The sequence below is a fragment of the Streptomyces phaeochromogenes genome (assembly GCF_001418655.1).
Classification (GTDB): Bacteria; Actinomycetota; Actinomycetes; order Streptomycetales; family Streptomycetaceae; genus Streptomyces; species Streptomyces phaeochromogenes.
Map to the genome: position 1 here is coordinate 1 of NZ_LIQZ01000226.1, position 40,509 is coordinate 40,509.

The following is a 40,509-nucleotide window of genomic DNA, read 5'->3' on the forward strand; positions in this document are numbered from 1 at the left end:
GTACGAGCGCATCGGCGATGTGGTCGCGGCTGCCCGTGACGACGTACTGATCATCGCGTCCGAGCGCGAGCCGAAGGAGTCGGCGATGGTCGGCAACCACGGCTCGATGACAGCGGCCGAGCAGCACATCCCGCTCCTGGAAGTACGTTCCTGACCCTCCCCGCCCGCCCAGCGAACCCCTCATGCCGAAAGGTGCTCAACTCCCCATGCCCGAGCTGGTGTTCTTCTCCGGAACCATGGACTGCGGGAAGTCGACACTGGCTCTCCAGATCGAGCACAACCGCTCGGCCCGCGGCCTGCAGGGCATGATCTTCACCCGCGACGACCGCGCGGGCGAGGGCAAGCTGTCCTCCCGCCTCGGCCTGGTCACGGACGCGGTGGAGGTCGAGGACGACCAGGACGTGTACGCGTACGTCGTCGACCACCTCTCGAAGGGTGGCCGCGCGGACTACGTGATCGCGGACGAGGCGCAGTTCCTCGCCCCCGAGCAGATCGACCAACTCGCGCGCGTGGTCGACGACCTGGGCATCGACGTCTTCGCCTTCGGCATCACGACGGACTTCCGCTCCAAGCTCTTCCCCGGCTCCCAGCGCCTCGTCGAACTCGCCGACCGGGTCGAGGTCCTCCAGGTCGAGGCCCTCTGCTGGTGCGGCGCCCGCGCCACCCACAACGCCCGCACCATAGGCGGCCGGATGGTCGTCGAGGGTGCCCAGGTCGTCGTCGGTGACGTCGACCAGTCGGAGGACATCGGCTACGAGGTCCTGTGCCGCAGGCATCACAGCCGCCGGACCACCGCGGCCAGCGCCCGCGCGGGCGTACTCTCCCCGGACGTGCTGCCGGTGGACGCGGTGTCCCGGACCTGAGGGCCCGCCTGTCCGTGAGGGGACCGCCCTGAAGGGCGCCGACGCCCCCCTCAGTGAGTTGTCCGCACCACCGAGAACACCGCCCCCTCCGGGTCCGCCACCGTGGCGATCCGGCCGTGCGGGGTGTTACGGGCCGGCTTGAGGACATGGCCGCCCAGGTCGAGCAGATGGGCGAGCGACGCGTCCACGTCCGCGACCTCGAAGTACGTCATCCAATGGGATCCCCGGTCGCGGGGCAGGGAGTTGCCGACGCCGTGGATGCCCGCCACCGGGCGCCCCTTGATGTGCAGGGTGATGTAGTCGAAGTCGGCGGAGACGACGGGTTCCTGCTCGAAACCGAAGACCGTCTCGTAGAACTTGGCGACGCCGGAGGAGTCGCGGGTCATCAGCTCGTTCCAGGTGGGCGTGCCCGGGACTTCGGTGATGCCCGTGCCGAGATGGGCCGCGGCCTGCCAGACGCCGAACACGGCACCCGCCGGGTCCGAGGCGATCGCCAGCCGCCCGGCGTCCTCCGCGTCGAGCGGGCCGACGCCGACCGTACCGCCGCAGTGCCGGACCGTCTCCGCCGTCAGGTCCACGTCGTCCGAGGCGAAGTAGGGCGTCCAGGCGATGGGCAGATGACGATCGGGCGGAAGCTGGCCGATACCCGCCACCTCCTGGCCGTCGAGCTGCGCCCGCACGTACGAGCCGAGGTGCTGCGGGCCGGGCTGGAACTCCCAGCCGAACAGGTCCCCGTAGAACTCCTGGGTCGCGGCCATCCCGTGCACCATCAGGCTCACCCAGCAGGGTGTGCCGGGCGTGTACGCACTGCCGTTCAGGCCGGCCGACCCCCGTGCCTCGGTCATCGTCACCCTCTCCTCGGCGCCTCGTGGGGCCGCTTCACTTCCACTACCGAACCGCGTGTTCCGCCGCCGTGCGCATTCCGCGCCCGGTGCCGATGTTCGCACCACCAGGGGGACGGCGCGCCCCGGCCGGGTGGCCCATGGCGGGAGGATGCCCGAATTGCTGGTTCCCATCCGTTTCCCCGCCATTGCCTGCTGATGTCCATCAGGCATACAGCGTGTGGCCGGGTCCGCACGCCGAGTGGTCGGGGCGGCCCGGCCGAGCAGAGTAGCCGGAGCTGGACGATGCGGCCACCCCGTGCGCAAGGATGGTGGCCATGAACGCCATCATCTCCGCACCCGAACTCGCGAGCGACCTGGCGGGTCCGAATCCGCCGGTCGTCCTGGACATCCGCTGGCAGCTGGGCGGCCCGAACCTGCGCTCCGCCTACGAGGAGGCGCACATTCCGGGGGCCGTCTACGTGGACCTGGACTCGGAACTCGCCGCCCCCGCCGGAGCGGCGGGCCGCCATCCGCTGCCCGACATGGAGGTCTTCGGAGCGGCCGTGCGGGCGGCCGGAGTGTCCGAGAACCGGGACGTGGTCGTGTACGACGGAGGGCTCGGCTGGGCCGCCGCGCGCGCGTGGTGGCTGCTGCGCTGGACGGGTCATCCGTCGGTGCGTGTGCTTGACGGCGGCCTCGCGGCCTGGAGCGGCCCGGTCGAGTCCGGCAGTCCCTCGCCCTCCGCCGGCACCTTCGTACCGGCCCCCGGCGCGCTGTCCCTCCTCGACGCCGACGGCGCCGCGGCGCTGGCCCGCACCGGTCTGCTCCTGGACGCCCGGGCCGCCGAGCGCTACCGGGGCGACGTCGAGCCCATCGACCGCGTCGGCGGGCACATTCCCGGGGCGGTCTCCGCGCCCACCACGGAGAACGTGGCCGAATCCGGCCAGTTCCGCCCCGCCGCGGACCTCGCCGACCACTTCAAGTCGCTGGGCGCGACCGGCACTTCCGAGGTCGGCGTCTACTGCGGCTCGGGTGTCTCCGGCGCGCACGAGGTCCTCGCGCTCACGGTCGCGGGCATCCCGGCCGCGCTGTACGTGGGTTCCTGGTCGGAGTGGTCCCAGGACGACAACCGCCCGGTGGCCACGGGGCCGGACCCGCAGTAGCCCCAGCAGCTTCATGGAGGAACGGCGCACGGCAGCGGAAAGGGCTCGCACCAAGGTGGTGCGAGCCCTTTCCGGCATGTCCTAGTCCTGCTTCTTCCTGCGTGTCCCGAAGACGATCTCGTCCCAGCTCGGCACGGCCGCTCTGCGTCCGGGACGCACCCCGTCCGCCTCGGCCTGCCGGTCGGTCGCACCGATCAGCCGGTCGCGGTGACTGGCCACCGAGCGCGGCATGAGCACGTCCGCGTACGCGGAACCCGCCGAGGCCGCGGGAGCCGGGGGCTCCTCCGCCTCGGGCTCCGCGTCGAGCGGTTCCTCCACCTCGGGACGCTCCGTGGTGGAGGTCGTCGAGGCGGCGGGCACGGGAGCGGTCGACGGACGCTCGGGCACCACCATGTCGCCGCGGAAGCTGGGCACCGCTTCCAGGAGACTGGTCAGCGAATCACGCTCGCTGGCGGTCTCCTCCAGGTCCGGCTCGGGCGACGGCGAGGGCAGGCTCGGCCGCTCCGTCTGCCGGTCCAGGGCACGGTCCATCGGACGGTCGCGCGGCAGCCGGGCGATGCGCGGTACGAACGGGAAGCTGGGCTCGGCCGCGGCGAGGTCGTCGGACTCGCCGATCAGCGAGCGCGCCTCGTCGTCCACGGCCTGGACGAGCCGCCGGGGCGGGTCGTACGTCCAGCTCGCCGCGTGCGGTTCGCCCGCCACCCGGTAGACCAGCAGGACTTCCCAGGTGCCGTCGTCGCGGCGCCAGGAGTCCCACTGGACGGTCTCCTTGTCGGCGCCGCGCAGCGTGAGCCGCTCCTGCACCGCCTCGCCGAGCTGGGGACCGGTGGTTTCGCCAGGGCGGCGGACAGGGGTCTTCCGGGCACGCTCCGCCATGAAGGCACGCTCGGCGAGTACGGGTCCTTCGAAGCGACGCACCCGGTCGACGGGGATACCGGCGAGCTGGGCGACCTCTTCGGCGGACGCTCCCGCACGTATACGTGCCTGGATGTCTCGGGGGCGGAGATGGCTCTCCACCTCGATCTCGATCTGGCCGAGGCGGGGACGGTCGCCGCGTACAGCGGCGCGCAGACGCTCATCGATCGGAAGCGTGTACTCCGTGCTGTCCGCAGCCTTCAGCACCAGCCGTGTGCCGTCGTTAGAGACGGCCACGACACGCAGTTCGGGCATGGGGACCTCCCGGGTGGTGCCTGCCGACGTCACGTGCGTCGCTGCTTCCGCTAGTCGAGTGTGGCCTGCCCGGGTGCAGCCTGCCACAACCTTGCCGAGTTGCCCGGCGTGTCGGGCGGTGGCCCGGGATCGCCGTTATGGCACGGTTACCTATTCGCAACGCTAAGTGACGAACTCCATCACCCTGTGCAACGAGCCCCCTCCCGGCGGTCCTGGAAGGCCCCGGACGCCCTGGCGAGTGTCCGGACCCAGGGCTCGCAACAGTACTCCATTCGGGCCACTTGCGTGGATCGGCACGCCGCCGAACTTCTGTCCGGGGACGGGAGTTGGCCACCCGGGGCGACGTTCCGGTGACCATGGCGCGTGGCGCGCTTCACTGAATCACCGCAAACGGAACTAATCGTTTCGCCTGTACGTCCTCTTCTCGCGCGGGCGTCTCGAAGTCTCGTGCAAACGTCCGCGTCTATTCGCCCAGCACCCGGCGCAAGTAGTCGTTCCCGAACAGCCGTTCAGGGTCGAGCCGGTCCCGCAACTCGGTGAACTCGCCGAAGCGCGGGTAGACATCGGCGAAGTACTCCGCGTCGCGCGTGTGCACCTTGCCCCAGTGGGGCCGCCCCTCGTGCGCGGTGAAGATCCGCTCGGCGGCGCTGAAGTACGCCTGGTACGGCGTGCCCCGGAACATGTGGACGGCGATGTACGCGGTGTCCCGGCCGGACGCGGTGGAGAGCGTGATGTCGTCCGCGGGCGCCGTACGCACCTCCACCGGGAAGCTGATGCGCAGTGGCGAACGGTCGACCATGGCCTTCAGTTCGCGCAGCGTCTCGACGAGCGCCTCGCGCGGGACGGCGAACTCCATCTCCGTGAAGCGGACCCGGCGCGGGGAAGTGAAGACCTTGTAGGGAATGTCGGTGTAGGTGCGCGCGGACAGGGCGCGGCTGGAGATCCTGGCGATCGAGGGGATCGTGGCGGGCACGGCCCGGCCCACGTAATTGGCCACCTGGAAGACGCCGTTGGAGAGGAACTCGTCCTCGAAGAGGCCGCGCACGGTGCCGACCGGTCTCTCCGGGCCCGCGCTGCGGTTGTTGCGCTTGGTGTTGCAGTTGCCGGTGTGCGGGAACCAGTAGAACTCGAAGTGCTCGTTCTCCGCGAACAGTTCGTCGAAGGAACCCGTCACCTCGTCGAAGCTCATCGGCTCCTCACGGGCCGTGAGAAGAAAAGTGGGCTCTACGGAGAAGGTGATCGCGGTGATGATCCCCAGGGCGCCGATGCCGACGCGGGCCGCCGCGAACACCTCGGGGTTCTCTTTCTCCGAGCAGCTGAGGACCGAGCCGTCGGCCGTCACCAGCTCAAGTCCCGTGATCTGGGCGGCTATCGAGGCGGAGTCGCGGCCGGTGCCGTGCGTCCCGGTGCTGACCGCCCCCGAGACCGTCTGCTCCATGATGTCGCCCATGTTCGTGAGCGACAGTCCCTCGCGCGCGAGAGCCAGATTGAGACGCTTGAGCGGGGTGCCCGCCTCGACGGTGACGGTGCCTGCCTCACGATCAATCTTGCGGATCCCGGTCAACAGTTGAGGGCGGATCAACACACCGTCGGTGGCGGCGGCGGCCGTGAAGGAGTGACCGGTGCCGACGGCCTTCACCCTGAGCCCGTCCTCCGCGGCCTGGCGCACGGCGGCGGAGAGTTCCTCGACGGACGCCGGAGTGACCTCCCGGGCCGGCCGGGCGGTGACGTTCCCCGCCCAGTTACGCCAGGTGCCGCTCTTCCCGCTCACTGTGCTGCTCATGGGTCCCCTCCCGCTGCGGAACCGGCCTGCTGAGCCGGCGATACCCCAGGAATCCCACCGCGACCGCGACTGCTCCGGCCGCGACCGGAACCCCGTACCCGGCCCGCGCCCCGGCCGTGTCGATCACCCAGCCGGACAGGGAGGAGCCGAGCGCGACCCCGACCATGAGTCCGGTGCTCACCCATGTCATGCCTTCGGTCAGTTTCGCGCGAGGTACGTGCAGTTCGACGAGGGCCATCGTCGTGATCATCGTCGGCGCGATGGACAGGCCCGCAACGAACAGCGCCACGGCCAGGAACGGCAAGTTTCCGACCAGTAGGAGGGGGATCATACTCACGGCCATGGTGCATACGCCCAGCGCCCACCTGCGGGCGGGCGCTCCGCCGAGGCGCAGCAGTCCGAACACGGCCCCCGCCAGACAGGAGCCCGCCGCGTACACGGCCAGGACGACGCTCGCGGCCCCCTTGTGGCCCTGTTCGTCGGCGAAGGCGACGGTGACCACGTCGACCGCCCCGAAGATCGCCCCCGTCGCCACGAAGGTGGCCACCAGGACCTGCAGCCCGGCCGAGCGCAGGGCCGAGCCGCCCGTGTGGTGCTCACGCGGATGCGGCGGGGGCTCGGTGGCGCGCTGGGAGGTCAGCCAGAAGACGCCGGCCGCCAGGAAGCAGGCCGCGAGTAGCGGCCCGGCCTCCGGGAACCAGACGGTGGACAGCCCGATGGAGATGATCGGCCCGAAGATGAAACAGATCTCGTCGACGACGGACTCGAAGGCGTACGCGGTGTGCAGCTGGGGCTTGCCCCGGAACAGGTAGGCCCAGCGCGCCCGGGTCATCGCGCCGATGCTCGGCACGCAGCCGATGCCGGCCGAGCAGAGGAACAGCACCCAGTCCGGCCAGCCGAAGTGCGCGGCCAGCAACAGCCCGGCGGACGCGGCGAGCGCGAACAGTGTGGCGGGGCGCAGCACGCGCCGCTGCCCGTGCCGGTCCACCAGGCGGGATATCTGCGGGCCGAACACCGCGGCGGACAGCGCCATGGTCGCCGAGAGCGCGCCCGCGAGCCCGTACCGCCCGGTGAGCTGCGAGATCATCGTGACCACGCCGATGCCCATCATCGACAGCGGCATCCGGCCGAGGAGGCCCGCGGTGGTGAACCCCTTGGAGCCGGGGGCTGCGAACAGGGCGCGGTAGGGGCTGGGCACGGGGGTCTCCGGGAGCGGTCCGGTAAGGCGTGAATGCGGCCGATACAGCTTACGGGTCAGGTGACCCCGACTCATACGCGGATGTCGGCCAGCACCCAGGTCGCCCGCTGTCCGGCACCCCGCCGCTGTCCGGCACCCCGCCGTTGTCCGGCTGTCGGAGCCGAGTGGCAGGATCGAGACATGCGAGACGCGCTCGATGCCACCCCCTACGACGCCCTGCTCCTGCTCTCGTTCGGCGGCCCCGAGGGCCCCGACGACGTGGTCCCGTTCCTGGAGAACGTGACGCGTGGACGGGGAATCCCCAAGGAACGCCTCAAGGAAGTGGGGCAGCACTACTTCCTGTTCGGCGGGGTCAGCCCCATCAACGACCAGAACCGCGCCCTGCTGGACGCCCTCCGCAAGGACTTCGTGGAGCACGGGCTGGACCTGCCGGTGTACTGGGGCAACCGGAACTGGGGCCCGTATCTGACCGACACCCTGCGCGAGATGGTCGCCGACGGCCGCCGCAGGGTCCTGGTCCTCGCCACGAGCGCGTACGCCTCGTACTCGGGCTGCCGGCAGTACCGCGAGGACCTCGCCGGAGCCCTGGCCACCCTGGAGGGGGAGGGCCTGGAGCTGCCGCGCATCGACAAGCTGCGGCACTACTTCAACCACCCCGGCTTCCTGGAGCCCATGATCGAGGGCCTTCTGAAGTCCCTCGCGGAGCTCCCCGAGGACGTCCGCGCGGGCGCGCACCTCGCCTTCACGACCCACTCGATCCCGGACGCCTCGGCGGACACCTCGGGCCCGGTCGAGGACCACGGCGACGGCGGGGCGTACGTGAAGCAGCACCTGGACGTCGCACGGCTCGTCGCCGACGCCGTGCGCGAGCGGACCGGGATCGACCACCCCTGGCAGCTCGTCTACCAGTCGCGCTCGGGCGCCCCGCACATCCCGTGGCTGGAGCCGGACATCTGCGACCACCTGGAAGAGCTGCACGGCGCCGGCGTCCCGGCCGTCGTCATGGCGCCCATCGGGTTCGTCTCGGACCACATGGAGGTCCTCTACGACCTCGACACGGAGGCCACGGCGAAGGCCGAGGAGCTGGGACTGCCGGTCCGCCGATCGGCCACCGTGGGCGCCGACCCGCGGTTCGCCGCCGCGATCCGCGAGCTGGTCCTGGAGCGGGCCGCCGCGGAGAGCGGCCGGGACGTGACGCCCTGCGCGCTCGGCGCCCTGGGCCCGAGCCACAACCTGTGCCCCGTGGGCTGCTGCCCGGCCCGCGCCCCCAAGCCCGCAGCCGCGGGCACCGACAGCCCGTACGCATGAGGAGCACCGTGACCGCCACAACAAGCGACGAGCTGAAGGCCGAGCTGCTGGAGATCGCGCTCGACGCGGCCCACCGCGCGGGCGCCTTCCTGCGTGACGGCCGCCCGGACGACCTGGGCGTGGCCGCCACCAAGTCCAGTGCCGTCGACGTCGTCACCGAGATGGACATCGCGTCCGAGAAGCTGATCACCGGTCTGCTGGCCGACCGCAGGCCGGACGACGGCGTACTCGGCGAGGAGGGCGCCAGCGTCGAGGGCAGCAGCGGCGTCCAGTGGGTGATCGACCCGATCGACGGCACGGTCAACTACCTGTACGGACTGCCCAGTTGGTCCGTGTCCATCGCGGCCCTCAAGGACGGCGAGGCCGTCGTCGGGGTGGTGCACGCCCCGATGCGCGCGGAGACCTACCGGGCCGTCCTGGGGCAGGGCGCGTACGTGAACGACCGCCCCGCGCGCGTGCGTCCCGCCCCCGCCTTCGGGCTGGCCCTCGTCGGCACCGGCTTCGGCTACGTCGCAGAGCGCCGGGCCCGGCAGGCCGAGGTGGTCGGCCACCTGATCCCCCAGGTCCGCGACATCCGCCGTGGCGGCTCGGCGGCGATCGACCTGTGCGACGTGGCGACGGGCCGCCTGGACGCGTACTACGAGCGGGGCCTGAACCCCTGGGACTACGCCGCCGGCGACCTGATCGCCCGCGAGGCGGGCGCCCTGACCGGCGGACGCCCCGGAGACCCCCTCTCGACAGACCTGACCATCGCAGCCCCACCCGGCCTCTTCGAACCGCTCCAGGCCCGCCTGGAGGAACTGGGTGCTTGGCACGACTGACGCCGAGTACAACAACGGCGACGAGGGAACCGCGTACACATCAGCGGCGAGTGAGCCGAAGGGGCGCGCCTGTGTCGAGACGGTGAACGCGCGGAGCGCCCGACGAAGGAGGGTCGAGCACGATCGCCGTCTCGACACAGGCTGTAGCGCCCCGGAGGCGAACCGAGCCCAAAAAAGCGGGGCCCCGGCACTGGATCGATGCCGGGGCCCCGCTTTTGTGCGAGCTGATCAGACGTGTGACACGCCGACCTGCACGCCGTGCTCGGCGGCAAGGCGGTGCAGGTCGTCGAGCTCTGCCTGCTCGACCTCGGCGAGGAAGTCGTCGCCGGTCTCGCGAGCCATCGTCAGGTCGGACTCGGTCGCCCTTATGCGCTGCAGAAGTCCTGCGGTGAATGCGTCCATGCTGCGCCCCCTCGTCCTGGGTCGTGGGTCGGTGGCACGGGGGTGTGCCGTTCGGAAGGGGCGATCACGTCTCCAGGGTGCCCAGCGCTGCCCGCACTGGGCGGCGACGGTGCCGGACACCCACGCCCGCCCTGCGGAAGCGGACCGTGACATACCGCATGGTGGTGCGGCACAAGCAGAGCGTGATCGCGGGGTGTAAAGCCGTCCTCCCCCCGCTCCCTTCCACGGAAACCTCAACCGCACGAGAAAATCTGGCATTCCCCGGCCCCCGCACCCGCCTTACAGCCGACTTATGGCCGAAAAGGGCAGGATGGAGACTCAACCCGCGACAGGCCCTGCCCGCGTGCGCCGAGAAGGCGCTACGCGGGTGGACAGAGGAAGGACAAGCGACGTGCGCGTACTCGTCGTCGAGGACGAGCAACTGCTCGCCGATGCGGTGGCCACCGGACTGCGCCGGGAGGCCATGGCCGTCGACGTCGTGTACGACGGCGCGGCCGCACTGGAGCGCATCGGTGTCAACGACTACGACGTGGTCGTCCTCGACCGTGACCTCCCCCTCGTGCACGGCGACGACGTCTGCCGCAAGATCGTCGAGCTCGGCATGCCCACGCGCGTGCTGATGCTCACGGCCTCCGGAGACGTCAGCGACCGCGTGGAGGGCTTGGAGATCGGCGCCGACGACTACCTCCCCAAGCCCTTCGCCTTCAGCGAGCTGACGGCACGCGTGCGTGCCCTCGGCCGGCGTACGAGCATGCCGCTGCCGCCCGTCCTGGAGCGCGCCGGGATCAAGCTCGACCCCAACCGCCGCGAGGTCTTCCGTGACGGCAAGGAGGTCCAGCTCGCGCCCAAGGAGTTCGCCGTCCTGGAGGTGCTGCTGCGCAGCGAGGGCGCCGTCGTCTCCGCCGAGCAGCTCCTGGAGAAGGCCTGGGACGAGAACACCGACCCGTTCACCAACGTCGTGCGCGTCACGGTGATGACCCTGCGCCGCAAGCTCGGTGAGCCCCCGGTCATCGTCACGGTGCCCGGTTCCGGCTACCGGATCTGATATCCGATGACCACGACACCCGCTCCTCCCAAGGCGCCCCCGAAGCCCACCTGGGACCCGAGGAAACCGGAGCCGCCGTTCCCCTGGCTGCGTCCGACCATTCGGATACGTCTCACCCTGCTGTACGGCGGCATGTTCCTGATCGCCGGGATCCTGCTGTTGTCGATCATCTACCTGCTGGCGGCCCAGGCCCTCCGCGAGGGCAGCAGCGTCTCCTTCCAGGTGACCGGGAGCAACCTCAAGCTCTTCAGCGAGAACTGCCCCCAGCTGGGCGACGCCGGGAGCAACCAAGAGCTGAACGCGATGCTCAAGGAGTGCACGGCCATCCAGCAGCAGCACGCTCTGGACGGCCTCCTCAGCCGCTCGCTCCTCGCCCTCCTGGGCCTCGCAGTCATCGCGTTCGCCTTCGGCTACGCGATGGCAGGCCGGGTGCTGTCGCCGCTCGGGCGGATCACGCGCACCGCGCGCGCGGTGGCGGGGTCGGACCTGTCGCGGCGGATCGAGCTGGACGGTCCGGACGACGAGTTCAAGGAGCTGGCGGACACCTTCGACGACATGCTTGAGCGGCTGCAGAGAGCCTTCACGGCCCAGCAGCGGTTCGTCGGGAACGCGTCGCACGAGCTGCGGACGCCACTCGCGATCAACCGCACGCTTCTTGAGGTGCATCTGTCCGATCCGGGAGCGCCCGTGGAGCTGCAGCAGCTCGGTAAGACGCTGCTCGCCACGAACGAGCGCAGCGAGCAGCTCGTCGAGGGCCTGCTGCTGCTCGCCCGCAGCGACAACCAGATCGTCGAACGCAAGCCGGTCGACCTCGCCGAGGTCGCCTCACAGGCCATCGACCAGGCCCGTGGCGAGGCGGAGGCGAAGGGCGTGGCGATCCGCGGGAAGCGCGATGTCGCGGTCGTCCAGGGCAGCGGCGTCCTCCTGGAGCGGATCGCCCTGAACCTCGTCCAGAACGCCGTGCGGTACAACGTGGCGGAGGAAGGCTGGGTCGAGGTGACCACAGAGGTGCAGCACGGTCAGGCGGTGCTCGTGGTGTCCAATACGGGGCCCGTGGTGCCCGCGTACGAGATCGACAATCTTTTCGAGCCTTTCCGGCGACTGCGTACGGAGCGGACGGGCAGTGACAAAGGCGTGGGTCTTGGCCTGTCGATCGCCAGGTCGGTGGCCCGTGCCCACGGTGGTCATATCGCCGCGGAACCGCGTGAGGGGGGTGGACTGGTGATGCGAGTAACCCTGCCCGTCTGAGACCATGTCGCCGACACGCGAGGATGTTCGCTTTGCGCGGAATTTTCTGGGCATGCAGTGGGCTGCTTCGTGTGTGATCGATCACAAGGGCGAATTTCCGGCCATCTACTCTCCGTGATCAAGAAGGCCGTCGTAAAGCCGGGAACATCCGGGTTTTCGGGGGTCCAGATCACGGGAAGTACACGGTGAGACGCCTTTGAAGTGCGGCATTCGGACCGTGTACGGTCCCGTTCGCCATCCAAGCCGATCACTCTTGAGGGGTCCGATTGGGTGTCGATTGAGTAACAGACCTTGATGTGAGGCAAAATCTCCGCCTCGGGTCGGGCACAAGTCCGGCCTCTCACGCGTTACGTGCGCTGGAGACACCGCAGACACCCAGAGGGGGAGAGCGACATGGCAACGGATTACGACACCCCACGCAAGACCGACGACGACGTCGATTCGGACAGCCTTGAGGAACTGAAGGCTCGCCGGAACGACAAGTCGACTTCGGCGGTCGACGTGGACGAGTTCGAGGCTGCAGAAGGCCTGGAACTGCCCGGCGCGGACCTCTCGAACGAGGAGTTGGCCGTCCGGGTCCTGCCGAAGCAGCAGGACGAGTTCACCTGCATGAGCTGCTTCCTGGTCCACCACCGCAGCCAGCTGGCCCGCGAGAAGAACGGCCAGCCGATCTGCCGCGACTGCGACTGAGGCAGGGTCGGCCGTGACAGGCTCGACCCCGCCCTGGAAGCGCCGCTTTCGTGACCAGGGAGCGGCCGGTCCGTCCTCGGACGGCATGCGTGACGACGAGCGGGGCCACCCGGCCTCGCTCGAAGCAGTGGACGCGACAGGCGCCTCCGGCGCCCTGGAGGTGCCGGTTCCCAAGGCGCCTGTCGCCAAACGCAGGGCCGCCGCTGTCGGCCACGGGGTGAAGGAAGGTGTCCGTAAGGGCGGCAGCCGCGCCAGGGCGGGCCTGGCGTACCTCACCGACCGCATCATCGAGAACGCCCCGCGTATCCCCGTACGGGACCTCGCGACCCTCCGCAGGCAGTTCCCGGGCCTCGGCCCCGAGCAGCTCGCGGACAAGATCGTGGCGGGCGCCTGCAACGCGACCTCCACGGTGGGCGCGGGAATCGGCGCGGCCGCGATGATGCCCGTACCTCCGGCGATGCCCACGGAGCTGGCCGCCGAGATCACCGGCGTGGCCGCGATCGAGATGAAGATGATCGCGGAGTTGTACGAGGTCTACGGCCTGCGGCCGCCGGGCAGTCTGAAGCAGCGCTCCACCACGTATCTGAGTTCGTGGTCGGAGGAGCGCGGAATCGACGTGACCAAACCGTCGACGATCAACGCGGCCCTCGGAGGCCAGCTGAAGCGCGAGCTGCGCCAGCAGATCATGAAGCGCATGGTCAGAAACCTGCCGAACCTGATGCCGTTCATGGTCGGCGCCGCCGTCGGGGCGGTGATGAACCGCCGTGACACGAGAAAGCTCGCGGAGCGCATCCGCAAGGACCTCCGCAAGGCGCAGGTGCCGTGGGACGCGCTGCCGGCGCTGCCGCCCCTGGAGAAGCCCGCCGATCCGCTGCGCGTCGGGGAGATCCCCAAGGAGCTGGGGCGCTGACCCCCGCTGACCTCATTCCCCCGGCCCTGGCAGGCAAAGTTCTGACCCGCGGAAGGGAAAGTTTCCGTACGGGACACGAGTGCGAGCACGGCCCGAACTCGGCCGGGAGTCGGGAGCCGGGAGGCAGTCCGGGATCGGGACCGGGAGTGGATCCGGCCGGATCTACGCCGTTGCCGTCACCTAGGCCGTCGCCGTCAGCTACGCCGTCGTCGTCCGGGCCGCTTCCAGTGCCGCGGCCAGGCGCTCCGGGTCGCGGGTCGACAGGTACAGGTACGGGGTCGGGTCGGCCGGGTCGGTGACCTCGACGCGGAGCGCCGTCGGGATGTAGGAGCGCAGGAGCATGAAGGCGCGTGTGTCGGCCTTGAACGTGCGCCAGGCGCGCGTCTCCTCCGGGTCGAGGACATGGGCCTCGCCGAGGGCCGAGACCGGGATCTTCGCGTCGCCCGCGATCAGGGAGCCGGCCACCACACGGATCCGCACGGAGCCGTACGAACTGGCCGCCACCGCCGCGACCGCCGTGCCGCCGACAAGGCCCCCCAGCAGGGGAAGCGTGCCGAACGGCAGCAGGATCAGGGCCATCGAGAGACCCACCAGCAGGCTGATGAACCACCAGGAACGGGGCGCGGTCAGACGTTCTTCGTACGGCGAGGCGGAAAGCTGCATACGGCCTAGCCTGCCACGGTGCGTGCGCGGCGCTGACGCGGAGGTAAGGTCTGCGCCTGTGAGTGGTACATCTTCAGCTCTGCGGCCCCCGGCCGACGCCGTGGCGCCGGTGAGGCATCCCGACGCGCCCGCGCCCGGCGAGCTGCTCGGCGCGCACTACGGCCAGTGTTTCGGCTGCGGCGGAGACCAGCCGCACGGACTGCACCTGGAGGCCCGCGCGGGCGAGGGGGTGAGGATCACCGCCGAGTTCACCGTGAAGCCGGCCCATCAGGGCGCTCCCGGCCTCGCGCACGGCGGAGTCCTCGCGAGCGCACTCGACGAGACCCTCGGTTCGCTGAACTGGCTGCTGCGCACCATCGCGGTGACCGGACGGCTGGAGACCGACTTCGTACGGCCCGTGCCCGTCGGCACCGTGCTGTACCTGGAGGCCGAGGTGACGGCGGTGGCGGGGCGCAAGATCTACTCGTCCGCCACCGGACGGATCGGCGGCCCGGACGGGGCCGTCGCCGTGCGCGCGGACGCCCTCTTCCTGGAGGTGAAGGTGGAGCACTTCATCGACAACGGCCGCCCGGAGGAGATCCGCGCGGCCATGGACGACCCCGACCAGGTCCGTCGTGCCCGTGCCTTCGAGGTGAACCCGTGACCCCGACCCCGACCACGACTCCCGTGGGCGTGCTGATCAAGCGCGTCGATCCGGACGTACCGCTTCCGGAATACGCGCACCCCGGCGACGCCGGCGCGGACCTCCGGACGACGGAGAGCCGCGTTCTGGAACCCGGCGAGAGGGCCGTGCTGCCCACGGGAGTGTGCATCGCGCTCCCAGAGGGGTACGCGGCCTTCGTGCACCCGCGTTCCGGGCTCGCCGCCCGCTGCGGTGTCGCTCTGGTGAATGCCCCGGGGACGGTTGATGCCGGGTACCGTGGGGAGATCAAGGTGATCGTGGTGAATCTCGACCCGCGCGAGTCCGTGCGGTTCGAGCGCTTCGACCGGATTGCCCAACTGGTCGTCCAGCAGGTCGAGAAGGTGCGCTTCCAGGAGGTGGCGGAGCTTCCCGACTCGGCGCGGGCCGCGGGGGGCTTCGGGTCCACCGGCGGGCATGCCGCTGTGGGCGGCACAGCGGGTGGGAATCGATACGCTTCGGTCGTATCCGACCGGGAAGGACAGTGACGTGTTCGGACGTCGCAAGAAGGGCAGTGCCGCCGAGGACGCGGCGGGCGAGGCCGAGCAGGTCGTCGACAGTGTCGACACTGAGGCGGACGACGCGGAGCGCGAGCGCGTGAGGCTTGAGCCCGAGCCGCGCCCCGACGGCCCCTGGGACAGCACAGAGGTCCGGGATCCGGCCGAGGGCCGGGTCGACCTGGGCGGTCTCTTCGTGCCCGGGGTCGACGGCATGGAGCTCCGGGTGGAGGTCGCGGGCGACGCCATCGTCGCGGCCACCGTGGTGCTCAAGGACAGCGCCGTCCAGCTGCAGGCCTTCGCCGCCCCCAAGCGCGAGGGCATCTGGGGCGAGGTGCGCGAGGAGATCGCCACCGGCATCACCCAGCAGGGCGGTGTCATCGACGAGGTCGAGGGCCCGCTGGGCTGGGAGCTGCGCGCGCAGGTACCGGTGCAGCTGCCGGACGGGACGGGCGGCTTCCAGGTCGTCCGGTTCATCGGCGTGGACGGGCCCCGCTGGTTCCTGCGCGGAGTGATCTCCGGCCAGGGCGCCGTGCAGCCGCAGAGCGGCGGCGTACTGGAGTCGATCTTCCGGGACACCGTGGTGGTCCGCGGTGAGGGCCCGATGGCCCCGCGCGACCCGATCGTCCTGAAGCTCCCGGACGACGCGCAGATGGTCGCCGAGGGCGTCCAGCAGGAGGAGCAGGCAGGTTCCCGCTTCTCCGGCGGCATGGGGCAGTTGCAGCGCGGACCGGAGATCACCGAGGTCCGGTAGGCACGTACAAGGAAGTACGGCGGTGGGCCGCACTCCCCTCGGGGGAGTGCGGCCCACCGCCGTTTCGTCGTTTCCCGGGACCTCCCGTCAGGCGGCGTCCGGGATCCACGAGCCGTGGATCATCGCCGGTACTCGGCGCGGCAGACGGACCGTCGCGACCGGCGGCAGGGACAGGTCCGAGGCGTCCAGGACGAGCAGCCTGGACGCGTCGGCGTTCAGATCGCTGACGACGGTGAGCAGATATCCGGCGTCCTCGTCGGAGGAGCCGGAGGAGCCGGTGGCGTCGGCCGCGGGGACGAACACGGCCTCACTGGGCAGTTGGCCGTTGCCGAACGGCCGCAGCTGGCGGGTGCCGTCCCGGCGGTCGTACTTGACCAGCGTGTGGTTGCCGATGCCCAGGTCGTCGGGGAACGACAGCGCGTACTGATAGCGGTGCTCGCGGCCGGTGAAGGCGTCGTTGATGGTGGGGAACTCGACGGTCAGGTCGTCGGTCTGCTCCTCCTTCACGCGGCCCGCGGCGAGGTCGACGGTCCAGCGCCTCGTCCTGGAACCGGAGTTGGGCTCCGCGCCGCGGTCCGGGGCGCCGACCCACCAGTTCCAGGAGCGCTGCCAGCCGGTACGGCCCACCGTCGGGCCCTCGACGACGATCCGGCCGTACGCGTCCTCGTAGGCGTTGGCGAAGTGCATCCCGTAGCCCTGGTCGACCTCGAACCAGCGGATGCGGGCCGCGCCTCCCGCGCCGCGCGGCATGACCCCGATACGGGACCGCTGGGCGTCGCTCCAGCCGTACGGGATGCCGGAGTGCTCGGCGGGGTCGAAGGTGACCGAGCCCTCCAGGAACACGACGTGGTGCTCGGTGATGGCGAAGTCGTGCTTGAGCGCGGCGCTCGCGTCCGGGACCTCCTGGGTGTCGAGGACCTGGCCGTCGGGCGAGGCCACGTGGTGGATCAGATAGGGCGGGAACGGGGACGAGGAGAAGAAGTGCAGTTCGCCGGTGGCCGGGTCCTCCTTGGGGTGCGCGGTCATCGCCGACGTCAGCTTGCCGCCGAAGTCGTACGCGCCCACGGTCTCCAGGTCGGCGGTCAGCTCGAAGGGGAGGTTCGCCTCGCAGAGCGCGAGGAGGCGTCCGGCGTGCTCGATGACGTGGGTGCCCGCGGTGCTGGCGGTCAGGTCGGGGCCCTGCTCGGTCATATAAGGGGCGCCTTCGAGCGCCGGGGTGTGCACCCAGCGGTTGCGGTACCACTCCGCGCGCCCCTCACGCAGCCGTACGCCGTGCACCATGCCGCTGCCCTTGAACCAGTGGGTGGGGGTGATGCCGGGCTTCGGATTGTGGCTGTTGCGGATCAGCCGGCCGGTCAGTTCGGGCGGCAGCGTGCCCTCGACGGGGAGCGTGGTGGCGGTGATCTCGTCGGCTACGGGGGTGTAGTGGCCGGTCAGGTATGGCTTGTCGACGCTCATGACGGTGACCTTTCTGGTGGGTTCTCGCTTTGTGGATGGGGGCCTGCGGACTGGCTTCTCGTGGAGTGGGGGAGGGGGCGGGTGACACCGGCGTACGTGGGCACCTCGCGCGCCGTATGACGGCCGTGCGCGCGCTGTACGGCGTCAGGCGCGGCGCTCGGCCTCGGACCGCAGGCGGCTCAGCCAGCTCTCCAGGGACTGCCGCAGTGCCTCGCGCATCTCCTCGGGGCGTTCCTCGATCGGGGCTCCGGCCCAGGACTCCTCGGTGCGGACCGTCACGGTCCGCTCGCCGGTCGCCGCTTCACCGGTCCGCTCGCAGTTCTCCTCGAAGGTCCAGACGTGGACGCCCTCGATGCCGTGCGCCGGGCCGCCCCAGACGATCCGCTCGTCGGGCACGACCTCGCGGATCGTGGACGTGATGTCGAGGCCGTGGGTGAGCCACCGGAAGGAGGCGCCCGGGGCGAGCGGGCCGTCGAAGTCGACGCTGTCGATGTCCGTGTTCCAGTCGGCCCACGACCCGATGTCCGTGTGTAGGGCCCATACGGTCGCGAGCGGGGCGTCGATGGTGGTCGAGAGCCGTACGACGACGGGGGCGTCCTCGTCGACGGAGTGGGCGGGTGTGTTCTGGGAGTTCTTGGGGTGCTTGGGGTTCTCGGCGGTCATGGCGGGATCTCCTTCTGCGGGTGTCGCTGTGGGTGTCGGACGGGCGTTCAGCGCGTGGGAGTGGGGGTCAGGGCCTCCTCGGTCCGGGGCTGTGCCGCGAGGCGGCGGGACAGGAGGGGAGTCAGTGCGGCGGCGACGGCGAGTACGGCCGCCGAGACGAGGAAGGCGAGCCGGTAGCCCTCGGTGAGGGCCGCCGCGGGGGAGTGGTGGTGCGCGGCGGCTGCCGTACGGGAGGCGGCGAGTGTGCCGAGGACGGCCAGGCCCACGGCTCCGCCGATCTGCCGGGTGGTGTTGACCAGGCCGCTGGCCAGACCCGAGTCGGCGGGCCGTACGCCGGTCACGGCGGCCCCGGTGAGCTGGACGAACGCGGTGCCGAGGCCGAGGCCGATCACGAGGATCGGGCCGAGCAGGTCGGCCGGGTAGCTGCCGTCCGCCGTGATCCGGGACAGCCACAGCAGCCCGGCGGCCTGGGTGAGCAGGCCCGCGGCGAGCGTGATGTGCGGGCCGAGCCGGCGGGAGAGCCGCGGGGCGAACCAGGAGCCGAGCATGTTCGCCGCCGCCAGGGGGAGTTGGGACAGCCCCGTCTCCAACGGCCCGGCGCCGAGGACCTGTTGCTGATAGAGCGGCAGGAAGAAGAACAGGCCGACCCAGACGGCCCCCAGCAGCGTCATGACGAGGTTGGCGGGCGCCACCAGCCCCTCCGTCCACAGGCGCGGTGGCAGCAGCGGAGCGGGGTGGCGCCGCTCGACCAGGAGGAACAGCGCGAGCAGCACGGCCGCCGTGCCCAGGGAGCCGAGCACCCAGGGGTCGGTCCAGCCGGAGCGTCCGGCCGACGTGAGCCCGTACACCAGCGCGACCAGTCCGGCCGTGACGGTGAGGGTGCCGACGAGGTCGAGCCGCCCGGGAGCGCCGTCGTCGGGCGGTGAGGCGGGGACCAGCACCAGGGTGCCGATGAGCACGACGGCCGCGCCGAGTCCGGACACGTGGAAGACCCACGGCCAGCCCAGGCCCTCGGTGAGCACCCCGCCGAGCAGGACTCCGGCGGCTCCGCCGGCGCCGGACACCGCGCCCCAGACCCCGATCGCCTTGGCGCGCCCGGGTCCCGGCGGGAAGAGCCGCATGACCAGGGAGAGCGCGGCCGGTGCCACGGCGGCGGCTCCGACACCCTGTGCGGTGCGGGCGGTGATCAGCGCCCACGGGCCGGTGGCGAGGCCCGCGGCGACCGAGGCCGCGGCGAACAGCGCGAGGCCTCCGAGGAGGACGCGGCGCCGGCCGGCGAGGTCCGCGGTCCGTCCGCCCAGCAGGAGCAGCGCTCCGAAGGCGAGGCCGTAGGAGTTCACGACCCAGGACATGCCGGAGTCCGAAAGACCGACGCCGTCGCGGACCGCGGGCAGGGCGACGTTGACGATCGACGTACTGAGCGCGACGGCGAACTGGGCGGCGGCGAGGACCGCGAGGGCGGCGCCGGGGCGGACCGCCCTTGCTCCCTTTCGCGTGCTGGACATCGGGGTCCCTTTCTCGGGGTTCCTGTGAGTTCCTGTGAGTTCTTGGCCGCTATGAGTATGTGTGGTTGACCACTCACTCTTTGGCTCGAAGAAGAAGCGGGCTGTCGGAGAGTGAAAGGTGACCCCTCGGTGACTCCTCGCCCCGCCGACGGCGGGCTCGTCAGTAGTGCCGGATGCCCGCCGTGAGCGTGCGCGTCCATGGGGCGTCCACTTCCTGCGCCTCCATCGACACCACGAGATGGCAGAGCATGCCGACGGCGAAGAACTCCTGGACCTGCCGGTCGTCGCCCCCGGAGGCGCCGCGCACGTACTCCACCGTGCGGGCGTACCCCGCTCGTACGGCGTCCCGGATCGCGGGTACGGAGACCGCTGCCGCCTGGGCGTGCAGTTGGACGAGCAGCAGGTCGTTGTCGCTGATCAGGCGGGCGTAGGCATCGCCCATCGAGGAGAGCACCGCCTCCGGGGAGCTGCCCTTCGCCTCGGCCGCGCCCCCTTCCAGGCTCTCGCGCACCCTGACGAAGCAGTGCTCGACGACCGCGGCGAACAGGGACTCCTTGTTCGGGAACAGCCGGTAGACGTACGCCTGGGAGATTCCGGCGGCCTTGGCCACCTCCGTGGTCGTCGTGCCGAAGTAGCCCCGTGAGGCGAAGGCGCCGATGGCGGTGCGGAGCACCGTCTCGCGGCGCTCGTCGGCGGTGGACAGTTGGCGGCGTCGTTCCGTCTGCATGTGAGTACTCAACCACTCACACTTTTTCGCAGTCAAGGGCGGGAGCCACCCGTTGCGCTGAAAAAACAAAGAAACGTCTGAACCGGAACCCGGGAGTGGCTACGCTGCGTCACCCAGGGCGGAGCTGGCGCCGAACCGTCAACTCGCCTGTACCACCCACGACTTACCGACTACGTAACAGAGAGCACGGGGGGCCCGGCATGGGTACGAACTGGATCGAGAAGGCGCAGCGGCTGGGCGACGGGAGCATCGGAGGCGCGATGGATCATCCGTCGATCCCCGGCCGCGTCGTCTGGCACACCACGGAGAGTGGCGCCGGCGACGACGCGTTCCGTTCCGTGACGTCGCATCTCATCAGCGTCTCCGCCGAGCCGCATCTGCTGTACGACCCGACGACCGACCGGCTCGGCCAGTTCGGGCCGCTGAACGCGAGCGCCCGCGCGCTGCGCAACGACGGTTCGACGCGGACCAACCGCGTAGGGAAGGTCTGTATCCAGATCGAGGTCCTCGGGCGGGCGGGCAAGCCGTTCACCGCCACCTGGAAGCCGGGGCCCAACTACCGGGCCATGATGGCCGCGATCCGCTCCTGGAAGATCCCGGACACCTTCCCGGCCGGCCGCATCGCGACCTCGGGCGCCGACGCGACCAACCGCCCCCGGACGATCTGGATGAGCAAGGGCGGCCACTACGGCCACGCCAACATCCCGGGCAACGACCACTGGGACCCGGGCAACATCGACAAGTCCGCGCTCTTCGAGGCGGCCCCGATCGGGTCCCCCGGGGCGGGCGGCCCCACGCCGTCGAAGCCGGTCGTCGACCTCAGCAACGTCGTCGCCGCAGCGCGCCGCGACCCGGGTCTGCCCCAGGGCGGCAAGACCCACAAGGCGGACGTCCTCGTCGTCGAAAAGGCTCTCGTCGCCGAGGGGTTGCTGCCCGCCCAGTGGGCCGACGGCTCGTTCGGCAGCAGGACGGTCGAGGCGTACGCGAGCCTCCAGCGCCGGTACGGCTTCAGCGGTACGGACGCCAACGGCATCCCGGGCCAGACGACGCTGAAGCGGCTCGGCAAGGAGCACGGCTTCACGGTCAAGGCCTGAGACCCCAGCACCTCAGCACGCGGCTCGTGGGGCTCCGGACGACTTCCGGAGCCCCACGAGCCGTTGGCGTTCCCGCACTACTTTTCTGCTGCCTTTTCTCTTGACGTGAAATTGGTCCGTACCTATGGTCACCGCCAACGCCTGTGTTCATAAAGGCATTCCGTGTTCACATACGAGAACGGATGTCCCCCACAATGCTGAACACCCCGGTACCTCCACGTCATCGCCGCAGATCCCGCTTCGCGCTCGTCGGGACCGTCGCCGCCCTCCTGGCGGGCGCCCTCGCCTGGCCCGCCGCCGACCGCGCCGAGGCGGCTCCCGCCACCTTCACGCACCCCGGAGTCACCGTCTCCCGCGGCCAGTTGGACTTCGCCCGGCAACAGGTCAACGCCGGCGCGCAGCCCTGGAAGGGCGCGTACGACCAGATGCTGGCGAGCAAGTACGGCTCGCTCACGCGCACCCCCAAGCCACGGGCCGTCGTCGAGTGCGGCTCGTACTCGAACCCCAACAACGGCTGCACCGACGAGCGCGAGGACGCGATCGCCGCGTACACCCAGGCCCTCGCCTGGTACGTCACGCGGGACGCGCGGTACGCGAGGAAGGCGATCGAGCTGATGGACGCCTGGTCCGCGACGATCCGGGACCACACCAACAGCAACGCCCCGCTGCAGACCGGCTGGGCGGGCTCGTCCTGGCCCAAGGCCGCCGAGATCATCAAGTACACGTACGACGGCGGCTGGGCGAACTCGGGCCGCTTCTCGACCATGCTGCGCACCGTGTACCTCCCCGAGATCATCAACGGCTCGAACTCCAACGGCAACTGGGAGCTGTCGATGATGGAGGCCGCCGTCGGTATCTCCGTCTTCCTGGAGGACAAGGCGTCGTACGACAAGGCCATGGCGAAGTTCCGGACCCGTACGGCCGCGTTCGTGTATCTGTCCTCCGACGGCGCGCTGCCGAAGACCGTGCCGAGCCAGAACCTCGACACCGCGCAGAAGATCATCAACTACTGGCAGGGGCAGTCGACCTTCGTCAACGGGCTGACCCAGGAGACCTGCCGCGACCTCACGCACACCGGATACGGCATCTCCGCGATCTCGCACGTCGCCGAGACCAGCCGCATCCAGGGCCAGGACCTGTACGGCACCGACGTCGGTGAGCGGCTGCGGCACGCTCTCGGCTTCCAGGCCAAGTACCAGCTGGGCGAGGCGCCTCCGAGCTGGCTGTGCGGCGGGACGCTGCACCTCGGGCTCGGGCCCATCACCGAGGTGGGCCACAACGCCCTGAGCAACCGCCTCGGCCATGTCATGACCAACACCGAGCGGTTGACGCTGCAGAACCGGCCGTCGGGGAGCAACAACCTCTTCGTCGCCTGGGAGACCCTCACGCACGGCGACAACCCGAACTGAGACGTTGCCCGACCGGGCGCCGGACGGTGATACTGGCGCCCGGTCCACGGGGGAGGGTCATGAGCCAGGTCGTCACCGAAACGATGGTGCGCGTCGAGAACGTCCACCGCTCGTACGGCAGCGGAGCCACCGCCGTACACGCCCTGCGCGGCGTCTCGTTCGACATACCGCGCGGTGAACTCGTCGCCCTCAAGGGGCGGTCGGGGTCCGGCAAGACCACACTGCTCAACCTCGTCGGCGGGCTCGACGAACCGGACGACGGGCGGATCACCGTCGACGGGCTCGACCTCTCCGGGCTCGGGGAGAACGGGCTGCTGGAGCTGCGCCGGGACCGTATCGGCTTCGTCTTCCAGTCCTTCGGTCTCATCCCTATCCTGACGGCCGCCGAGAACGTGGGCGTGCCGATGCGGCTGCGCCGGGCCGAGCCCCGCGAGCGCGAGGAGCGCGTCGAGCTGCTGCTCTCCCTGGTCGGGCTCGCCGACCACGCCGCGCAGCGGCCCGGCGAGCTCTCCGGCGGGCAGCAGCAGCGCGTGGCCATCGCCCGCGCCCTAGCGAACGAGCCCGCGCTCCTCATCGCCGACGAGCCCACCGGCCAGCTCGACGCCGAGACCGGTATCGCCGTGATGGAGCTGCTGCGGGCGGTCGTCCGCAGCGAGCGGGTCACCGCGCTCGTCGCCACCCACGACGCGGCCCTCCTGGACCTCGCCGACCGGGTCCTGGAGCTGAGCGACGGCGAGATCGTGGAGCACTAGCGGCGACGGGACCGTCGAGCACTGAGCCGAGCTCGTGGAGTCCTGAGGTCCGGAGGCGCCCGCGGCGGCGCGTCAGGGTTCTGTCAAAGACGTCCCGCACCCCACCCCTCACCCCATTTGTCAGGATTGTTGGCCGTAAGGTCGACGCAGCGTACGCAGTGCGTTTTGGGAAGACAATGGGGCCATGGGACGCGGCAAGCTTCGGATCTACCTCGGTGCGGCACCGGGCGTCGGCAAGACGTACGCGATGCTGTCCGAGGCGCACCGACGCGTCGAGCGGGGCACGGACTGCGTGGTGGCCTTCGTCGAGCACTACGACCGGCCGCGCACCGAGGTCATGCTGCACGGTCTGGAGCGGATCCCCCGCCGGGAGATCTCCTACCGGGACACCGTCTTCACCGAGATGGACGTCGACGCAGTCCTGGAGCGCGACCCGGCCGTCGCCCTGGTGGACGAACTGGCCCACACGAATGTCCCCGGCTCCCGGAACGCCAAGCGCTGGCAGGACGTCGAGGAACTCCTCGCCGCCGGGATCGACGTCGTCTCCACGGTCAACATCCAGCATCTGGAGTCGCTCGGTGACGTCGTCGAGTCGATAACAGGAGTACGGCAGCGCGAGACCGTCCCGGACGAGGTGGTGCGCCGGGCCGACCAGATCGAGCTCGTCGACATGTCGCCCCAGGCGCTGCGCCGCCGGATGGCGCACGGCAACATCTACAAGCCCGACAAGGTCGACGCGGCCCTCTCCAACTACTTCCGCCCCGGCAACCTCACCGCACTGCGCGAACTGGCGCTCCTCTGGGTCGCCGACCGCGTCGACGAGTACCTCCAGCAGTACCGCGGCGAGCACGGCATCCGCTCCACCTGGCAGGCCCGCGAACGCATCGTCGTGGGCCTGACCGGCGGACCCGAGGGCCGCACGCTGATCCGCCGTGCCGCCCGGCTCGCGGAGAAGGGCGCCGGCGGCGAGGTGCTCGCCGTCTACATCGCCCGCAGCGACGGCCTGACCTCCGCCTCGCCCAAGGAACTCGCCGTCCAGCGCACCCTCGCCGAGGACCTCGGCGGCACCTTCCACCACGTCATCGGCGACGACATCCCGTCCGCGCTGCTGGAGTTCGCCCGCGGGGTCAACGCCTCCCAGATCGTGCTGGGCTCCTCGCGGCGCAAGGCCTGGCAGTACGTGCTCGGCCCCGGTGTCGGCGCCACGGTCGCCCGGGAGTCGGGGCCCGACCTGGACGTGCACATCGTCACGCACGACGCGGTCGGCAAGGGACGCGGACTGCCGGCCGCCCGGGGATCGCGGCTCGGCCGGTCCCGGATCATCGCTGGCTGGCTGGTCGGCGTCGTCGGCCCGGCCCTCCTCGCCCTGCTGCTGACCCATGGCGCGTCGAACCTCGGGCTCGCCAACGACATGCTGCTCTTCCTGACACTGATCGTCGCGGCGGCCCTCCTCGGCGGGCTGCTCCCGGCGCTCGCCTCGGCTGCCCTCGGCTCGCTGCTGCTGAACTACTACTTCACCCCGCCACTGCACCGGATGACCATCGCCGACCCCAAGAACATCGTCGCCATCGTGATCTTCGTGGGCGTCGCGGTGTCGGTGGCCTCCGTGGTGGACCTGGCCGCCCGCCGCACCCACCAGGCCGCCCGGCTGCGGGCCGAGTCCGAGATCCTCTCCTTCCTGGCCGGCAGCGTCCTGCGCGGCGAGACGAGCCTGGACGCCCTGCTGGAGCGGGTCCGCGAGACCTTCGGCATGGAGTCGGTGGCCCTGCTGGAGCGGGAGAGCGACGTCGACCCGTGGACCTGCGCCGGCAGCGTCGGCCCGCACCCGCCGACGCTCCCCGAGGACGCGGACGTCGACATGCCGGTCGGCGACCACACCGCGCTCGCCCTCTCGGGCCGGGTCCTGCCCGCCGAGGACCGCCGGGTGCTCGCCGCCTTCGCCGCCCAGGCCGTCGTCGTCCTGGACCGCAAGCGCCTCCAGGAGGAGGCCGAGCAGGCCCGCGCACTCGCCGAGGGCAACCGCATCCGTACGGCGCTGCTGGCGGCTGTCAGCCATGACCTGCGCACCCCGCTGGCCGCCATCAAGGCCGCCGTGTCGTCGCTCAGGTCCGACGACGTGGCCTGGTCCGAGGAGGACGAGGCCGAGCTCCTGGAGGGCATCGAGGCGGGCGCCGACCGGCTTGACCACCTGGTCGGCAACCTCCTCGACATGTCCCGCCTGCAGACCGGCACGGTCACCCCGCTGATCCGCGAGATCGACCTCGACGAGGTCGTCCCGATGGCCCTCGGCGGAGTACCGGAGGACAGTGTCGAGCTGGAGATCCCCGAGACGCTGCCCATGGTCGCCGTCGACCCCGGCCTGCTGGAGCGCTCGGTCGCCAACATCGTCGAGAACGCCGTCAAGTACAGCCCCGCCGACGAGCGGGTCCTGGTCGCCGCCAGCACGCTCGGGGACCGTGTGGAGGTACGCGTGGTGGACCGTGGCCGCGGGGTCCCGGACGAGGCGAAGGACCGTATCTTCGCGCCCTTCCAGCGGTACGGGGACGCCCCGCGCGGCTCCGGCGTGGGCCTCGGCCTCGCGGTCGCCCGGGGCTTCGCCGAGGCCATGGGCGGCACCCTCGACGCCGAGGACACCCCCGGCGGCGGCCTCACCATGGTCCTCACCCTCAGGGCGGCCCCCGCCCACCCGACACCCTTCGTGGACGTCACCGCATTCGCAGAACCGGAAAGGCAGGCTTCATGACCCGCGTCCTCGTGGTCGACGACGAGCCGCAGATCACCCGAGCCCTCGTGATCAACCTCAAGGCACGCAAGTACGAGGTCGACGCGGCCCCCGACGGCGCCACCGCCCTCCAGCTCGCTGCCGCCCGGCACCCCGACGTCGTCGTGCTCGACCTGGGCCTGCCCGACATGGACGGCGTCGAGGTGATCAAGGGGCTGCGCGGCTGGACCCGTGTGCCGATCCTGGTGCTGTCCGCCCGGCACTCCTCCGACGAGAAGGTCGAGGCCCTCGACGCGGGCGCCGACGACTACGTGACCAAGCCCTTCGGCATGGACGAGCTGCTGGCCCGTCTGAGGGCCGCCGTCCGCCGTGCCGAGCCCAACGGGGGCGACGAGGAGGACGTGATCGTCGAGACCGAGGACTTCACCGTCGACCTGGCCGCCAAGAAGGTCAACCGGGACGGCCGCGACGTGCGCCTCACCCCGACCGAGTGGCACCTCCTGGAGGTGCTGGTGCGCAACACGGGCCGCCTGGTCAGCCAGAAACAGCTGCTCCAGGAGGTCTGGGGCCCCTCCTACGGCACCGAGACGAACTATCTGCGGGTCTACATGGCCCAGCTGCGCCGCAAGCTGGAGACGGACCCGGCGCATCCCCGCCACTTCATTACGGAGCCGGGTATGGGGTACCGGTTCGAGAAGTGAGCCCGCTTCGGGTCGTACGCCGGTTCGAGTGGCGGCACCAGGGGTACGTAGACGTCAGCGCCCCCCGGTACGCTTCAGATATGAGCGCTGTTCCTCGTTCCGAAAAGCCGGCGGGCCGGTTCCGGCGGATGATCGACCGGCTCTCCTCCTCCCAGGAGGACCTGGAGTCGGAGGAGCTGCGCGAGGACACAGAGACCGCGGGCTGTACGCGTATCGGTGACTGCCGGGACCGACAGGTGGTCACCGTTACTGGTACCTTGCGCACGGTCACCCTGCGCCCGAGGGCCGGTGTCCCGGCCCTGGAGGCCGAGCTGTTCGACGGTTCGGCAGCCCTGGACGTGGTGTGGCTCGGCAGGCGCTCCATAGTGGGGATAGAACCGGGGCGCAAGCTGATCGCATCGGGCCGGATCTCGATGAGCCGGGGCCGCCGGGTGCTGTTCAATCCCAAATACGAACTCAGACCCCTCGGACGGGAGTAGCCGGTGACGTCGCTCGACAAGCCGACCGAAGACGCCCAGCGGGATTCGCGGGCGGTGACCGAGGCCGCGCTCTTCGAGGCGTTCGGCGGTCTGCGGGGCATGATCGAGACGGTCCTGCCGGGCCTGCTCTTCGTCACGATCTTCACGATCAACAAGGACCTGCACTCGGCCGCCATCGCGGCCCTCGGTGTCTCGATCCTGCTGGTCGTGGTCCGCCTGGTCATGAAGGACACCGTCAAGCACGCCTTCAGCGGCGTCTTCGGTGTGGCCTTCGGCGTGGTCTTCGCGATGATGACGGGCAACGCGAAGGACTTCTACCTGCCGGGCATGCTCTACACGCTCGGACTCGCCCTCGCCTACATCATCACCACGCTTGCGGGAGTTCCGCTGATCGGGCTCATTCTCGGCCCGGTCTTCAAGGAGAACCTCTCCTGGCGTACGCGCAACCCCGGTCGTAAGACGGCCTACGCGAAGGCCAGTTGGGCCTGGGGTCTCATCCTGCTCGCCAAGTGCGCGATTCTGTTCCCGCTCTACTGGTGGGCCGACACGACTCAGTTCGGCTGGGTCCTGATCGCGTTGAAGATCCCGCCCTTCCTGCTCGCGGTCTGGCTCACGTGGGTCTTCCTGGCGAAGGCTCCGCCGCCGATTGATGTCTTCGCCGAGATGGAGGCGGAGGAGCGGGCCGAGAAGGAGCGGGAAGCGGCGGCTCGGTCTGCCGATTAGGCACCGGTGCCTTTGTGTGCCCCGAGGGCTGCCGCCCCCGGACCTCCGCTATCGGCCTGAACGGCCTTGTCCTCAAACGCCGGACGGGCTGGATGGTGCCGGACCGGGCTGAGACGTAGAGCCGGACCAAGCTGAAATTGAAGGGCGCTCGGAGATGTCTCCGAGCGCCCCTCCATTTGTCTCCGTACGTCAGCCGTCCGTGGTCAGCTCGTCGTCTCCTCGCGACGCACCGACAGCAGGTCCTCCAGCTGTTCCTCGCGGGCCTGGGCCGCCACGAAGAGGAGTTCGTCGCCTGCTTCCAGGGAGTCCTCCCGGGTGGGCGTGAGGACCCGGGTGCCGCGGATGATGGTGACGAGGGACGTGTCCTCGGGCCAGGCCACTTCGCCGACCTGGGTGCCGGCCAGGGCCGACTCCGGGGGCAGGGTCAGTTCGACGAGGTTGGCGTCGCCGTGGCTGAAGCGGAGGAGGCGGACCAGGTCGCCGACGCTCACCGCCTCCTCGACCAGGGCCGACATCAGACGGGGGGTCGAGACGGCGACGTCCACGCCCCACGACTCGTTGAACAGCCATTCGTTCTTGGGGTTGTTGACGCGGGCGACGACCCGCGGAACCCCGTACTCCGTCTTGGCGAGGAGCGACACGACGAGGTTCACCTTGTCGTCGCCCGTCGCCGCGATGACCACGTTGCAGCGCTGCAGCGCGGCCTCGTCCAGCGAAGTGATCTCGCAGGCGTCGGCGAGCAGCCACTCCGCCTGCGGGACGCGCTCGACCGAGATGGCGGTCGGCGCCTTGTCGATCAGCAGGACCTCGTGCCCGTTCTCCAGGAGCTCGCCCGCGATCGAGCGGCCCACCGCACCGGCACCGGCAATGGCGACCCTCATCAGTGACCGCCTTCTTCCTCGGGGCCCTCGGCGAACGACGCCTCGACCTTCTCGACGTCGTCCGTACGCATCATCACGTGCACCAGGTCGCCCTCCTGCAGCACCGTCTGCGAGGTGGGCAGCACCGCTTCGCCCAGCCGGGTGAGGAAGGCCACGCGCACACCGGTCTCCTCCTGGAGCCGGCTGATCCGCTGACCGACCCAGGCCGTGGACGCGTGCACCTCGGCGAGCTGCACCCCGCCCGTGGGGTCGCGCCACAGCGGCTCGGCGCCCGACGGCAGCAGCCGGCGCAGCATCTGGTCGGCGGTCCAGCGCACGGTGGCGACCGTCGGAATGCCCAGCCGCTGGTAGACCTCGGCGCGGCGGGGGTCGTAGATGCGCGCCGCGACGTTCTCGATGCCGAACATCTCGCGGGCCACCCGGGCGGCGATGATGTTCGAGTTGTCACCGCTGGAGACGGCGGCGAATGCACCGGCGTCCTCGATGCCCGCCTCGCGCAGGGTGTCCTGGTCGAAGCCGATACCGGTGACACGACGGCCGCCGAACCCGGAGCCCAGTCGTCGGAAGGCGGTGGGGTCCTGGTCGATCACGGCGACCGTATGCCCCTGTTGCTCCAGGGTCTGGGCAAGAGCGGAACCCACTCTTCCGCAGCCCATGATGACGATGTGCACGACCGTCCTTCCGGTGTGAAAAGTTGCTGATCAGGCTGATACGCCAAGACAGCGTCTCAGACCGACGCCCAAGCTACACACGCGCGGTCCGCAGGGGGCACCCCTTGTGCACGATCGCCCGCGGGATCCCGGCGATCAGCGACGGCTGATGCTGCGCACGCTGACGAGGGTGAGGATCCCGAGGCCTACGAGTCCGGCGGCGGCGCCGATGAGTTCCGCGGTGGCGTGCATGGAACCTCCATGAAGTGGCAAGGGGCGGCAAAGTTTTGGCTTTTTTCATATAGGCATGCGGCTTTGCCCAGCGGTGGAATCCGCAACCGGGCCCGTACGGGATTTCACTCGGAGGGCAGACGAGGGACGGCCGCTCTGTCCTCCGAGCGATGCCGAGGGCGGGGGAGGGTGGGCGTGGCCGTGTTCGACCGCTTACGATCCTCTGCGTGTCCAAACTGACCGACGTGCCCAAACGGATCTTGATCGGGCGCGCACTGCGCAGTGACCGGCTCGGAGAGACACTCCTGCCGAAGCGCATCGCACTCCCCGTCTTCGCTTCCGACCCGCTCTCCTCCGTGGCGTACGCACCCGGGGAAGTGCTCCTCGTCCTTTCCATCGCGGGCGTGTCGGCCTATCACTTCAGCCCCTGGATCGCGGTCGCGGTCGTCGTGCTGATGTTCACCGTTGTGGCCTCGTACCGGCAGAACGTGCACGCCTACCCCAGCGGCGGCGGCGACTACGAGGTGGCCAACACCAACCTCGGCCCCAAGGCCGGCCTCACCGTCGCCAGCGCGCTGCTCGTCGACTACGTCCTGACCGTCGCGGTGTCGATCTCGTCCGGCATCGAGAACCTCGGCTCGGCGGTCCCGTTCGTCGTCGAACACAAGGTGCTCTGCGCGATCGCCGTGATCGTGCTGCTCACGCTGATGAACCTGCGCGGGGTCAAGGAGTCCGGGAAGCTCTTCGCGATCCCGACGTACGTCTTCGTGGTGGGCGTCTTCCTGATGATCGCGTGGGGCGCCTTCCGCGGATTCGTCCTGGACGACACCATGAAGGCGCCGACCGCCGACTTCGAGATCAAGGCGGAGCACCAGGGGCTCGCGGGCTTCGCCCTCGTCTTCCTGCTGCTGCGCGCCTTCTCCTCCGGCTGTGCCGCGCTCACCGGCGTCGAGGCCATCTCCAACGGTGTCCCGGCCTTCCGCAAGCCCAAGTCCAAGAACGCGGCGAGCACGCTCGCGGCCATGGGCCTGCTCGCCGTCACCATGTTCTGCGGCATCATCGGCCTGGCCATGGCGACCAACGTCCGCATGGCCGAGAACCCGGCCCACGACCTGCTGAAGAACGGCGTGGAGGTCGGCGCCGACTACGTCCAGAACCCGGTGATCTCCCAGGTCGCCGAGGCCGTGTTCGGCGACGGCAGCTTCCTGTTCATCGTGCTCGCCGCGGCCACCGCGCTCGTGCTCTTCCTGGCCGCGAACACCGCGTACAACGGCTTCCCGCTGCTCGGCTCGATCCTCGCGCAGGACCGCTACCTGCCGCGCCAGCTGCACACCCGCGGCGACCGGCTCGCCTTCTCGAACGGCATCGTGCTGCTCGCCGGCGCGGCCATCCTGCTCGTCTGGGTCTACGGCGCCGACTCCACGCGGCTCATCCAGCTGTACATCGTCGGCGTGTTCGTGTCCTTCACGCTCAGCCAGACCGGCATGGTCCGGCACTGGAACCGCCACCTGGCCACCGAGAAGGACCAGGCCAAGCGCCGCCACATGGTCCGCTCCCGGGCCATCAACGCGTTCGGCGCCTTCTTCACCGGCCTGGTCCTGGTCGTCGTCCTCGTCACCAAGTTCACGCACGGCGCCTGGGTCGCACTGCTCGGCATGGTGATCTTCTACGCCACGATGTCCGCGATCCGGAAGCACTACGACCGGGTCACCGAGGAGATCGCCGCCCCCGAGGGGCCGTCCGACGACAGCGTGCGCCCCTCCCGTGTCCACTCCGTCGTGCTGATCTCGAAGATCCACCGGCCGACGCTGCGGGCCCTCGCGTACGCCAAGCTGATGCGCTCCGACACCCTGGAGGCGCTCAGCGTCAACGTCGACCCGGCCGAGACGAAGGCCCTGCGCGAGGAGTGGGAGCGGCGCGGCATCACCGTGCCGCTGAAGGTCCTCGACTCGCCGTACCGCGAGATCACGCGGCCGGTCATCGAGTACGTGAAGGGGCTGCGCCGCGAGTCCCCGCGCGACGTGGTGTCGGTGATCATCCCCGAGTACGTGGTCGGGCACTGGTACGAGCAGCTGCTGCACAACCAGAGCGCGCTGCGGCTCAAGGGGCGGCTGCTGTTCACGCCGGGCGTGATGGTGACGTCCGTGCCGTACCAGCTGGAGTCGTCCGAGGTGGCCAAGAAGCGGGCCCGCAAGCGGCAGGACTGGACCGCGCCGGGTTCCGTGCGGCGTGGTCCGGCCGAGGACCGGCCGAAGGAGCCGACGTCCCCGAAGAGCTGAGGATCAGGGGGCAGGGGGCCTACGGGTTCGTGGTGAGCGGCCGGGCGGTGTCCACGTAGAGTGGTGGGCTGTTGTCCGGCCGTTCCCCATTTCGCATCTGGAGTCACCCCGCCATGCAGGCAGAACCGAAGAAATCGCCGGCGGGGTCGCTCGTGGGTCAGGAGTACGAGGTCGAGATCGGCCCGGTCGCGCACGGCGGGCACTGCATCGCCCGTACGGACGCCGGCCAGGTCCTCTTCGTACGGCACGCGCTGCCCGGCGAGCGGGTCGTCGCGCGGGTGACGGACGGCGAGGAGGACTCGCGCTTCCTGCGGGCGGATGCGGTGACCGTGCTGGAGGCGTCCAAGGACCGTGTCGAGGCGCCGTGTCCGTACGCCGGTCCGGGCCGCTGCGGCGGCTGCGACTGGCAGCACGCCAAGCCGGGCGCCCAGCGGCGGCTCAAGGGCGAGGTCGTCGCCGAGCAGCTCCAGCGGCTCGCGGGCCTCACCCCGGAGGAGGCCGGCTGGGACGGCACGGTGATGCCGGCCGAGGGCGACAAGCTGCCCGCCGGTGAGGTCCCCGCGTGGCGTACGCGCGTGCAGTACGCGGTCGACGAGGACGGCAACGCCGGTCTGCGCCGCCACCGTTCGCACGAGGTCGAGCCCATCGAGCACTGCATGATCGCCGCGCCCGGGATCTCCGAGCTGGGTATCGAGGAGCGCGACTGGTCCGGCATGGAGTCGGTCGAGGCGATCGCGGCGACCGGTTCGCAGGACCGCATGGTGATCCTCGAACCGCGGCCCGGCGCCCGCCTGCCCCTCGTCGAACTCGACAAGCCCGTCTCCGTGATGCGCGTCGAGGAGCACGACGGCGGTATCCACCGGGTCCACGGCCGCGCCTTCGTCCGTGAGCGCGCCGACGGCCGTACGCACCGGGTCGGCAGCGGCGGCTTCTGGCAGGTCCACCCGATGGCGGCCGACACGCTCGTCAAGGCCGTCATGCAGGGCCTGCTCCCGCGCAAGGGCGACATGGCCCTCGACCTCTACTGCGGCGTCGGCCTCTTCGCCGGCGCCCTCGCCGACCGCCTCGGCGACAAGGGCGCGGTCCTCGGCATCGAGTCCGGCAAGCGCGCGGTGGAGGACGCCAAGCACAACCTCGCCGCGTTCGACCGCGTCCGCATCGAACAGGGCAAGGTCGAGACGGTCCTCCCGCGCACCGGCATCACCGAGGTCGACCTCATCGTCCTCGATCCGCCCCGCGCGGGCGCCGGCAAGAAGACGGTCCAGCACCTGGCTTCCCTGGGCGCTCGCAAGATTGCGTACGTCGCTTGCGATCCGGCGGCGTTGGCGCGGGACCTCGCGTACTTCCGGGATGGGGGGTATCGGGTGCGGACGTTGCGGGCTTTCGACCTGTTTCCGATGACGCATCATGTGGAGTGCGTGGCGATTCTGGAGCCTGCCGCAAAGGCTGCCTGACCTGCGGTTTCGCGGCCCAGGTGGGTCGCTCGACCTGTTTTCCTCCGTACAGCGGGTCGGGTAGACGCGCTGCTTGTTCAAACTCGCCTGACCTGCGGTTACAGGGTGTGGCGGGCTTCGTACGAATGATGTCGGCGACGTGACTGTCGCCCACGAAGGACAGTCGACAGCCGGCTTACGCAAAGGGCGCAAGCCGGTGATCGGTCATAACTTCGTCCGGTCCCATCGGTGACGACGGAGCGCATGCCGGAGGAGTCTCATAGCCGCTCCCGGGCCGTCCGGTCGCGGACGCCCAGGACGTCACCCGCACGGACTCGGTGCGAATCGGTGCGCGGCACGTCCCGGGTGCTCCGATCCGCTTCAGCTGCCGATGGGCGTGACCCCTGAGGGAGCCGGGATCAGTCGGTACCCGCCGTCCTCGCGTCGCACGTGTCCGGCGGTCGGCGGCGGGAAGTGGCTCCCAAGCAGGAGAGTTGACGTACCGGCCAGTGAGCCGAGCACCTGGTTCCGGGTCCTGGCCGCGAGTTCGGGAGCGACGTCCACACAGCTGCAGAGCTCCGGATGCGCCATCTGGACCGGGTGGTGGATGCTGTCGCCGGTGACCAGTGCGGTCTCGCCACGGCTGCTCAGTTCCACCGCTACCTGCCCCGGTGTGTGGCCGGGGGTGGGCAGCAGACGGATGCCCGGCGCGACGTCCGTGCCCTCGTCCGCGACATCGATGAGGTCGAACAGACCTGCTTCCCGGACGGGATGGACCGAGTCCCGGAACATCTGCCGACGCGCCTCCTCCATGTCGACACCCGCCCAGTAGTCCCACTCGGTGCGTGAGGTGAGATAGCGCGCGTTCGGGAAGGTGGGCACCCAGGTGTCGCCCTCGGTACGCGTGTTCCACCCCACGTGGTCGGCGTGGAGGTGGGTCAGGACCACGACGTCCACGCTCTCCGGCGCGAAGCCCACCGCCCGTAGCCGTGCTTCGTAGTCGCTGTTCAGGTTGTGCCAGGCAGGGTTGGCGCGCCGCTTCCCGTTTCCGATGCCGGTGTCCACCAGCACCCGCATGCCGTCCACCTCGACGGCGAAGCTGTGACTCGCCAGGCGCAGGACGCCTTGTTCGTCGGCGAATTCGGGGCTCAGCCAGGCAGTCCGGCTCACGAGGTCGGTGGTTGCCCCGGGCAGCAGCCACGGACCGGTCCGGGCGGGCAGGACCACTTCGTCGATGCGTCGCACGGTGTGGTTGCCCACCGTCCACGAAGAGGCGGGGGGAGTGGTGGACTTGGTCGTTTGCGATGAGGTGAACACGGCGACTTTCCTTACCTGTTATGGGTCGCGAGGACGGAGATGTCTGGAGCGGGTGTGCCGGGTGAGGCGGGTGTGTAGTTGCTCGTTGCCGGGCCGGAGTGGGCGTCCGGGGACGGTGTCCGGCGCCGACTGCGCAGCGGCGCGGTCAGCGTCGCGACTGCGACGGTCGCCAGTACGGCCACGCAGCCGGCATAGGCCAGTGCTGCCGCACGCAGTCCGAAGCCGGCGGTGAGGGCGCCGGCGCCGATGGCAGGCAGGCTCATCGCCAGGTAGCTGAGTACGTAATAGGAGGCGAGCGTGCCGCCCTTCTCCCGGGCCGGGACCGAGTCGACGACCGCGCGCAGCGCACCCTGGGAGACGGCTCCGAAGCCGAACCCGGCCAGCGCCGCCCCGGCGAAGAGAAGTACGGGACCGGCGAGATAGAGGGCACCCAGGGTCAGGACGGCCGCCGGAATCACCGCGCAGCTCCCAAGAAGAGCGGAGACGTCGGCACGCATCCTGCGCGTGAAGTACACAGTCGGGGCGGCGACGGCCGTCAGCGTGAAGAAGACCATGCCGCCGGCGTATTCGGGTCCGTCGGGGGAGATGAGCCGTGTGAAGCCCGGTCCCAGGGACGAGTAGAAGCCGCCGAGCGCCCAGACGGCGACGACGCCGGCGCCGTTGAGCAGGAGAGCGTGGGAGGCCGCCGACGGCAGCGCCAGGTGGGGCCGCGTCGAGCGCAGTGCTCCGGGACGGCGGCGGACGGTCTCGGACGTCGAGACAAGGGCGATGGCCTGCGCGGCGAACACGGCGATCAGGGCCGCGTACACCGTGATCGTCGGAACGGGGGCGAAGCGCACCATGAGGGTGGCTGCCAGGACGCCGGCCGCCATGCCCGTCACCGGCGCGATGCTGTTGGCCAGAGCGGGGCGACCCGGCCGGGCGGGGTCTTCCAGGTCGAGGAGAGCCGCACCTGCTGCGCTGGTCGCCGCGCCAGTCGCGATGCCCTGCAGCACGCGGGCACCGATCAGGGTGGTCAGGCCGCCGGCCGTCGCGAACAGTGCCATGGAGGCGACCTGGACCGCGAGCGCGCCCAGGAGCACGGGGCGGCGTCCGACATGGTCGGAAAGGGTTCCGGTCGTCAGCAGTGCGATCAGGAGCGCCAGGGCGTAGGCGCTGAAGACCACGGTGATGTCGAGGGCCGACAACTGCCACTGGGCCTGGTAGTGGGGGTACAGCGGGGTCGGCGCGCTGGATGCGGCGAGCAGCGCGATCAGGATCGAGGCGTGCAATGCGAACGGCAGGCGTCCGGATGTGGAGGTGCGGGGAGGCGTGAGGCCCGCGGGGACGCTCTGCATGAGGACCCTTCCCGTGCTAAAAGCGATTGGTTTGCTTTAAGTCACCGTAGGTCCTACGGTCGACTAAAGCAAACGATTCGCTTTTGCGGTGGTCGGAGGTCCTGTGCCAGCACCGGCCCGTCGCGCCGCACAGATCCGGAAGGAAGCCATGACCAGCGAACTCACCCTCCAAGAGGCAGCCCGAGGGGCGCTGCGGGCGGGGCTCCCCCTCGGGGACGGCCGACACGAAGAAGTGGCCATGACGGCCAACTACATCCACTCCGTGATCAGCACGTTGCGCGAGCTCGATTTCGGCGAGACCCCTCCCGCGTCCTCCTACCGAGCCGGACAGGGGAACGCCGATGCAACCGTTTGAGCTGTCGCTGACCGAAGCCTCCCGTGCGGTGCGCGCACGGGAACTGTCCCCCGTCGAACTCACCGAATCGGTGCTCGCCCGTATTGCCGTCGTCGAAGGACGGCTGGGCGCCTACGTCACCGTCGCCGCCGACGCGGCCCTGGCCGCAGCGGTCCGCGCCGAACGGGAGATCTCCGGAAGCGGATCGCGCGGGCCGCTGCACGGGATCCCCATGGCGCTCAAGGATCTGATCGACGCGGAGGGGATACCCACCACGGCGAGTTCTCACGTCCGGGCAGGGCACGTGGCGGAACGTGACAGCCAGGTGGCCGAATGGCTCGGCGCCGCCGGGGCCGTCCTCCTGGGCAAGACGCACACGCACGAGTTCGCCTACGGCCTGACCACTCCGCAGACGAACAACGCCTGGGATCACAGCCGGGTTGCGGGCGGGTCGAGCGGCGGCTCGGCGGTAGCTGTCGCCGCCGGCGGGGCGACGTTCGCCATGGGCACGGACACGGGTGGTTCCATCCGGGTCCCCGCGGCCCTGAACGGCGTGGTGGGCCTCAAGCCGACCTACGGCCTGGTCCCACGCACAGGCGTGACCTCGCTGTCCTGGTCCCTGGACCATGTGGGCCCTCTCACCCGCACCGTCCAGGACGCCGCGCTGGTGCTGTCGGCGACCGCCGGCCACGACCCGCGTGACCCGGCGAGCGTGTCCGGCCCCATGCTGGATCGCTTCCCGGGAGGCGACCTGCGAGGACTGAAGGTCGGCGTACCGCGGAACCACTACTTCGACCGGGTCACGCCCGAGGTCGAGGAGTCCGTACGCGGCGCGATCGAGCGGCTGGCGGAGCTGGGGGCGGAGCTCGTCGACGTCGAGATCCCGATGGCGCGTTACATCCAGGCCGTTCAGTGGGGGCTGATGGTTCCCGAGGCCACCGCATACCACGAGCGGTCGCTGCGGGCCACCCCCGACCTGTACGCGGCGGACGTTCGCATCCTGCTGGAGGCCGGCGAACTCACCTCTGCGGGTGACTACCTCCGCGCCCAGCGGGCCCGCACCATGATGCGAGACGCCTGGGCTCGCATGTTCGACGGAATCGACGTCCTCGCCGCGCCGACGGTGCCGATGACCGCCGCCGAGGCGGGGCAGGAAGCCGTCGAGTGGGCCGATGGCACGACCGAGGCCGTGTCGGACAGCTACGTCCGCCTCTGTGCCCCCGCCAACATCACCGGCGTCCCGGCCCTCACCCTGCCGGTCGGTCACGACCGCGCCGGACTGCCGATCGGTATGCAGCTGATGGCACGCCCCTTCCGCGACGCGACGGTGCTCCGTGTGGGCCGGGTCTACGAGGAGTCGGTGGCCGGCGCGGGGCGGCTTGCTCCCCTCGCTGCCTGAGGGAAGGCGGACGTTCCAGCCGGCGTGTGGTCGCGGCGCCGCAGGGGCGTCCGCCGTGCTCGGGTGCCCCGATACGTAGCCCTGCGGGTCGCTCGGCCACCGCCTAGAAGCAACAAATTCGCGTTAAGGTGGATCGTATGAGTCCCAAGCCCATGGTCCGCCCCGGCGGGCGCAGCGCACGCGTACAGGAGTCCGTCCACGCGGCGGTACGTGAACTCGTGGGGGAGGTGGGCCGCGACGCGCTCACGGTCCCGATGGTGGCCACTCGGGCGGGCGTGACCCCCTCCACGATCTACCGTCGCTGGGGCGACCTGCAGGAACTCCTGTCCGACGTGGCCGTCGAACGACTGCGCCCGGAAACGGATCCGGCCGATCTCGGAAGCCTGCGGGCCGATCTCGACGCGTGGGCGGAACAGTTCCTCGACGAGATGGCCTCGCCGCCCGGGCGCGCCTACATCCGGGACGCCCTGCTCGGCGACCCCGACGGCACCAATGCCGGTCGGTGTTCGGCGTATGCCGCAGAGCAGATCGACGCCGTGTTGGCCCGTGCGGTGCATCGGGGGGAGCCGGTGCCCGAGTCGGAACTGCTGATCGACCGTGTCGTGGCGCCGATCATGTACCGCATCCTCTTCCGCCCTGGCCGACTGGACGCCGCATACGCGCGCGAGCTCGTGACGAACGCCGTGTACGCCCTGCAGATCGAGGCCAGCGCTCGCCCCACCCGGGCCGCTGCCCCTTGACACTCGAAGAAACCCGACAACTGACCACTTCGCTCATCGGGCGGTCTGGCCACTGGACTGTGGAGGCCAAGCGGCTGGCTGTACTGGTTAGGGGTCCTGAAATCCCCAGCAACGACCGCCCAGGACGTAGCCCTGGGGCGTGACGCCCGTTTGACGCTCCGTGCGCACGACGGGGCCCTTCGGCGGAGCAGGAAATGGCCCCTGACCCGGTGTTGTACGAGATCCATCCTGCCGGGACATCTTTCCGATGACTCATCATGTGGAGTGCGTGGCGATTCTGGAGCCCGTCTCGAAGGGTGCCTGAACCGGCTGAACCGGGGTGCGCGTAGCCGCTTTTGCGGTGCGCGTCCGTCGAGTGCTTCGCGCTCAGTGTGGTGCGAGTGCCGCGAAGGCCTCGTCCAGGAGCTCGACGAGGTCGAGGTGGCCATTGGAGGCGGTCCAGTGGTCGAGGGCGACGTTCAGGCAGTCCAGGGCGGCGGCGGCACGTACGGATCGGATCAGTGTCGTGGACCTGGAGGAGTCGTCGCGCTCGGTCAGGGCCTCCACCAGGGCCGGGCGCCAGCCGTGTTGCTTCTCCAGTTGGCGTGCGCACAGGGCCGGGGTGTCCTGCACGAGGCGTGTCATCGCCAGGGAGCCCGTCGGGTCCAGGCGGTAGCGCTCGACGACTGTGTCCAGTGCGCGGCGCAGGGCCGTCCAGTCGTCCTCGTCGGCGGGGCGGGCCCGTAGGGCGTCGGCGACCTGGGTGCCGTGGGCGTTGAAGGCGCCGAGGACCGCGTCCTCCTTGGTGCCGAAGTAGCGCAGAAAGGTGCTGCGGGACACCCCGGCAGCCGCCGCCAGGTCGTCGAGGGTGACCTTGGCGAAGCCCTCCTGACGGAACAACTCGAAGGCCACCTGGGCCAGTTCGGCCCGCACGGCCGCCCTGGCGATGTCTCGCGTGTTCGTACGTGCCGCTCCACTCACCCCGTGATCCTACCGCTTGACCGAGCCTGGATTGCAGGAGAGAGTCTTGGTGTCATATGTGACACTGAGTTTCATCCATGCCGTCGAGTTTCATCAAGTGGCATGAGTGCCATCGATTGCCATCGGTATTCATCGAAGGGGAGATCCGACACCGTGACCCAGACCATTGGATTCATAGGCAGCGGCATGATCGGCGGAGCGCTGGCCCGGCTCGCCGTCGCCGCCGGACTGAACGTCGTCGTGAGCAACTCGCGTGGCCCGGACACCCTGGGCGACCTCGTCGACGAGCTCGGCGAGCGAGCCCGCGCCGCCGTGCCCGCCGAAGCCGCGCGGGCCGGTGACCTGGTCGTGGCGACCGTCCCGCTGCGCGCCTACGACCGGTTGCCCGTGGAAGCCCTGGCGGGCAGGACGGTGATCGACACGATGAACTACTACCCGGACCGCGACGGCCGCATCGCCGAGCTGGACTCGGGCGAGCTGACCTCCAGCGCCCTCGTGCAGCGGCATCTGGAGGGTGCGCGCCTGGTCAAGGCGTTCAACAACATCGACTTCCGGCGCCTGTTCACCAGCGCCCGCGCCGCCGGTGCCGCCGACCGCAGCGCCCTGCCCGTCGCCGGTGACGACCCGGCCGCCAAGGCGGACGTGGCCCGGCTCCTCGACGTCCTCGGTTACGACGCGGTCGACATCGGCACCCTCG

At 70.2% G+C, this 40,509-nt stretch carries 39 protein-coding genes and 1 pseudogene; 25 read left to right on the plus strand and 15 right to left on the minus strand.

The features are described from left to right. A pseudogene (locus AOK17_RS52570) lies at window positions 1-154 on the plus strand (alkaline phosphatase family protein); the annotation flags it as partial. Window positions 155-206: 52 nt separating this feature from the next. Continuing rightward, the gene (locus tag AOK17_RS28530) at window positions 207-863 is read left to right on the plus strand and encodes a thymidine kinase (RefSeq protein ID WP_055615437.1); all 657 of its coding nucleotides are present in this window, start codon (window positions 207-209) and stop codon (window positions 861-863) included. Window positions 864-913: 50 nt separating this feature from the next. On the opposite strand, the gene AOK17_RS28535 is transcribed toward AOK17_RS28530, so the two are convergent. Then, on the minus strand, window positions 914-1,708 hold the full coding sequence (locus AOK17_RS28535) for a VOC family protein (protein WP_055615438.1): 795 nt from the start codon (window positions 1,706-1,708) through the stop codon (window positions 914-916). Between the two features lie 314 nt (window positions 1,709-2,022). Here AOK17_RS28535 and AOK17_RS28540 point away from each other — a divergent pair, with 314 nt between their 5' ends. Beyond that, the gene (locus AOK17_RS28540) at window positions 2,023-2,850 is read left to right on the plus strand and encodes a sulfurtransferase (protein WP_055615439.1); all 828 of its coding nucleotides are present in this window, start codon (window positions 2,023-2,025) and stop codon (window positions 2,848-2,850) included. A gap of 81 nt (window positions 2,851-2,931) precedes the next feature. Here AOK17_RS28540 and sepH read toward each other — a convergent pair whose 3' ends face one another. The 3 genes from sepH to AOK17_RS28555 form a co-directional block, all read right to left on the minus strand. Continuing rightward, window positions 2,932-4,020, minus strand: coding sequence for a septation protein SepH (gene sepH / locus AOK17_RS28545; RefSeq protein ID WP_055615440.1), 1,089 nt, complete (start codon window positions 4,018-4,020; stop codon window positions 2,932-2,934). Window positions 4,021-4,483: 463 nt separating this feature from the next. Then, the gene (locus AOK17_RS28550) at window positions 4,484-5,803 is read right to left on the minus strand and encodes a D-arabinono-1,4-lactone oxidase (protein WP_055615441.1); all 1,320 of its coding nucleotides are present in this window, start codon (window positions 5,801-5,803) and stop codon (window positions 4,484-4,486) included. After that, window positions 5,763-7,001, minus strand: a complete 1,239-nt coding sequence (locus tag AOK17_RS28555; RefSeq protein ID WP_055615442.1) for an MFS transporter — start codon at window positions 6,999-7,001, stop codon at window positions 5,763-5,765. The genes AOK17_RS28550 and AOK17_RS28555 overlap by 41 nt, the downstream gene beginning before the upstream one ends. 180 nt (window positions 7,002-7,181) lie before the next feature. Between AOK17_RS28555 and AOK17_RS28560 the strand changes: the two genes are divergently transcribed. Both AOK17_RS28560 and AOK17_RS28565 read left to right on the plus strand, forming a co-directional pair. Continuing rightward, window positions 7,182-8,309, plus strand: coding sequence for a ferrochelatase (locus tag AOK17_RS28560; RefSeq protein ID WP_055615443.1), 1,128 nt, complete (start codon window positions 7,182-7,184; stop codon window positions 8,307-8,309). Continuing rightward, on the plus strand, window positions 8,306-9,130 hold the full coding sequence (locus AOK17_RS28565; RefSeq protein ID WP_055615444.1) for an inositol monophosphatase family protein: 825 nt from the start codon (window positions 8,306-8,308) through the stop codon (window positions 9,128-9,130). Before AOK17_RS28560 ends, AOK17_RS28565 begins: the two co-directional genes overlap by 4 nt. 228 nt (window positions 9,131-9,358) lie before the next feature. Here AOK17_RS28565 and AOK17_RS51345 read toward each other — a convergent pair whose 3' ends face one another. Next, window positions 9,359-9,532, minus strand: a complete 174-nt coding sequence (locus AOK17_RS51345) for a hypothetical protein (protein ID WP_169801958.1) — start codon at window positions 9,530-9,532, stop codon at window positions 9,359-9,361. A 391-nt stretch (window positions 9,533-9,923) separates the two neighbouring features. On the opposite strand from AOK17_RS51345, the gene AOK17_RS28570 reads away from it, so the two are divergent. From AOK17_RS28570 to AOK17_RS28585, 4 genes are all read left to right on the plus strand, one after another. Then, complete coding sequence (locus AOK17_RS28570) at window positions 9,924-10,577, plus strand: response regulator transcription factor (RefSeq protein ID WP_055615445.1); 654 nt, start codon at window positions 9,924-9,926, stop codon at window positions 10,575-10,577. Window positions 10,578-10,583: 6 nt separating this feature from the next. After that, a complete protein-coding gene (locus AOK17_RS28575) occupies window positions 10,584-11,825 on the plus strand; it encodes a sensor histidine kinase (RefSeq protein ID WP_055615446.1) in 1,242 nt (413 codons plus the stop codon). Between the two features lie 393 nt (window positions 11,826-12,218). Beyond that, complete coding sequence (locus AOK17_RS28580) at window positions 12,219-12,515, plus strand: DUF4193 domain-containing protein (protein ID WP_005481602.1); 297 nt, start codon at window positions 12,219-12,221, stop codon at window positions 12,513-12,515. 13 nt (window positions 12,516-12,528) lie between these two features. Further along, window positions 12,529-13,425: a hypothetical protein gene (locus AOK17_RS28585; RefSeq protein WP_206190851.1), complete on the plus strand. Its 897-nt coding sequence runs from the start codon at window positions 12,529-12,531 to the stop codon at window positions 13,423-13,425. Window positions 13,426-13,623: 198 nt separating this feature from the next. Here the strand turns inward: AOK17_RS28585 and AOK17_RS28590 are convergent, their stop codons facing one another. Further along, window positions 13,624-14,088 (minus strand): DUF3093 domain-containing protein, encoded by a 465-nt coding sequence (locus AOK17_RS28590; RefSeq protein ID WP_055615447.1) that lies wholly within the window; start codon window positions 14,086-14,088, stop codon window positions 13,624-13,626. A gap of 58 nt (window positions 14,089-14,146) precedes the next feature. Between AOK17_RS28590 and AOK17_RS28595 the strand changes: the two genes are divergently transcribed. From AOK17_RS28595 to AOK17_RS28605, 3 genes are read left to right on the plus strand one after another with little or no spacing between them, the layout of a single operon-like run. After that, window positions 14,147-14,731: a PaaI family thioesterase gene (locus AOK17_RS28595; protein WP_055615448.1), complete on the plus strand. Its 585-nt coding sequence runs from the start codon at window positions 14,147-14,149 to the stop codon at window positions 14,729-14,731. Further along, the gene (dut, locus tag AOK17_RS28600) at window positions 14,728-15,255 is read left to right on the plus strand and encodes a dUTP diphosphatase (protein WP_245697418.1); all 528 of its coding nucleotides are present in this window, start codon (window positions 14,728-14,730) and stop codon (window positions 15,253-15,255) included. The genes AOK17_RS28595 and dut overlap by 4 nt, the downstream gene beginning before the upstream one ends. 1 nt (window position 15,256) lies before the next feature. Then, window positions 15,257-16,018: a DUF3710 domain-containing protein gene (locus tag AOK17_RS28605; RefSeq protein WP_055615449.1), complete on the plus strand. Its 762-nt coding sequence runs from the start codon at window positions 15,257-15,259 to the stop codon at window positions 16,016-16,018. A gap of 87 nt (window positions 16,019-16,105) precedes the next feature. On the opposite strand, the gene AOK17_RS28610 is transcribed toward AOK17_RS28605, so the two are convergent. From AOK17_RS28610 to AOK17_RS28625, 4 genes are all read right to left on the minus strand, one after another. Next, on the minus strand, window positions 16,106-17,476 hold the full coding sequence (locus AOK17_RS28610) for a carotenoid oxygenase family protein (protein ID WP_055615450.1): 1,371 nt from the start codon (window positions 17,474-17,476) through the stop codon (window positions 16,106-16,108). Window positions 17,477-17,620: 144 nt separating this feature from the next. Beyond that, complete coding sequence (locus AOK17_RS28615; protein ID WP_055615451.1) at window positions 17,621-18,139, minus strand: SRPBCC family protein; 519 nt, start codon at window positions 18,137-18,139, stop codon at window positions 17,621-17,623. Window positions 18,140-18,186: 47 nt separating this feature from the next. Further along, window positions 18,187-19,644, minus strand: coding sequence for a DHA2 family efflux MFS transporter permease subunit (locus tag AOK17_RS28620; RefSeq protein WP_055615452.1), 1,458 nt, complete (start codon window positions 19,642-19,644; stop codon window positions 18,187-18,189). Between the two features lie 160 nt (window positions 19,645-19,804). Next, window positions 19,805-20,371: a TetR/AcrR family transcriptional regulator gene (locus AOK17_RS28625; protein ID WP_055615453.1), complete on the minus strand. Its 567-nt coding sequence runs from the start codon at window positions 20,369-20,371 to the stop codon at window positions 19,805-19,807. A gap of 200 nt (window positions 20,372-20,571) precedes the next feature. Here AOK17_RS28625 and AOK17_RS28630 point away from each other — a divergent pair, with 200 nt between their 5' ends. The 7 genes from AOK17_RS28630 to AOK17_RS28660 all read left to right on the plus strand — a co-directional run bounded on the left by AOK17_RS28630 (window position 20,572) and on the right by AOK17_RS28660 (window position 28,251). Beyond that, window positions 20,572-21,465, plus strand: coding sequence for a peptidoglycan-binding domain-containing protein (locus tag AOK17_RS28630; protein ID WP_055615454.1), 894 nt, complete (start codon window positions 20,572-20,574; stop codon window positions 21,463-21,465). A gap of 182 nt (window positions 21,466-21,647) precedes the next feature. Next, window positions 21,648-22,874, plus strand: coding sequence for an alginate lyase family protein (locus AOK17_RS28635; RefSeq protein ID WP_107102523.1), 1,227 nt, complete (start codon window positions 21,648-21,650; stop codon window positions 22,872-22,874). Window positions 22,875-22,933: 59 nt separating this feature from the next. Beyond that, complete coding sequence (locus AOK17_RS28640) at window positions 22,934-23,626, plus strand: ABC transporter ATP-binding protein (RefSeq protein ID WP_055615456.1); 693 nt, start codon at window positions 22,934-22,936, stop codon at window positions 23,624-23,626. 184 nt (window positions 23,627-23,810) lie between these two features. Beyond that, window positions 23,811-26,369: a sensor histidine kinase gene (locus AOK17_RS28645; RefSeq protein WP_055615457.1), complete on the plus strand. Its 2,559-nt coding sequence runs from the start codon at window positions 23,811-23,813 to the stop codon at window positions 26,367-26,369. Then, window positions 26,366-27,049, plus strand: coding sequence for a response regulator (locus AOK17_RS28650; protein ID WP_055615458.1), 684 nt, complete (start codon window positions 26,366-26,368; stop codon window positions 27,047-27,049). Before AOK17_RS28645 ends, AOK17_RS28650 begins: the two co-directional genes overlap by 4 nt. Window positions 27,050-27,129: 80 nt before the next feature. Continuing rightward, window positions 27,130-27,528, plus strand: coding sequence for an OB-fold nucleic acid binding domain-containing protein (locus AOK17_RS28655; RefSeq protein WP_055615472.1), 399 nt, complete (start codon window positions 27,130-27,132; stop codon window positions 27,526-27,528). Window positions 27,529-27,531: 3 nt separating this feature from the next. Continuing rightward, window positions 27,532-28,251: a DUF3159 domain-containing protein gene (locus AOK17_RS28660; protein WP_055615459.1), complete on the plus strand. Its 720-nt coding sequence runs from the start codon at window positions 27,532-27,534 to the stop codon at window positions 28,249-28,251. 203 nt (window positions 28,252-28,454) lie between these two features. Here the strand turns inward: AOK17_RS28660 and AOK17_RS28665 are convergent, their stop codons facing one another. Next, window positions 28,455-29,132: a potassium channel family protein gene (locus AOK17_RS28665; RefSeq protein WP_055615460.1), complete on the minus strand. Its 678-nt coding sequence runs from the start codon at window positions 29,130-29,132 to the stop codon at window positions 28,455-28,457. After that, window positions 29,132-29,803 carry a potassium channel family protein gene (locus AOK17_RS28670; RefSeq protein ID WP_055615461.1) on the minus strand — a complete coding sequence of 224 codons (672 nt, stop codon included), beginning with the start codon at window positions 29,801-29,803 and terminating at the stop codon, window positions 29,132-29,134. Before AOK17_RS28670 ends, AOK17_RS28665 begins: the two co-directional genes overlap by 1 nt. Before the next feature lie 437 nt (window positions 29,804-30,240). Here AOK17_RS28670 and AOK17_RS28675 point away from each other — a divergent pair, with 437 nt between their 5' ends. Beyond that, window positions 30,241-32,292 (plus strand): APC family permease, encoded by a 2,052-nt coding sequence (locus tag AOK17_RS28675; protein ID WP_055615462.1) that lies wholly within the window; start codon window positions 30,241-30,243, stop codon window positions 32,290-32,292. A 113-nt stretch (window positions 32,293-32,405) separates the two neighbouring features. Further along, the gene (locus tag AOK17_RS28680; protein WP_055615463.1) at window positions 32,406-33,746 is read left to right on the plus strand and encodes a class I SAM-dependent RNA methyltransferase; all 1,341 of its coding nucleotides are present in this window, start codon (window positions 32,406-32,408) and stop codon (window positions 33,744-33,746) included. A 360-nt stretch (window positions 33,747-34,106) separates the two neighbouring features. On the opposite strand, the gene AOK17_RS28685 is transcribed toward AOK17_RS28680, so the two are convergent. Together AOK17_RS28685 and AOK17_RS28690 are read right to left on the minus strand one after the other, a co-directional pair. Beyond that, on the minus strand, window positions 34,107-35,042 hold the full coding sequence (locus AOK17_RS28685) for an MBL fold metallo-hydrolase (RefSeq protein ID WP_245697420.1): 936 nt from the start codon (window positions 35,040-35,042) through the stop codon (window positions 34,107-34,109). 11 nt (window positions 35,043-35,053) lie between these two features. Then, entirely contained in the window at window positions 35,054-36,379 is a 1,326-nt protein-coding gene (locus AOK17_RS28690) for an MFS transporter (RefSeq protein ID WP_055615464.1), read from the minus strand. Window positions 36,380-36,527: 148 nt separating this feature from the next. On the opposite strand from AOK17_RS28690, the gene AOK17_RS28695 reads away from it, so the two are divergent. From AOK17_RS28695 to AOK17_RS28705, 3 genes are all read left to right on the plus strand, one after another. After that, entirely contained in the window at window positions 36,528-36,734 is a 207-nt protein-coding gene (locus tag AOK17_RS28695; protein ID WP_055615465.1) for a hypothetical protein, read from the plus strand. Beyond that, entirely contained in the window at window positions 36,721-38,112 is a 1,392-nt protein-coding gene (locus AOK17_RS28700; protein WP_055615466.1) for an Asp-tRNA(Asn)/Glu-tRNA(Gln) amidotransferase GatCAB subunit A, read from the plus strand. Before AOK17_RS28695 ends, AOK17_RS28700 begins: the two co-directional genes overlap by 14 nt. Window positions 38,113-38,249: 137 nt before the next feature. Beyond that, the gene (locus AOK17_RS28705) at window positions 38,250-38,852 is read left to right on the plus strand and encodes a TetR/AcrR family transcriptional regulator (protein WP_055615467.1); all 603 of its coding nucleotides are present in this window, start codon (window positions 38,250-38,252) and stop codon (window positions 38,850-38,852) included. A gap of 366 nt (window positions 38,853-39,218) precedes the next feature. On the opposite strand, the gene AOK17_RS28710 is transcribed toward AOK17_RS28705, so the two are convergent. Then, entirely contained in the window at window positions 39,219-39,812 is a 594-nt protein-coding gene (locus tag AOK17_RS28710) for a TetR/AcrR family transcriptional regulator (protein ID WP_055615468.1), read from the minus strand. Between the two features lie 186 nt (window positions 39,813-39,998). Between AOK17_RS28710 and AOK17_RS28715 the strand changes: the two genes are divergently transcribed. Further along, the coding region (locus AOK17_RS28715; protein WP_055615469.1) for an NADPH-dependent F420 reductase at window positions 39,999-40,509 on the plus strand (511 nt) is incomplete at its 3' end.

What these genes read in the sequence shown, in the direction of transcription:
- AOK17_RS28610 (WP_055615450.1), bottom strand. Translation starts at nt 17,476, where the DNA reads ATGAGCGTCGACAAGCCATACCTGACCGGCCACTACACCCCCGTAGCC.
- AOK17_RS28690 (WP_055615464.1), bottom strand. Translation starts at nt 36,379, where the DNA reads ATGCAGAGCGTCCCCGCGGGCCTCACGCCTCCCCGCACCTCCACATCC.
- AOK17_RS28630 (WP_055615454.1), top strand. Translation starts at nt 20,572, where the DNA reads ATGGGTACGAACTGGATCGAGAAGGCGCAGCGGCTGGGCGACGGGAGC.
- AOK17_RS28575 (WP_055615446.1), top strand. Translation starts at nt 10,584, where the DNA reads ATGACCACGACACCCGCTCCTCCCAAGGCGCCCCCGAAGCCCACCTGG.
- AOK17_RS28625 (WP_055615453.1), bottom strand. Translation starts at nt 20,371, where the DNA reads ATGCAGACGGAACGACGCCGCCAACTGTCCACCGCCGACGAGCGCCGC.
- sepH (WP_055615440.1), bottom strand. Translation starts at nt 4,020, where the DNA reads ATGCCCGAACTGCGTGTCGTGGCCGTCTCTAACGACGGCACACGGCTG.
- AOK17_RS28540 (WP_055615439.1), top strand. Translation starts at nt 2,023, where the DNA reads ATGAACGCCATCATCTCCGCACCCGAACTCGCGAGCGACCTGGCGGGT.
- AOK17_RS28620 (WP_055615452.1), bottom strand. Translation starts at nt 19,644, where the DNA reads ATGTCCAGCACGCGAAAGGGAGCAAGGGCGGTCCGCCCCGGCGCCGCC.
- AOK17_RS28655 (WP_055615472.1), top strand. Translation starts at nt 27,130, where the DNA reads ATGAGCGCTGTTCCTCGTTCCGAAAAGCCGGCGGGCCGGTTCCGGCGG.
- AOK17_RS28635 (WP_107102523.1), top strand. Translation starts at nt 21,648, where the DNA reads ATGTCCCCCACAATGCTGAACACCCCGGTACCTCCACGTCATCGCCGC.
- AOK17_RS51345 (WP_169801958.1), bottom strand. Translation starts at nt 9,532, where the DNA reads ATGGACGCATTCACCGCAGGACTTCTGCAGCGCATAAGGGCGACCGAG.
- AOK17_RS28640 (WP_055615456.1), top strand. Translation starts at nt 22,934, where the DNA reads ATGAGCCAGGTCGTCACCGAAACGATGGTGCGCGTCGAGAACGTCCAC.
- AOK17_RS28705 (WP_055615467.1), top strand. Translation starts at nt 38,250, where the DNA reads ATGAGTCCCAAGCCCATGGTCCGCCCCGGCGGGCGCAGCGCACGCGTA.
- AOK17_RS28700 (WP_055615466.1), top strand. Translation starts at nt 36,721, where the DNA reads ATGCAACCGTTTGAGCTGTCGCTGACCGAAGCCTCCCGTGCGGTGCGC.
- AOK17_RS28615 (WP_055615451.1), bottom strand. Translation starts at nt 18,139, where the DNA reads ATGACCGCCGAGAACCCCAAGCACCCCAAGAACTCCCAGAACACACCC.
- AOK17_RS28580 (WP_005481602.1), top strand. Translation starts at nt 12,219, where the DNA reads ATGGCAACGGATTACGACACCCCACGCAAGACCGACGACGACGTCGAT.
- AOK17_RS28590 (WP_055615447.1), bottom strand. Translation starts at nt 14,088, where the DNA reads ATGCAGCTTTCCGCCTCGCCGTACGAAGAACGTCTGACCGCGCCCCGT.
- AOK17_RS28565 (WP_055615444.1), top strand. Translation starts at nt 8,306, where the DNA reads ATGAGGAGCACCGTGACCGCCACAACAAGCGACGAGCTGAAGGCCGAG.
- AOK17_RS28665 (WP_055615460.1), bottom strand. Translation starts at nt 29,132, where the DNA reads ATGAGGGTCGCCATTGCCGGTGCCGGTGCGGTGGGCCGCTCGATCGCG.
- AOK17_RS28535 (WP_055615438.1), bottom strand. Translation starts at nt 1,708, where the DNA reads ATGACCGAGGCACGGGGGTCGGCCGGCCTGAACGGCAGTGCGTACACG.
- AOK17_RS28560 (WP_055615443.1), top strand. Translation starts at nt 7,182, where the DNA reads ATGCGAGACGCGCTCGATGCCACCCCCTACGACGCCCTGCTCCTGCTC.
- AOK17_RS28645 (WP_055615457.1), top strand. Translation starts at nt 23,811, where the DNA reads ATGGGACGCGGCAAGCTTCGGATCTACCTCGGTGCGGCACCGGGCGTC.
- AOK17_RS28650 (WP_055615458.1), top strand. Translation starts at nt 26,366, where the DNA reads ATGACCCGCGTCCTCGTGGTCGACGACGAGCCGCAGATCACCCGAGCC.
- AOK17_RS28530 (WP_055615437.1), top strand. Translation starts at nt 207, where the DNA reads ATGCCCGAGCTGGTGTTCTTCTCCGGAACCATGGACTGCGGGAAGTCG.
- AOK17_RS28680 (WP_055615463.1), top strand. Translation starts at nt 32,406, where the DNA reads ATGCAGGCAGAACCGAAGAAATCGCCGGCGGGGTCGCTCGTGGGTCAG.
- AOK17_RS28550 (WP_055615441.1), bottom strand. Translation starts at nt 5,803, where the DNA reads ATGAGCAGCACAGTGAGCGGGAAGAGCGGCACCTGGCGTAACTGGGCG.
- AOK17_RS28695 (WP_055615465.1), top strand. Translation starts at nt 36,528, where the DNA reads ATGACCAGCGAACTCACCCTCCAAGAGGCAGCCCGAGGGGCGCTGCGG.